Source organism: Mesorhizobium sp. M0500 (assembly GCF_040321165.1).
Taxonomy (GTDB): domain Bacteria; phylum Pseudomonadota; class Alphaproteobacteria; order Rhizobiales; family Rhizobiaceae; genus Mesorhizobium.
Genome location: NZ_JAMYRB010000001.1, coordinates 1 through 56,230 on the forward strand (window position 1 = coordinate 1; position 56,230 = coordinate 56,230).

The window sequence follows — 56,230 nt, forward strand, 5'->3', positions numbered from 1 at the left end:
GTAGGGGAGTAGGGGAGTAGGGGAGTAGGGAGTAGGGGAGTAGGGGGGCTAGTCGGGTGACAGTTTGCGGATCAGGAGGCGAAGAAGCTTCCCAACGCTTTCGGTACTCGCCAACAATGAAGCCGCCGTCGCCTTCGGCGCGATGCCGGTACGCTCGGCGATCAGAAGCTGAGTTTCCAGTTCCTTCAATGATCCTTGAGCGATACGGAGAAATTGTTGATAGGAACCTCGGATCTCTCTGCCATATCCCTCCGCAATGTTCGATGGCACCGAGCTTGCAGCGCGCCGTACTTGGCTGGTCAGTCCATAAAGTTCTTCCTTGGGCCATGATTTCGTCGCGCCGTAAACGGCCACAGCAAGGTCCATCGCCTGCTGCCAGACTATCAAATCCTTGTAGGAACCCGTTTTCTCAGCCATTCGTCCCTACTCCCCTACTCCCCTACTCCCCTACTCCCCTACTACACATTCAGCAGCAAATACTCCCTCTCCCACGGGCTGATCACTTCCATGAAGGTCTCGAATTCCGCTCGCTTGATCGCCGCATAGGTGGCGGCAAATGACTTGCCGAGCAGCGCGCCGAGTTCTTCGTCTGCCTCGAACAGGTCGACGGCTTCGAGCAGGCTGCGCGGCAGGTCGATCTGGTCCTCGTTGGCGGTCGTCAGAACCGGCGGCTCGGCCTTGATCTTGTTGGTCATGCCGATCAGTCCGCAGGCAAGCGATGCCGCCAGCGCCAGATAGGGGTTGGCGTCGGAGGAGGGGATGCGGTTTTCGACGCGCCGCGCCGCCGGGTCGGAGCGGGGCACACGGAAGGCCGTGGTACGGTTGTCGTAGCCCCATTTGTTGTTGACCGGCGCCGAGGCCGACTGCGTCAGCCGCCGGTAGGAATTGACATAGGGTGCAAACATTACCAGCGCGTTGGGCACATGTTTCTGCATGCCGCCGATGAAGTGGAAGAAGGCGTCGGTCTCCGAGCCGTCCTCCGCCGAAAAGACGTTCTTGCCGGTCTTCTTGTCGATGATCGACTGATGGATATGCATGGCCGAACCGGGCTGCCCTTGGATCGGCTTGGCCATAAACGTGGCGTAGATCTCGTGCTTGAGCGCCGCCTCGCGGATGGTTCGCTTGAACATGAACACCTGGTCGGCGAGCTCGATCGGATCGCCGTGACGCAGATTGATTTCGAGCTGGCCGGCGCCCTCCTCGTGGATCAGCGTGTCGATCTCCAGGCCCTGGCTTTCGGAGAAATGGTAGATGTCGTCGATCAATTCGTCGAATTCGTTAACCCCGGCAATCGAATAGCCGGCGCCGCCGCCGATCGGCCGCCCCGATCGACCTACTGGCGGGGTCAGCGGATAGTCCGGATCGGGGTTCTTGCGCACCAGGTAGAACTCGATCTCGGGTGCCACGACCGGCCTCAGCCCACGCTTGTCATAGGCGGCAAGCACGCGCTTCAGCACGTTGCGCGGCGTGAACTCGACCGAGCGGCCGTCCTGGTGGACGAGGTCGCAGATAACCGCCGCGGTAGGGTCCTCCTCCCACGGCACCACCGTCAGCGTCGAGAGGTCAGGCATCAGCTTGAGGTCGCCGTCGTCCTCCGGATAGTGGAAGCCGTTGCCGTCCTCCGGATAGCCGCCGGAAATCGTTGTCATGAACACCGCCGAAGGCAGCGCCAGCGAGGTGTTGGAGGTGAACTTCTTCGATGGCATCATCTTGCCGCGCGCAACCCCGGCCTGGTCGGGTGTGATGCATTCGATATCTTCGATGCCGCGCCATTCCAGCCAGGCGCTGACTTCCTTCCAGTTCTTGACGCCACGTTGGTTTTTCACGAAGGCAGGCGTGCGGGCGCGTCCTCCGCGGCTCGACGGACGGACTTCCTTTTTTGCAGGCGGCATCAATCACCAGATTTGTTGCAGATTGTGGAGTATAGCCGTTGCCGGCGACGAAAGGGAAGGGGAGCCGGCTGGCGTCCGCCTCGATTAACCGGGGGAACACAACGACTTCCGGATAAAAGCCTCCTGGTCTAGGGTCGGCCTCCCGCAACGCTGCAATTAATGGTCCCCATGCAACACAGCCGCAAACTGACGACGATCGGCTTCGACGCCGATGACACGCTGTGGCAGAACGAACAGTTCTTCCGCGTGACCGAGAAGCGCTTTGCCGCACTGCTCGCCGATCACGCCGAGGAGGACCGGATTTCAGCAAGATTGCTGGAGGCCGAGAAGCGCAACCTCGCGGTCTACGGCTTCGGCATCAAGGGGTTCACGCTGTCGATGATCGAGACGGCGATTGAGGTCACCAACGGCCAGGTGCGGGCCTCGACTATCGCCGAAATTCTCGCCGCGGGCCGCGAGATGCTCAGCCATCCGATCGAGCCGCTTCCGCATGCGCGCGAAACCGTGGAAAAGCTGGCCGGCGCCTACCGCCTGGTGCTGATCACCAAGGGCGACCTGTTCGACCAGGAACGCAAGCTCGCGCAATCCGGGCTGGGCGAGCTGTTTGATGCCGTCGAGATCGTCAGCGACAAGAGCGCGGCCACCTATAGCCGCATCTTCAGCCGCCACGGCGACGGCCCGGAAAAGGGTATGATGGTCGGCAACTCGCTCAAATCGGACGTCGTGCCGGCCATCGAAGCCGGCAGTTGGGGCATCCACGTTCCGCATGATCTGACCTGGGTGCTGGAACATGTCGAGCCGCCGGTCTCGGCACCACGCTTTCGCCAGATAGCCAATCTCGGTGAACTGCCGGGCTTGATCGAGCGTATCGGCGAGATTGATTGATCAGGTCTGCAGCCGAGGCATCACGGTAGGCGTCAATTGCGGCTAATTGCGATCAGCCGGTCGATCACCGGCTGCAGCCGTTCGGTGGTGATCGGCTTGACGACCACTGCATCGATGACGCTGGACAGGCCCAGGCTCTCCGGCGTGCCGGTCTTGACTGAAAGCAGGATCACCGACGGAAGCGATCTGCCTGACGCCCTTCGCAGTGCATCGATACCCGACAGCAAGGCGTCGCAGTCCCCATTCTCCGCACCGCCGTCGAGAACGACAGTCCCGGGAATCAGCGCGTGCAAGGCCTTTGCCGCGGTTTCGGGAGTTTCCGAGATCGGTTTGAGGCCGGACCGCTCCACGATTTTTGAAACCACGACGCGGTTGATCGGTGATTTTCCGACCACCAGCACCCGCGAGAAATCCGGGAGCATCCGCGTCTCCATGTCCCGGCTAACGAAAGGCAGCTGTTTTGCAGTCTCGATATCGCGATTCGCTGGGCACATGGCGGGGCAGGCCGTTGTTCAATGTTTCAATGCAGGGTTGAAACTCGAGAGGTAATTGGCGTGAGATCACTGCTCATGTCAAGCTCAAATGGCGTATCAGGAGAATATCGCAAGAAACATTAAAATTAAAATTAAGTGCTTTTCTTTGCCGCCGCCCGAAGAAGAAGTTGCCACCACAACCGGGCAGGCTCAGCTAAGTTTGGCTTTGCAGCGCGAACGCACCAACTCGCAGCCGTAGCCGGGTTGACGTAAGGTTGGACGAAGGCGAGTCAGGCCTGTCGCGAGCTTGTCGTATCGCCTCGCCGAACTACCCTTCCTCGTTGGCTAAGCACGTCTCTTTGACCGACGGGAGATGACGATGGAACTCGTGACTCACAAGAAATTCAAAAATGGCCGGTTGATGCCATGGGGAAAGGGTACGATCGTTACCGGCGCAAAGGGGTTTATCTACCTTTCCGGAAACACCGCGACGGCCGAGGACTACGATCCGATCGGCAAAAGCGGCGGCGCCGCCATTGGCGATGCAGCGGCACAGTGGCGCGCAATTCTCACCAATATCAAATCAGATCTGGAGGAGCTTGGCAGTGCGCTCGAGCATCTCATCCGGCTGACCTTCTTTGTTAAGGGGCCATTTCCAGATGGCGGCGTGCTGAGCTCGCCCAATTTTCGCTTGGACGTCTTGGACGAATTCTTTGCCGTGCACTGCCCGAAGCACTGCAGCTACAACAACCCGCCGCCCTCGGAAGTTATTGGCGTTGCAGCGCTTGCGCAGCCTGATCTTGTCATTGAAATCGTTGCATTAGCGGCTCTGCCGGATTAGGCAAAGCCGCGGCCTGCAAGGTGCGATAGCATGCGCTCAAAAGAGGCGCGGTGCTATCGAGTTTGTCTGTCGTGGCTCCGCTGTGTGACGATGACCGGGATCAGCAGATCGCCCCAGTTGCCGTCGCCGCCATGGTGTCGTGCCGAGCGCACCAGTTCGACCGAGACGCCTGCCTCGACCGCCTTCATCACCGACTGATTGAGCCTGTGCAGATCGTTCGCCAGCATGCGGATGGTCGCCTGCTGGTCGACATTCATGCTGGTGGCCTGCTCTTCGGCCCGTTCCTTGACGCGGCTTATCGAAGCCATTGGTCTTCTCCCTGTGTTGCCATGACTGTTGTGTTGCCATGCCCGTTTGGGCGTTCCCTCTGTTTGTCTGCTATTCCGCCGCCGGCCTGAATTGGGCGCGCTCGGTCGATCCCTGCATGGCCGTGGTCGAAGACTGGCCACCGGTGATCGCCATCGAGACGGCATCGAAATAGCCGGTGCCGACCTCGCGCTGGTGCTTGCTGGCGGTATAGCCATTGGCTTCCGCGGCGAATTCCGCCTGCTGCAGTTCCGAATAGGCGGCCATCTGCCGCTCCTTGTAGCCGCGGGCGAGCTCGAACATGCCGAAGTTGAGCTGGTGGAAACCTGCCAGCGTAATGAACTGGAACTTGTAACCCATGGCGCCGAGTTCCTTCTGGAAGTTCGCAATCGTCGCGTCGTCGAGATTCTTCTTCCAGTTGAAAGACGGCGAGCAATTATAGGCAAGCAGCTTGCCCGGATGGTGCTTGCGCACACCCTCGGCAAACGTCCTGGCCTGCGCCAGATCGGGCTTGGAAGTCTCGCACCAGATCAGGTCCGCATAGGGCGCATAGGCGACGGCGCGGGCGATGCAGGGCTCGATGCCGTTGCTGACATGGTAGAAGCCCTCCGCCGTGCGGCCGGCGCCATAATCGACGAAGGGCCGGTCGCATTCGTCGATGTCGGAGGTCAAGAGCTTTGCCGCTTCAGCGTCGGTGCGCGCCACGACCAGCGTCGGCGTGCCCATGACGTCGGCGGCAAGCCGCGCGGCGTTGAGGTTGCGGATGTGTGCGGCGGTCGGGATCAGTACCTTGCCGCCGAGATGACCGCATTTCTTTTCCGAAGCCAGCTGGTCCTCGTAATGGACGCCGGCCGCACCCGCCTCGATGAACGCCTTCATGATCTCGAAGGCGTTGAGCGGCCCGCCGAAGCCGGCTTCCGCGTCGGCGACGATCGGCGCGAACCAGGTGTCGACCGACAGCCCGTTGCCTTCCGAAGTCTCGATCTGGTCGGCGCGCTGTAAGGTGCGGTTTATGCGCTTGACCAGTTCGGGCGCGGCATTTGCGGGATAAAGCGACTGGTCCGGGTACATGGCGGAAGCGGTGTTGGCATCGGCGGCGACCTGCCATCCTGACAGATAGATCGCTTTCAGCCCGGCCCGCACCTGCTGCATCGCCTGGTTGCCCGACATGGCACCCAGCGCGTTGACGAAATCCTCTTCATGGATGAGCTGCCACAGCCGGTTTGCCCCCATTTCGGCGAGGCTCTGCCGGATCTGCACCGAGCCGCGCAGCCGCTTCACGTCGTCCGGCGAATAGGGCCTTTCGATGCCATCAAAGCGGCCTTGCGGCGCCGACGGGACGAGGTTGTAAAAGTCGGTCATTGATCACTCCAGGCGGTTTTGATGCCGGTTTAGGAAGGCGTCGCAGAGGGAAAATATGTGCGCCATATGTGTGACACCATTTACACGTCGGCACGACGCAAGCGAGGTAAACCTCCTGATCAGTCATAAAATAAGGGAAAACCTGTGTTGTGTTTGACTGATGAGAGCTGTAAATCTGTCATGATTGTAAAGGCAGCCATGCCATCGGCGGATGTAAATTTCTGTCAAGGAAACTCGATTGGCCGACCACAAAATCTTTGCCGGGCCGCGCATTCGTCGCATCCGCAACGCCAAGGGGCTGACCCAGACGGCGATGGCCGAAGGGCTCGGCATCTCGCCGTCCTATCTCAATCTCATCGAGCGCAACCAGCGGCCGCTGACGGTGCAACTGATCCTGAGGCTGGCATCCGTCTACAAGGTTGACCCGCACGAACTGCAGGGCGAGGCGCGGGGATCGGTCGCCGATTTGAAGGAAGTGTTTTCAGATCCGTTGCTGGCCGGCGAACTGCCGGGCGACCAGGAACTCATCGAGCTTGCCGAGGCGGCGCCCAACGCTTCCGCCGCTGTGATAAAACTGTTTCGCGCCTATCGCGAGCAGGCCGAGCGATTGTCGGATCTCAACGAGCTGCTCGCGCGTGAGGGCAAGGCCACCGCACTCTCCGGTGCCCGGCTGCCGATCGACGAGGTGCATGAGATTTTCGAACGCCGGCCGAACCATTTTGCCGCGCTCGAAGAGGAAGCCGAGGCATTCACGTCGGTGCTCGATCCTGGCGACGATCTGTTCAGTGCGTTGAAGGTTTGGCTGCGGCGTGAATTCGGCATCGTCGTTAAGGTACTGCCGGTCGCTACCATGCCCAACTGGCGGCGTCGCTATGACCGTCACTCGCAACGCCTGTTCCTGTCCGAGCGCCTGTCGCCATTCGATCAGCTGCGCGAGGTGGCTATGGAGGCCTGCCTGATCCGCATGAGCGTCGCTGTCGCCGCCGAGATCCAGGCGCTGAAGCTGACCACGGACGAAGCCCGCCGGCTGGCGCGTTTCGAGCTCGGCCGCTATGCCGCGCACGCTCTGATGATGCCCTATCAGCCTTTTCACGCCGCTGCGGTCCGCACCCGCTACGATATAGACATGTTGCGGTCGCGCTTCGGCGTTTCCTTCGAGCAGGCGGCGAACCGGCTGACCACGCTGCAGCGGCCGGGTGCGTCGGGTGTGCCGTTCTTCATGCTCGAGGTCGACAGTGCCGGCAATCGGTTCCGCAAGGCGGGCAGCCACGGCTTTCCGCAAAGCCGCTTCGGCGGCGGCTGTCCGAAGCTGCCGGTCCATGCCGCCTTCGCCCAGCCCGGCCAGATCCTGGTCGAGGCAGTGGAAATGCCCGACGGCGCGGCGTTCCTCTGCATGGCCCGCACGCTCGAAGGGCCGCAGGGCTCGTTTGCCGAGCGCCCGCGGCGCACCGCGCTGCTGCTCGGCTGCGACATCGGTTTTCGCGACGAGGTCGTCTATGGAGCGGCATTGCCGGGGCCGGCCGCCATCGGCAAGACCGGACAGAGCGCCGCTGCGCTGGCGACGCCGGTCGGCCCTGCCTGCCGGCTGTGCGAACGCATCGGCTGCCTCGCCCGCGCCGAGCCACCCGTTACACGCCCGCTCGGCCTCGACGAGATGGTCACGGGACTGTCGGCGTTCGATTTCCAGTGATTCGGCTCCAGCAATATTGCGGCTGAATCTTCGACCAAAGGACCTCATCTGTTCCTGCGGCGGCAACCAGTAAGCTGGTTCGCGGTTGCCGGCCAAAATATTGGTTCAGCCAAAATATTGATTCAGCCGAATATTGATTCAGCATTGACGGTACGGTATCAAAAAAAGAACTGCGCAACGGTCGGGGGATCAATGATGGGCAGGACAGTTTTTTGGCTTGGCTTGGCGCTCGCGTTTTCGGCCGATCCCGCATTGGCTGAAAAGTCCTCGGATTTCTTCAATTCCTATCAACACTACAATGATGCCGGCAAGGCGTTCCTGGACAAGATCGATCCGAAGACCGGCGCGATAAATCTTGCCGAAGGCATCCATCTCGACCTCAAGGACAAGTTCTATTTTCTGGACAAGAAGGACACGCTCTCCGTCCTCACCGAAGCCTGGGGCAATCCGCCCGACTCTGGTTCCGATGCCCTCGGCATGATCTTTCCAGTCTCCCATGATCCCATTGCCGACAACAATTGGGGGATAGAGCTGCGCTGGGAAAAGATCGGTTACGTCGACGACAGCGACGCCGCGTCCATCGATTACAATGAACTGCTGCGCAACATGCAGTCAGACACTCTGTCCGGCAACGATCAGAGGGTAAAGGATGGCTATGCGCCCATTACGCTGATCGGCTGGGCGTCGCCGCCCGTTTATGATGCGGCCCACAAGCGCCTGCACTGGGCCAAGGAGCTGCAATTTGGCAACGATGCCGCCCATACGCTCAACTACGACGTCCGTTTCCTTGGCAGGGAGGGCGTCTTCGTGATGAGCTATATCGCGACGGTGGAACAATTGCCGGAGATAAGGCAAAGCCTGGATGAAGTGCTTGGCCTCGCGGACTTCAATACCGGCAAGACATACGCCGATTTCGTGCCGGGCGTCGATACGGTTGCGGCGATTGGCGTCGGTGGCCTGATTGCCGGCAAGCTGGCGGCGAAAGCAGGTTTTTTGCTCGTGGCGCTGATCGCGCTGAAAAAGTTTGGCCTGCTCCTGCTGATTCCGCTGGCCGGTCTCTGGCGTTTTATCCGCGGCAACAAGAGCACCTCGTAACGCATCATCGACAGGTCGCCTCGGATCATCGCCGGGCGAGGGGCGAGGCGCCCTCATCAGTGCGCCAAACGGAACATCGAACTGGATCACGCCCGGCCTTCTGCTTTGCGTTACGCGAATTAGGCACGTCTCTGTCGTCCATTGCACATCGTGCTGCTCCGAATTCGCCGACAGTCGTACCCATGACCGATACCGCATCATCTCCGGTTGCCGCTTCGCCGATCGTGTCGCCGCAAGGGGAACGCGTCGGCTTCCTGCTGGTATTCCTGTCGGCGTTGATGTGGAGCTTCGGCGGCAGCATTGCGCGCTTCATCGACAACGCCGACAGCTGGACGGTGGTGTTCTGGCGCTCGGTCTGGGCCGCCGCCTTCCTGCTCTGCTTCATGGTCTGGCGCGACGGCTGGCGTGGCACGCTGAAGCTGTTTCGCGGCATGGGCCTGGCCGGCCTTGCGGTGGCGTTCTGCTTCGCCACGGCGTCGACCTCTTTCGTCGTGGCGCTTGCCTATACCACGGTCGCCAACATCCTGTTGATGCAGGCCGGCGTGCCGCTTCTGGCGGCGCTGTTTGCCTGGGCGCTGTTTCGCGAACGGGTGGCGGTGGCGACCTGGGTGGCGATCGCCGCCGTCATTGTCGGCGTCGCCATCATGGTGTCGGAATCGCTCGATGGCGCGGTGTCGCCGATCGGCGACGGGCTGGCGCTGCTCATCGCTGTCATGTTCTCGATCGCCACCGTCATCACGCGCCGCTTTGCCCATGTGCGCATGACGCCAGCGACCTGCCTCGGCACGATGCTGGCGGCCGCCTTTGCGGCATCGCAGGCGTCGGCGCTGGGCGTCTCCAGTCACGATATGGGCTTCCTCTTTGCCTTTGGCGTGATCAATCTGGGACTCGGTCTCGCCTTCTTCGCCACCGGAGCCCGGCTTGTTCCGGCCGCCGTCGCGGCGCTGCTCGGCACGTTCGAACCGATCCTTGGCCCGATCTGGGTCTGGCTCATCCATTCCGAGGTGCCGTCGGCGCGCACCATCGTCGGCGGTGCGGTCGTGGTCACCGCGCTGCTCGTCCATATCGGGCTCGAGTTCAAGCGTCAGACGCGGCCCGCGCGAGCGGGCGTCACCGGTGTGCCGTCACCTAATTGATGCAGTGCGCGCGTCAAAGCGAGATGAACCATTGACAACGTTGCAGCCGCGCGGGCAGGCTGCGATCACGGCAACAACAAGACAGGCGTATCTTGCCAAGTCTCCATGCCGGCCGCATCGAGGCCGGACAATATCGTCGTCTCCCTGCCCGCGCCGTAGCGAAAGCTTCCGACGGCGTCGGAACACCACCAACGCCACGCCAGGTCTTCGCTGTCGGCTCGCCGCCGAACGATAATGGCGCCGGCAATTCGCGCTTGTCGCCTGCCTGCAAGCCCAATACCTTGAAGCAAATGCCCAGCCGCGCGGACGCCGCGACGAGCTGGCGACGGAACACTCATCAAAGGAGAATAGCATGACCCGCAAAGCGCTCTGGCTTTCGGCGACTTCGGCGTTTCTGGCAGTTTTCACCTTGGGCGCGCATGCCGAGGATCGCGTCGTCAACGTCTTCAACTGGTCGGACTATATCGACAGTTCGATCATCGACGACTTCACCAAGGAAACCGGCATCAAGGTCGTCTACGACACTTTCGATTCCAACGAGATCCTGGAAACGAAACTGCTCGCCGGCGGCAGCGGCTACGATGTCGTCGTGCCCAGCGGCAATTTCCTTGCACGCCAGATCCAGGCGGGTGTGTTCCAGAAGCTCGACAAGTCGAAACTGCCGAACATTTCAAATATGTGGGACACGGTCATGGAACGGACCGCCAAATATGATCGCGGCAACGAATATTCGATCAACTACATGTGGGGTACGGTTGGCATCGGCTACAACATCAAGAAGGTGCAGGCAGCGCTCGGCACCGACAAGATCGACAGCTGGGACGTGTTCTTCAATCCCGAAAGCCTGGCCAAATTGAAGGACTGCGGCGTCTATGTGCTGGATTCGCCGGCCGACATCATACCGGCGGCACTGAAATATCTGGGCCTCGATCCAAACAGCACGTCGCCCGATGAGATTGCCAAGGCCGAAGAAACCTTGCTGAAGGTCCGGCCCTATATCCGCAAGTTCCACTCTTCCGAATACATCAACGCCCTTGCCAATGGCGACATCTGCCTGGCGGTCGGCTGGTCGGGTGACGTCTTCCAGGCCCGCAACCGCGCCGACGAAGCCAAGCAGGGCGTCGAGATCGGCTACTCCGTGCCGAAGGAAGGTGCCCAGATGTGGTTCGACCAGATGGCGATCCCGGCCGATGCGCCGCATGTCGCCGAAGCCCATGAGTTCCTGAACTACATGATGAAGCCCGAAGTGATCGCCAAATCGTCGAACTATGTGCTCTATGCCAACGGCAACAAGGCTTCGCAGCAGTTCATCGACAAGGCGATCCTGGAAGATCCGGCGATCTATCCGGATGCAGCCACCTTGCAGAAGCTCTACACCGTATCGCCTTACGATCCCAAGACCCAGCGCATCATCACTCGCACCTGGACCAAGATCGTCACCGGCCAATAGCAATCTGACCAGGCCCCGGCAGCCGTTGCCGGGCCGCTTTCTCATGGGGCAAGCAGCAGGACGGAGTGGGACATGAAATCGCTTGGCAGCATCCGCAGGGATTTTGCGCCATGGAACGATCCGAACGCCAAGCCATACATCCAGTTCGACAACGTCACCAAGAAATTCGGTGAGTTCACAGCGGTCAACAACCTGTCGCTGACCATTTTCGAGCGCGAATTCTTTGCCTTGCTCGGGGCCTCAGGCTGCGGGAAATCGACGCTGCTCAGGATGCTCGCCGGCTTCGAGGAGCCGACCGCCGGCCGCATCCTGCTCGATGGCCAGGACCTGCGCGGCATTCCGCCCTACCGGCGGCCGGTCAACATGATGTTCCAGTCCTACGCCTTGTTTCCGCACATGACGGTCGAGAACAACATCGCCTTCGGCCTCAAGCAGGAAGGCATGGCCAAGGCCGACATCGACAAGCGCGTCGCCGAGATGCTGAAGCTGGTCAAGCTCGAGCAGTTCGCCAAGCGCAAACCGCACCAATTGTCGGGTGGCCAGCGCCAGCGCGTCGCGCTCGCGCGCTCGGTGGCCAAGCGGCCGAAAGTCCTGCTGCTCGACGAGCCGCTTGGTGCGCTGGACAAGAAGCTGCGCGAGGAAACCCAGTTCGAGCTGATGGACCTGCAGCAGAACCTCGGCCTCACCTTCGTCGTCGTCACCCATGATCAGGAAGAGGCGATGACGATGGCCGACCGCATCGCCATCATCGACAAGGGCGAGGTGATGCAGGTGGCGACGCCGGCGGAGGTCTACGAGGCGCCGGGTTCCCGCTTCGTCGCCGGCTTCGTCGGCAATGTGAATATGTTCGACGGCAAGATCGCGGCTGGCGAGGCCGGCAGCGCGAGCATCGATGCCGGCAACGGCATCACCATCCGGACCGAAAATGCCGGCAGTGCCGCCGCCGGAACATCCGTCACCTTCGCCATCAGGCCGGAGAAGATCAAGGTGTCCTCCACGAAACCGGCCGGTGCCGTCAACGCCATCGAGGGCGAGGTCTACGACATAGCCTATCTCGGCGACATGACCGTCTATCACGTCAGGCTGGACGACGGTCAGGTGGTGCGGGCGAGCACCATGAACGCGGCACGCCTCACCGAGGACCCATTGACCTGGAACGACCGCGCCTGGGTTTCTTTCCGCCCCGACGCCGGCGTCGTCCTGACACGGTAGGGACTGATCATGTCCGCTGTCACCGCCGCAACAAGCTCTCCGGCAAGCGCTGCCGGCAAATCCGGCTTGGTCAGGCTGGGAGCGGCCTTCGTTAGCCGGCTCGTCATCATCGTCCCCTACCTCTGGCTGCTGTTCTTCTTTCTCGTGCCTTTCATCATCGTCTTCAAGATTTCGCTGTCGCAGACTGCGATCGCCATGCCGCCCTACACGCCGGTGCTCGATTTCCGCAGCGGCATTTCCGGGTTTATCTCGGAATTCGGCGCGCTGAATTTCGACAACTATACCTGGCTGACGCAGGATGCGCTTTACTTCAATGCCTATGTGACGAGCGTCATCGTCGCCGCCATCTCGACGGTCCTGACATTGCTGGTCGGCTATCCCATAGCCTATGGCATGGCGCGCGCCCCGGCGACGATTCGCCCGACCTTGCTGATGCTGGTGATCCTGCCGTTCTGGACCTCGTTCCTGATCCGTGTCTACGCCTGGATCGGCATCCTCAAGCCCGAGGGCCTGCTCAACCAGCTGCTGCTCGCCACCGGCATCATCAGCCAGCCGCTGATCATCCTCAACACCTATACGGCGATCTTCATCGGCATCGTTTACTCCTATCTGCCGTTCATGGTGCTGCCGCTCTATTCGTCCTTGGAGAAAATGGACCATACGCTGATCGAGGCCGCCAAGGATCTCGGCTGTCCGCCGACCAGCGCCTTCTGGAAGATCACCTTTCCGCTGTCGCTGCCCGGCGTCATCGCCGGCTGCCTGCTGGTGTTCATTCCAGCCGTAGGCGAGTTCGTCATTCCCGACCTGCTCGGCGGCTCGCAGACGCTGATGATCGGCAGGACGCTGTGGAACGAGTTCTTCGCCAACCGCGACTGGCCGGTGTCGTCCGCCGTTGCCGTCATCTTGCTGCTGCTGCTGATCGTGCCGATCATGCTCTTCCAGCGAGCCCAGGCGCGCGCCCAGGAGCAGGACCAATGAACGCGACCTGGAGCCGCTTCAACATCATTTCGATCGTGCTCGGCTTTGCCTTTCTTTACCTGCCGATCGTCCTGCTCGTTGTGTTCTCTTTCAACGAATCGAAGCTGGTCACCGTCTGGGGTGGCTTCTCGACGAAATGGTACGTGTCGCTGTTCCACAACCGGGGTCTGATGGACGCCACCTGGGTGACGGCCCGCGTCGGCGTCATCTCGGCAAGCGTGGCGACCGTGCTTGGCACGCTGGCGGCGCTCACCTTGACACGCTACACGCGCTTTCGCGGCCGGCTTCTGTTTTCCGGCATGGTGTTTGCGCCGCTGGTCATGCCGGAAGTCATCACCGGCCTGTCGCTGCTGCTGCTCTTCGTCGCCGTCGGCCTCGACCGCGGCTTTCTGACGGTGACGCTTGCCCACACCACGCTAACCATGTGCTTCGTTGCGGTGGTGGTTCAGTCGCGCCTGATCACGTTCGATCGTTCGCTGGAAGAGGCCGCGATGGACCTCGGTGCGCCACCGGTGAAGACCTTCTTCCAGATCACGCTGCCGGTTATCATGCCGGCTATCGTCTCCGGCTGGATGCTGGCCTTCACGCTGTCGCTCGATGATTTGGTTATTGCCAGCTTCACCTCGGGACCCGGCGCCACGACGCTGCCGATGAAGATCTACAGCCAGGTCCGCCTTGGCGTGACGCCGGAAATCAACGCAGCGTGCACCATCCTGATCGCGGTCGTCGCAGTTGGCGTGATCATCGCTTCGCTCGCAAACAAACGCCGCGAGGTGCAGCGCCAGCGCGACGAGCAGGCGGCGCAGCGAGGTTGAAGGCTCGCTACTCTCCCGAAACGCCGCGGCTTATCGGCGAGATGAACGGCGTGCTCCACGTGCCGCCGACGAAGAACGACGACTGCTTGGGCGGCTGGCCGTTCGTCTGCGTGGCAGCCTGGCTCGGCTGGACGATGCCGCCGGACAGCGCCAACCCGCGTCCGGCATAGGATGCGATGCCGGAAAGCCAGATCTTGTATTGCGCGGAATTCACCTCGGCCTTGTCGATGCGCGCCACGCCGTTCGAAACGCTCGCCTTGAGTTCGGCCCCGTCGATCGGCAGCGTTCCGTCCGAGACGTCGTCCAGCGCGAAGAATCCGCCCTGTTCGGTGTGCTTGAGGAACGCCGGCAGGTTAAGCCGGCTCAGCGCACCCGCGCCGAACGTCGCGGACAGCGAGCCATTGGCGTTTTCGAAAATCGAGTCCCAGGTTCTGCCAGGCCCTTTGAGGATGACCGAAACGGTTCCAGTGCCGATCGGCACCAGCCGCGTCATCCCGGCCGCGGTGCCGAAAGCGCCGCCGTCGATATCGGAAGCAAGCAGCCGGATCTCGACTTCCGTGCCGGCGGGCTTGCGGTCGAAACGGACGCTGCTCTGGACGTTGCCGCCAAAGGCGGATGCATCCGAGATGTCGAAGACGGCAAGGCCGTTCTTGACCTGGGCGGTGGCGGCGACGTCGGCAAGCTGGATGGCGCCGGCGGTGGCATGCGCCGCCGATAGCCTGAGATCGAGATTGATCCGGTCGGCGAAGCTTGTGTCGATTTCGCCCGGGCCGGCGCCGCCGGCGGATGGCACCGGGGTAAAGGCGGAGAGAAACGATCTGAGGTCGAGCGTATCGAAGGCAAGTGTGCCGGAGATCACCGGCAGTGCCTCGCCGTAGGTGAAGTCAAGCGCGCCCATTCCGGGGTTGTTGTCGAGGGTCAGGGCCGTATTTTCGAATTTGATGCGCCCGGCCGTCGCCGTGATCTTGCTCGAAACCGCGATCGAGCCGATTGCGGCACCGGGCGCGATGCCGGCCTGCGACCATTCGAGCACGCGTCGCAGCGAAGGTGCGGCGAATTTTGCCTGGCCGTCGAAATAGCCGTTCTCCGACATGCTGGCGCGGCCGTCGAACGAAAAACTGGCCGGTGCCGCCTTGAAGGAAAATGTGGCCGGTGCTGTGCCGCCACCAAACAGCACGAGCGGGTTCGGCGATGCGGCGTCGATGGCAACACTTTCGCCGCGCCATATCCCGGTCGCCGACAGCGTCGCATTGCTGTTCATCGCGGCCCAGTTCGCCTGGCCGCTCAGGCTGCTCAATATCTCCTGGTCCTTGCCGCCGATGGCAGCCACTACGCGGCCGTCCCTGAACTCGACTGTGCCGAACGGATCTGCCGGCAGCTTGCCGAGATCCGGCTTGGCGGGATTTGTGTTGATCACCGCGCGGGCAGCATCGATCGAACGCGTAATGCGCCCGCCGCTGGGAATCGCAGGCAGGAAAAACCCGCTCGCGGTACGCTGAACCCGGATCGTCGGTCGTACCAGCCGCGCCGTCGAAAACATCACATCGCCACGCAGCGCCGCCATCGCCGAGAGGTCGACCTCGACCCGTTCGGCCTCGACCACGGGCGGCGCATCCGTCTCTGTCCATTGCGACAGCGTCACGTCGCTCAGGATCGCCCGGAAATTCGGCCAGACCTCGATGCGCGGCGCGCCGTCGATGGTGACCCGGAAACCGCTCCACGCGCTCATTTCCCACGCGATACGGTCGCGTACGATGCGGGTCGAGGCGATCAACGGCAAGGCTGCGACAACCAGCGCGATGACGATGACGGCTGCGCCGATCGCCCATATTCCGCGTCGGATCAAAGGTGATGGCATATCGCCCCGTATGCTTCCATTCCGACAAAATCGCCCGACGGGTGTAACCGACGGCTGACGCATTTCAAGTCTTTATGGCCCGGCGATGGCATTTGCGCACACCCTGACCGGCGCGGTCCAACAAAATCTTGCTCTGCTGCATCGCGATATGCATAAGCGATGCCAATGCATGTCGCCCAAAGTGCGCAGCGGTTTTGGGATAAACGACATGCATAAAGACAAAAGTTTAAAGCGCGTCGCGTGAATCTCTTCAAACGTGACGTGCTTTAAGGAGGAACAATGATGGCTGACGACGCACCGCTCTGGATCCCGACGCAAGAGCAGATCGACGCAGCGCCGATGACCGCCTTCATGAACGCCGCGGCGAACATGGCCGGCAAGGTTTTCTCCTCCTATGCCGACCTGCATCGCTGGTCGATCGATGATCGCGAGACCTTCTGGAGCCTGGTCTGGGACTTTTGTGGCATCGTCGGCGACAAGGGCGAACGCGTGCTGGTCGATGGCAACAAGATGCCCGGCGCGACCTTCTTTCCTGAGGCAAAGCTGAATTTCGCCGAGAATCTCCTCAAGAAAACCGGGCTTGGCGACGCAATCGTCTTTCGCGGCGAGGACAAGGTCGAGCGGCGGCTGTCCTGGAACGAGCTGCATGCGCTGACCTCGCGGCTGCAGCGGCTTTTCCTGTCGCTCAAGGTGAAGAAGGGCGACCGCATCGCCGCGATGATGCCCAACATGCCGGAGACCATTGCTGCGATGCTGGCGGCCGCCTCGATCGGCGCGGTCTGGTCGTCCTGCTCCCCAGATTTCGGCGAGCAGGGGGTTCTCGACCGGTTCGGCCAGATCGAGCCTGTCGTGTTCATCGCGCCGGACGGCTACTGGTACAATGGCAAGGCGATCGAAGTCGCCGACAAGATCGCGGCCGTGGCGGGCAAGCTCGCCACCGTCCGCAAAGTCCTCATTGTCGACTATCTCGGCACCTCGCTCGACGTCGCCGCGACCATCGGCAAGGCGGCTGCGCTGGAAGAGGCGCTGTCACCCTTTGCCGCAAGGCCTGTCGCCTACGAAAGGCTGCCGTTTTCGCATCCGCTGTACATCCTGTTTTCATCGGGCACGACCGGCATTCCCAAATGCATTGTCCATTCGGCCGGCGGAACGCTGATCCAGCACGTCAAGGAAGAACGGCTGCATGCCGGCCTGCTCGACGGCGACCGCTTCTTCTACTTCACCACCTGCGGCTGGATGATGTGGAACTGGCTGGTGTCGGGCCTGGCATCGGGCGCCACCTTGCTGCTCTACGACGGCTCGCCGTTCTACCCGGACGGCAATGCGCTGTTCGACTTCGCCGATGCCGAAAAGATGACCTATTTCGGCACCTCGGCCAAATTCATCGATTCCGTGCGCAAGGCCGGCCTGAAGCCGATCCGCACGCATGATCTTTCCAGCGTGCGCACCATCTCATCGACCGGCTCGCCGCTATCGCCGGAAGATTTCCGCTTCGTCTATGAAGGCATCAAGAAGGACGTGCATCTGGCTTCGATTTCCGGCGGCACCGATATCGTCTCCTGCTTCGTGCTCGGCGTGCCGATCGAACCGGTATGGACCGGCGAGATCCAAGGGCCCGGGCTCGGCCTTGCCGTCGATGTCTGGGACGATGACGGCCGCCCGCTCCGCCAGGAGAAGGGCGAGCTCGTCTGCACCAAGGCGTTTCCGGCAATGCCGATCGGCTTCTGGAACGACCCTGACGGCAGGAAATACAAAGCCGCCTATTTCGAACGTTTCGACGATGTCTGGTGCCACGGCGATTTCGCCGAATGGACCGTCCATGGCGGCCTGATCATCCATGGCCGTTCCGACGCCACGCTCAATCCGGGCGGTGTCAGGATCGGCACGGCGGAGATCTACAATCAGGTCGAGCAGATGCCGGAAATCCTCGAAGCGCTGTGCATCGGCCAGGATTTCGACAATGACGTGCGCGTCGTACTGTTCGTGCGGCTGGCGGCCGGCGTTGAGCTCGATGCCGAGCTGGAAAAACGCATCCGCGCGAAAATCCGCACCGGGGCGAGCCCGCGCCACGTGCCGGCCAAGATCGTCGCCGTCAGCGATATTCCGCGAACCAAATCGGGCAAGATCACCGAGCTCGCGGTACGCGACATGGTGCACGGCCGCGCCATCAAGAACAAGGAAGCGCTCGCCAATCCCGAAGCGCTCGAGCTGTTCCGCAACCTGCCGCAGCTTGCCGACTGACCCCGGGATCCAAGGTGGGAGCCGTTTTGAGGTCTCAGGTATCGTTAACAAATTATCTCTTCGGAATTTACCTAGATTTCATGAGTGGTACACATTGGTAAATTTTCCGGCGTGCCGGTAAGGATTTGTTAAGGCCCGGCATCAATAGTCGTGCGTAACTTGAGGGAGAAATCCCGTTCCTCTTAGCCCCGAGAGGATCTGATTCGCTCAAGCCCCGTTGTGACAGCAATCCTATCATTCAAGGCGTCCTGTTGGACGCCTTTTTTCTTTGCGCAACCATAGCTAACCGGCGAGCACGCGGGTCGAGGGAAAGGCGACTTCGACCAGGGTTCCCTCGCCGGGCGTCGAGTTGATGGTGAACCGGGCCCGGTTCGCTTCGACCATCGCCTTGGTCAGCGGCAGCCCAAGACCCGTGCCGTCGCCACGGCCGCGCTTCAGCGCATTGATCTGCTTGAACGGCTTCAGCGCCTGCTCGATCTCGGACTGGCTCATGCCGATGCCGGTATCGCGCACGCGCATGACGACATCGCCGGAGATCTCGTAAGCCGTCGACACGATCACCTGGCCGCCAGCCTGCGTGTAGCGGACGGCGTTCGACAGGATGTTGAGCGCGATCTGCCGCACGCTGCGCAGATCGGCCACCACTTCCGGCAGCCGCGAGGCGAAGCTGGAGCGGATGATGACGCGTTCCCGGTTGGCTTGCGGCTGCATCATCGCCACGGTTTCGGCCAGCGTGTCGTTAAGCGACACCGCCTCATAGGCCATCTCCTGCTGGCCGGCCTCGATTTTCGAAATGTCGAGCAGGTCGTTGACCAGATCGAGCACGTGGTTGCCCGAACGGTTGATGTCGCGCAGATAGTCGCGATAGCGGTCATTGGCCACCGGCCCGAATTTCTCGTCGACCATCAGCTCGGAAAAGCCGATTATGGCGTTGAGCGGCGTGCGGATCTCGTGGCTGATGCGGGCCAGAAAATCGGTCTTCTGCGACGAGGCGCGTTCGGCGACCGCGCGCGCCTGGGTCAAGTCCTCTTCGGCCCGCTTCCACTGGGTGATATCGCGCACCACCGCACAGAAGCCGCTGTCGTTGGGCAGCCTGCCGATGGTCATGAACAGCGGAATGAAACGCCCCTGCGCCTCGCGCCCGATCACCTCGCGGCCATCGTTCATCACGCTTGCGACGCCGGGCTCCGACAACCCCTCGAGATAGTCACGCGCCGCGCGCTGGCTTTCGATCGCAAACAGCGAGACGAACGGTTTGCCGGTCACCTCGTCGCTGTCGAAGCCGAACAGCGCTTCCGCCGGACGGCTAATTGAACGGATCGTTCCGTTACGGCCGATCAGCACGACGCCGTCGGTGGCGGTGTCGATGATAGTGCGCATTTCGGCAATGCGTGCCTTGAGCTCGGAAACATCCGGCTGCGTTTGGTCTTCGGCGGCGCCATGTGGAATGGCTGCTGCCTCGTCATCGCCGGAACGACGTACGACCAGCATCAGCGCCTTGCCGTTTCCCCAGGGCACGGAGCGTAAAATCGCATCGATCGGAAACTCCTGACCTTCGCGCGTTTTCAGCCGCAGAGCGCGGTCGCCGCCATCCGAACTGCCGTCGTCGGCATAAGGGTCGGCAAACAGCGCGCCGAGCCCGCCGGCCTCGTCCAGGGCATTGAGCGTCGCATAGCCGGTCAAGCCGAGGAATTCGTCGTTCGCGTAATGCAGCTGGTCGCCGGAATGGATAAGCACCGGCACTGGCAGCTTGCCGAGGATCGAGGTATCCGGCCCCTTGTTGTCCTCTCCGGCAAACGCCGACGGCACGAAGCCGTCGAGTTTGAGCGGTGGTGCCTGCAGCCGCGCGATGGGCGGCACCTGGCCGGCAACGTCGGCTGCGGCTGCGCTGTCCTCGGACCAATCCTCGCTGTCTTCGGCGTCACGGAAGTCTTCGGCCGTCATGCTGTCATCGTCGCCATCCCGCGGCGCTTCGGCGACGATCGTTCGATGGTCCGTGCTGGGCTCAATGCCTTCCTGCGCTTCGTCGCTGGGTTCGCGGTCGGCATAGTCGAGCAGCGATCCGGAAACAGGGCGTGTGACGGGTTCGCCGGCTTGCGCCTCTGCTTCCGCCTCATCGGGCTGCTCGCCGTCGAGCCGGGCAAGATCCTTCTGGTCTTCGGCATCGGCCTCGGGCGGTTCGGCGGCAGCCGCCCCGCTTTCCGGACCTTGCGCCGGCATCTCACCCTTGTCCGTCGGGCCGGCTTCTTTCAGCTTTGGCTCGTCGGCCTTGCCGGCTGCCTCGACTTTCTCAACCGGCTTCTGCTTTCCGGCGCTGGGCTGTTTTTCGGCCGGGGTGCTGTCCTTCTTGAGACGCTCGCCAATCTCGCGAAACGCGCTGCGTTCCAGCGTCGACAGGCCCTTGTCGTTGGCCGGCTGCCGGTGCTCGGCCAGCCGGATCACCTTGTCGGCAAAGCGCCGCTCGGGTTTTGGCACGATGGTCAATGCCGGCACTTCGCCCCTGAACGGATCGGCGGGTTTAGGTGTCTCGGGGAGAGGTTCGACGGCTTTCGGCCCGATGGTCGCGGCAGGTTTCTCCTCGGCGACAAGGGCCATGCCGACGGCATCCGGATCGACCACCGCATCGCCGCTCCTGGCCACGCCGAAACCGCGAAAACCTTCGAAAACGCGGCTGCGGCTGTAAACCGGGAGCGCCGCCAGATCGACGGGTATCTTCAGATCGGTGCCGGCGACCGGCCACAGCACGGAGCGGCCGGACCAGGTGTCGCGCCGTTCGAGCAGGCCGGCAATCTCGCCAGAAGCATCGAGGCCATAGGCGGCCGAAACATCCTCGAAGCGGCGGCCGATCACGTCGGCGGCAGGCTTGCCGACGAGCTCGGCAAATTCCGGCGAAAGGGCGCTGAAATGGCCCTCCGCGTCGGTACGCCAGACGAAACGCATGGGCGCGGCGGTGCGATCGATCGCCGAAGCGCGGTGTTCGGCCGGCGATGCGGCTTTGGTGGCTTTTGCGGCGCTTTCCGGCGAAGTATCCGCGCCGGCCTGCGAAGCGTCCGGGCTGGTCTCGACTTTGCCGGACGCAGCTGCCCCGGGCGGGACCTGCGCGTCGTCGCCGGCATTGAAGTACCAATGGTCATGCTGCGTCGGCGTTTCGCCAGCCGTGCGGTGATCGCCGGCCGCGTCGGCAGGTTCGTGCTCCGCCGATGCCGAGGTGCCTTGCATCGCTGCAAGGTCGATCTCCGCCGCGCCGGTGCTGGCGATCGGCTGCTCGTTGTCCTGATCCGTTGGCTGGGGAAGATCGCCACCTCTCAGTGCCGCTGCCGCCTCGGTTTCCCCGCCGGCGCGCTCGCCATCGGGGGCCTCGCCGTCAAGCCGGTCCTCGTCGATCACCACCAGCAGGTGCCGCTCTTCCGTCAGCCGGGCAAGGCCCGCGGGATAGGAGCTGGACCCACCCGGAACCAGGCGCTTGACGATGCGGTCGCTCTCGTTCGCCACGTCGGCGACAAGCGCGGCCAGCGTCTCAGGCCGGATGCCGAGCGCCGAAAAGCCGTCCGATGCGGCGTCGATATTGCCCTTGGCATCGACAAAGGCGATGTAGTGGCCGTCTTCCGCAAAGCCACCGATGGCGCGGTCGGCGATCTCGGCGGCGCTTCGCGAGCCGGTCTGCGCCGCCGGCAGCGCCAGCATGATTGCTTCCTCGCCATCGGGCATGGTCACCGCGCTGGCCAGGAAGCCGACGGCGCGGCTGGTCAGGCCAGTCGCCAGCCGGACCGTGATGGCACGGTCGCGGCCGATCTGCGGAAAACCGCTGGTTGCCATGATCTGGCGCCTGGCGATCAGCGGCAAACCTGCCGAGGCGCCGATGATCGCGCCGATGTCGGGATAGCCGAATACCGCTGCGCCGGGGCCGTTGGCCCAGATCACCTGCTCGAGATCTGCCGACAGAATAGCGATCGCGTCGCCTGCGGCGAAGCGCAGGCGGACCGCGTCGAGCACGGCGACATCGAGGAAGGAGTAGTTTTCAGCCGGCATGCGCTTGGCGACCCTCACAGAGCGGGCAATTTGCGGTTAACGCTTTGTTAATAAAAGCCGACGGCGCGAAGGTCCACAAGTCATAGCGTGCAACCAGCGGAATCTCTAGGCGCGTGGTTAACGCCGCGAACCAAATATTTTATGGTGCGATGCAACAAACATGTTGCAATGCACAAAATTTGCCTTTATATTGCCATGATAGATGAACGAGACGGCATTTTGTCAAAGCCGCTGCCGCTGAAAAGGATGGAAAATGTCCAGGACCAAGACCGCTGAAACGATCGAAAACGTTGAATTCCCGAGCTTCGACGCTTCGAAGGCCACCGACCAGATCCGTGCCTTCGCCGAAAAGGGCGTTGAGCAGTCGAAAGAGGCCTATGCCAAGCTGAAGACCGGCGCCGAGGAGACCCAGAAGGCTCTGGAGTCGACCTACGAGACCGCCAAGTCCGTTTCCAGCGACCTGTCGCTCAAGACCATCGCCGCCCTGCGCGCTAATGCCGAAGCCGGCTTCTCGCATTTCGAAGCGCTGATCGGCGCCAAGTCGCTGTCGGAAGTCGTCGAGTTGCAGACCGCTTTCCTGCGCAAGCGCGTCGAAATGACCGTCGAGCAGGCTAAGGACTTCCAGGCGGTTGCTGCCAAGGCGGCCGAGGACGTATCCAAGCCGATCAAGACCGCCTTCGAGAAGGCCGTGAAAGAAATCAAGATCGCCTAATATTTGCGCACAGTTTGACGATGCATCAAAAGGTCGCATTTCGTCAGACAAATAGATGTGCGATATAGTGGTTTAAGTGAATACCCGGCGGGTGGAACCTCCTCCCTCTGCTCACCGGGGTGACCAGCCAGCACCTCCTCCCGCTGGCTCGTAACAGGAAAAGGCCGGCACCTCCTCCCGCCGGCCTTTTCTTTTGTCCGGCGGAAAATGACGCGATGCCGGAGCGAGCTTTTGCCTTGCCAAAAGCCTTGAATTAAACTCCGATAGCCCGTATGGACGCATCGCCGAACGACAGAGCGGGTCCCGAACGTTTCATCTCGATCCCGCTCAGGCAAACGTGCCGTTGTAGCTCAGATGGTTAGAGCGCCGGATTGTGGATCCGGAGGTCGCTGGTTCGATCCCAGCCAACGGTACCATTCAGCTTTCAGCCAGGTTTCTGACCAATAGCGCCGAGCGTTCACTACGATCCCGTAGCGCTCACCCACGGTCCCGCGCCTGACGCGCGCCGCGCAGGTGATCCACGAGGGCTCTCAGCTTCGGCGCGATATTCCGTCGGCTTGGGAAATAGAGATAGAAACCCGCAAACGGCGGAAAATAGCCGTCGAGGATTGGCACGAGCTCGCCGCGGTCGAGCCAGGGGCGGAATGTATCGGCCATGCCGAACGTGATTCCGGCGCCTGCAACGGCCAGCCGGATCATCAGCCACATGTCGTTGGTTGTGATCTCGGGCGCAACCGCCACGTCGAACTCGCGCCCGTCCTCGCCGAACTCCCACCGATAGGGCGAAACTCCCGGCGCCGGCCGCCAGCCGATACATCGATGAGCCACAAGCTCGCGCGGATGGGCGGGTGCTCCGAACTTTTCGAGATAGCGCGGGGCGCAGACGGCCATCTGTCGCTGATCGCCCGATACCGGCACGGCAATCATGTCCTGCTCGATCACTTCGCCGAGCCTCACTCCCGCATCATAGCCTTCGGCAACGATGTCGAATTCCTCGTCGGTGACCACAATATCCAGATGCACCTCGGGAAACCTTTCTGCAAAGGACGCCAGCAACGGTCCTGACAGAAAGGCCTCTGCGATCGACGAAACCACGATCCGCAGGCGGCCGCGCGGGCGGTCCAGAAACTCCGTGGTGGCTTCGATTGCCGCGTTCACGTCGGCGATCGCCGGTGCGACGCTCGCCAGCAGGCGCTCGCCCGCTTCGGTCAGGTTGACGCTGCGTGTCGTGCGCTGCAGCAATGCGATGCCAAGGCGCTGTTCAAGCCTGAGGATGCTCTGGCTGACCGCTGAGCGCGTCACGCCCAACCGGTCTGCCGCAGCGCGAAAATTGCGTTCCTCGGCCACGGCGACGAAGACGGCAATTGCATTGAGATCGATGTCCCATTGGTTAGTCAAACTTACCATCGAGGTTAACGGCAGGCGGGTTATCGCGACAATGCCATGGCTCTATCTCTGTCGCAACGGCAAGAAGGCTTGATCCTCCTGATCCAAGCCGAAGCCGACCAACAAGGAGATATCCCATGACATCACTCCCTTCCTCCTGGGACCTGGATGGAAAAGTCGCCCTCGTGACCGGCGCGGCACGCGGCATCGGCCGCTGCGCGGCGGAACTGCTGCGGGCGCGGGGCGCCCGGATCGTGGCAAGCGATCTCAGCGACAGCGTACGCGAATTGGAAGCCGAGGATGTGGCGACCCTGGTCGGCGATGTCGCCGACGAGGATCTGGCCAGACGCTCGGTCGAACTCGCCGCGAAGCGCTTCGGTCGACTCGACATCGTCGTGAACAATGCCGGTCGCACGCTCAACAAACGACTGACTGAGACCTCGGTCGACGACTATGACCGCATCCTGCAGATCAACGCGCGCGGCAGCTTCGTCACTGCCCGTGCCGCAGTGGAATTGATGGCCGCCGGCGGTAGCGGCGCGATCGTCAATGTCTCGTCGATCTCGGCCGTCGCGGCCTTCGAGACGCAGGCGGCCTATGCCTCCTCCAAGGCGGCTGTCGCACAGCTGACCAAGGTGATCGCGATCGAATACGGGCGCATGGGCATTCGCTGCAACGCCGTTGCCCCTGGCGTGATCGAAACCGACATCATGGAAGGCGTGGTGGAGAATGGCCGGGAGATGCTGCGCAGCTTCGGCGGCGCGCATCCAATCGGCCGGATCGGCCAGCCGCAAGAAGTTGCCGAGGCCATCGCCTTTCTTGCCTCGCCGGCATCCAGCTTCATCACCGGGGCCTTGCTTCTGGTCGATGGCGGCTACACCGCCCAGTGAGCCCCCCAAATAGGGCCGGCGCGCCGCGGGAGCTCACCCGCACCCAATCCCTTCACATCGTGAAAATAATCATAGAACCAAAAGGATCATCTCGATGACGATGAACAGAGTTGTTCTGATCACCGGTGCCTCCAGCGGCATCGGCGCTGGCATTGCCCGCGAGCTTGGCGCGGCAGGTGCGAAGCTGATGCTCGGCGCACGCCGCACCGACCGCCTTGAAGCGCTTGCGGCCGAAATCGAGGCAGCTGGTGGAACGGTTCGCGTGCGAGCGCTCGACGTCACCAGGAGGGCGGATGTCGCAGCATTCGCCGACGCAGCCCGGGCCGAATGGGGCCAGGTCGATGTCATCGTCAACAATGCCGGCGTCATGCCGCTGTCAGCCATGGCAGCCATGAAGGTCGACGAGTGGGAGCTGATGGTGGACGTCAACATCAAGGGTGTTCTGTACGGCGTCGCGGCGGTTCTGCCCGAGATGACGGCACGCGGCTCCGGTCACATCATCAATATCGGTTCCATCGGCGCACTGGCCGTCTCGCCCACGGCCGCCGTCTATTGCGCAACGAAATACGCTGTCCGCGCGATTGCCGATGGGCTCCGCCAGGAGAGTGACGATATCCGCGTAACCTGCATTCATCCTGGCGTGGTGGAAAGCGAGCTGGCGAACACGATCTCCGACGAAGCCGCTGCCGCCGCCATGAAAACCTGGCGTGCTATTGCCCTGCAACCCGATGCCATCGCCAGGGCAGTGCGCTACGCAATCGAACAGCCCGACGATGTCGACGTCAACGAGATCGTCGTGCGTCCGACGAAGGCGGCGCATTGATGCGATCCACTTTGGCCGCAGTGCTTACGCGTATTGCCGTTGCTGTAGCTCCAACCGGCCTGACCCTTCCTTCAACTCCAATCCTCGCGGAAGAACCAATGACGCACCAAGATCATCCCTATGTCGGAATGTGGGTCACCGAGGATCGCCATATCAGGCACGAACTCCTGCCGAACGGCCGTTATGACGAAGCGCGCGGTGACCGCGAAAGCGCCTACCGGGGACGCTATGAAGTGCACGGCAACCACATAGAATACTGGGACGATACGGGCTTCACCGCGGATGGTGAGTTCGTCGAAGGCGTCCTCTATCATGCCGGCATGATCCTTTACCGCCGGCGGTAGAGAGCCACCCTGAGACAAGCACTTCAGGATTCCACAAGACGCTATTGCATGCCTTGCATGAGACGCTCGGCAGCTTGCACTGCAAGGCCCGTCACACCACATATCTTCACGCAAGCGCGGCGGAAAGAAGCAGGATCGCGAGCAGAGTCGACATTGCAAATGGTTGTCACTATATAGCGGCGGCTTTGACGGCTCGCCTCTTACATGGTGCCGGCGAGAGCGCGGTAAATGTGCTAGTCGTTGTGACATCTATTGTGATCTAAAACGGCTTGAAAATCGAAAAAAAGCAAATAGAAACAATAGCGCGGGTCGAACGAGTTTCGTCGAGAGAATCAGTCCTCAAGAACTAGAACGTGCTCCTTGAACCCTCCATTCCCTTCAGCTCTGTGGACCTCGGACAAGTTCGGCTTGCCGGGCGAAGCCGACTCGGCTCGAATGGCAGCACGCATCTTTTCGAAGATGCCGACGTTTATGATTACCAACCGGCATAGCCGCTAGGGAAACAGCAGTATGAGTGAACACGCGATCGAGTTCTTGCGCGGGTGGATTGGCGAAAAAGTCCACTGCCAGCCCTCGCCAGCCAGAATCGAGAAGCAGGCCGAGACCCTCGCCAGGGAATGTGCGGCCAAGGCTGCCGAGGCCGGCATACCCCTGGAGGATATCCAGGAAGAGGTCGGCGACATTCAGGAGCTCATTGCTTCGAGGCTCGAAGAGGCGGCCGAGGCCGACCAGGACGAGCGGAATTCCAACAAGCCTGCCGGCTGACGGACCGCCTCCGGCAAAACCTGCCGGGCGAACATTGCCTGTCTGATGCAGTTGCGCGGTCTTATCGCCGCGCAGCTCTGCCAAATCTCTCCTTAAGCCATGTTTTCGGCAACGCCGGCACGAAATTGCCGTCGCGCCCGGTCATGTCTTCATTGGCGACCAGCGCGTTGAGGATTGCTTCCTCCACGCTCTGAACGACGGCGTCGAAGAACGGGTTGATATCGGCATCCGGTATGTAGCCGGCGCTGACCAGCTTGCCGGCCGCGCCGCGCGCCGCGTCGGGATTGGCCGTGCTGAAGGCCAGAAAGATATCGCCGGACGAATTGTATCCATAGCCGCCGGTTAGCGCCACGCCGAGCGGCACGCGTTTCGCCAGCCGTTTCAACTGATGCGGCATGAATGGCGCATCGGTGGCGACGATCGCGATGATCGAGCTCTTCTCCGCTCGCGGCGTGTTGTCCCGGGCCGCCGGATCGGCGAGTTCCGCTCCGGCTCTGATGCCACGGATCACGAGGTTTCGCCGTGCACCGAAATTCGACTGGACGAAGCAGCCGATCGTTAAACGCTTTCCATTCCAGTCGACGCTGCGCGAGGATGTGCCGGACCCTGCCTTGAAGCCGAAGGTGATCATGCCTGTGCCGCCGCCGACGCTGCCCTCTTCGATCGGCCCGCTATCAGCCGTTTCGAGCGCGGAAAACACGTGCTCGAAGCTCACATGGTGGCCGTTGATATCGTTCAGGAAGCCGTCGTAAGTCTCGCCCGCCACCGGCAGCGCCCAGGCGCTGTCGAGCGATTGCGGCAGCACCGTCTGCATCCAGCGCAGCGTTGCGTCGCGGCTGACGCCGCAGGAATGCGTGTTGGTGATGGTGATGGGAAGATTGAACGCTCCGAGCTCCTCTATCAGATGCGAGCCGGTCAGTTCGCCATTGCCATTGGCGCTGAACATCCCGGCAAACGCCGGGACGGCCAACTCGTCTCTGGGCCGTGGCAGGATCGCGGTCACGCCGGTGCGTACCGGACCCTTGCCGACGACGAGCGGCCCATCCCCTGAGATCAGCGTGGTATAGCCGACCGTCACGCCGGGCACATCGGTGATGGCATTGAAGCGGCCTGGCGTGCCATCGAATGGGATCGCGAAGGCGCGGGCGCGCAGTTTGCCCGAGGGCGTCGCAAGATGCGGGTCGGTCATTTTTTCCTCAGAAAAGCGAACCTTGGCCGCCCGGCGCCTTGAGCTTGGCCGCGGGCTTGGCAACCGTCTTCGGCCGCGCCGTGCCACTGATGGCGACTGCATCGGCGGTGCCGTCGGCGAACTCCAGCGAAAGCGCCATCCCCGACACAACTTCTGCCGCGTGCTTGACCACCGCGCCGTCCGCATCCTTGACCAGCGCGAAGCCTCGCGCCAGCACGGCCTTGTGCGAGAGCGTCGCCAGCAGCCGGTCGGCCTGCGTCAGTTTTCCACGCAGACGGTCCAGCCGCCGCGAAATCGCCTGGTCCTGCCGCCGCGTCAGTGCCAGCAGGGCATCGCCTTGCAGTTTCTGCCGTCTTGCGATCGGCGCCGGTGACAGTCTGGTCGCCGTGCGCGAAAACCGCGCCCGACGCTCGCGCACGATGGCGAAGAAAGCCGCTTGCGCACGGGCGAGGTCGCGGCGGGTCAGAGTGCGGGCTTCGTTCATGCGCCGCGACAAAGTCGCCGGCGTCAGCCGCTGCCCCAGAAGCCTGGCTCGCTTGCGCTCGACGCTGACCGACAGCGCCCGGCCGAGCCGGCTCGTCGCCTCGTCGAAGCGCCGCCGCGGCAGCGCCAGCAACTGGTCGGGCGAGGGCAGCGCACGGGCGGCCGCGCGTGCCGCCTGCCGCTTGCGTTCGAAATTGCGCGACAGTGCGGTCTTCAACCGCGCGCCAAGGCCGGCAAGCGTCGCTTCGAGGTCGACCTTGACCGGCACGGCGATCTCGGCGGCGCCTGTCGGCGTCGGCGCCCGCACATCCGCCGCCAGATCGATCAATGTCCAGTCGGTCTCGTGGCCGACCGCGGAAATCACCGGAATGCCCGAAGCGGCGACGGCCCGGGCAAGCGCTTCGTCGTTGAACCCCCACAGATCCTCCAGGCTGCCGCCGCCGCGCGCCACGATCAACAGATCGGGCCGCGCGATGGCGCCGTCCCATGGCAGTGCGTTGAAGCCGTTGACGGCAGCGGTCACTTCCGCACCCGCCGTCTCGCCCTGCACCCGCACCGGCCAGACCAGCACGTGCAGCGGAAACCGGTCCTTGATGCGGTGGATGATGTCGCGGATGACGGCGCCTGTCGGCGAGGTGACGACGCCGATGACGCACGGCATGAACGGCAGCCTGCGCTTGCGCGCCGCGTCGAACAGGCCTTCGGCCTGCAGCCGGCGCTTGCGCTCGTCCAGCAGCGCCATCAGCGCACCGGCACCGGCCGGCTCGAGATTGTCGATAACGATCTGGTAGTTCGACTTTCCGGGATAGGTGGTGAGCCGGCCGGTGGCGATCACCTCCATGCCTTCCTCTGGACGGAATTTCAGCCGGCTCATCGTGGTCTTCCACACCACGGCGTCGAGCCGCGCGCGATCGTCCTTCAGGCAGAAATAGGCATGGCCGGAGGAATGCGGTCCGCGATAGCCGGAAATCTCGCCGCGCACCCGTACATTGCCGAAGACGTCCTCGACCGTACGCTTCAGCGCGCCGGAAATCTCGCTCACCGTATATTCGGTGGCGTTGGTGCGTGATTCGGATGCTGCGTCGCTCATCGGCCGATTGGGGGACGATTGCTGGCCGGCGTCAAGGCGGCCGTGTTCGATGTCCGCCCCAAACGCGCGATCACCAGCCCGGCAGGATCTGGTTCGGCTTGGTCCGCTTCATCTTGGCGAAGGCGAGGGCGGCGAAATCGAACGTGCCGGTCTCCTCGCCGAGTGGCACGGAAATATTGTCGAGGCTCTCCGAAATGTGGCGCGCAAGCGCGTCGACGATCTCCGGCCGCGAGGTCTGACCGCGCATGATACCGATGCGGCAATCGGGCAGGGCGCCGAAACCGTCGGCCTCGCCCAGCACCCGCATGCCGGGCCGCAGCGCGCATTCCGGCAGCACCGAGATCGCCAGACCGGAAAGCACCGCGGCGGCGATGACGGTGGCAGAGAAGCTGGTGAACAGGATGCGATAGTCGCGGCTCTGCTGATCGAGCACGTCGGCGGCGGCCCGCCGCCAGATGCAGTTCGGCCGGCCGAAGGCCATCGGCAGGATCGGCTGCTCATGCGTCGCATGGTTGGCCGAGGTAACCCACAGCAGCGGTTCGCGCCGCACCACTTCCGACTGGCCGCGCGCGTCGTTGTGCGTCACCAGCGCCAGGTCGAGATTGCCGCGCTTGATGTGTTCGACCAGTCCCGGCGTCGGTTCGCAGATAACGGTCAGTTCGACATGCGGGTTGGAACGGGCAAACCGCGCCATGATCTCTGGCAGGAAGCGATCGGCATAATCGTCCGGCGTGCCGATGCGGATGGTGCCTTCGAGCCGGCGGTCGTCGAAGGCGGCCAGTGTTTCCTTGTTGAGATAGAGCAGCCGCCTTGCGTAGGAGAGCAGTCTGTCGCCTTCCTCGGTCAGCCTGTTGGTGCGGCCGTCTTTTTCGAACAGCGGCTTGCCGATCCGTTCCTCCAGCCGCCGCATCTGCATCGACACCGCAGACTGGGTGCGATGCACCGCTTCCGCCGCGCGGGTAAAGCTGCCGGTGTCGACAATCGAGATGAAGGTCTGCAACTGATCGAGATCGAGCGGCGCTTTCATTGGCCTAATCCATCATTGATGCTGATGCTAAAGATTAGAAACATTCGTTGGATTAATCAATCGGGCCATGGCAAATTCCGATTGTCCACATGAAGGCATGTGAATCGAAGCCGGAACGGCCGCTGTCGCCAGCGCCCGATCGACCGGTTTCGCCCGTTCGAATGTGAAGGAGACCGACATGGCTACGTTTGATTTCGCTACCGAGACCTCGCGCATCACCTCGCGTCCGGCCGTTGCGACGCGCGTGGCCAATGCCGCTGCCAATGTTTACCGCGCCTGGAGAAACCGCCGCGCCTTTTATCGCCTCGGCGAGATGTCGGATGCCGAGCTCGCCGACATCGGCCTGACCCGCGCCGACCTGCACGTCGCTGTCGGTGTACCCTTTGGCCGCGATCCGACAGAAAGGCTTCGCGTCATCGCGGTCGAGCGCGCCGAAACGATCGAGGATATTGCCCGCAAGGTGGTGTGATCGCGTGGTTTCGCCGTTCGGGCGCGTTGAACCTTTTTGAGGCACGACGCCACTAAGTTACGCAGGCTCCCCACTCCCTGCCGGATCCCCCCGGCCAGCCTGCGCGCTGCCCGGTCCTCCCAGGACCGGGCTTTCTTTTTTGGGCGGCACTGATGATTGATTGCCGGTGTCTGGTCTACCGCCGGCCCATGCCCTGCTTGAACTGGTCGAAGATCGACTCCATGCCTTTCTGGTAGTCGTCGCGCTGCTGGGCGCCTGTCTCGAACATCTTGCCGAACAGGTCGTCAAACGGATTTCTCGGCCTGCCGCTCGGATTGGCCTGCGGCTGCGGCGCCTGGGGTTGCTGCGGCGCCTGACGCGGCTGAGACTGTTGTGCGCCACCGCCGAACATGTCCTGCAGCACCTTGCCGAGCGGATTGTCACCATAAGGGTTCTGTGTCTGCTGGGGTTGGTTCTGCGGCTGCTGTGGCTGTGGTGCACCGCCGCCGAACATATCCTGCAGCACCTTGCCGAGCGGATTGTCACCATAAGGGTTCTGTGTCTGCTGCGGCTGGCTTTGTGGCTGCTGCCCGCCGCCGAACATGTCCTGCAACACCTTGCCCAGCGGGTTGTCGCCGTAAGGGCTCTGCGTCTGTTGCGGCTGCTGCCCGCCGAACATATCCTGCAGCACCTTGCCGAGCGGGTTATCCGTGGGGCCTGCAGGCTGAGGGGTCGGTGCCTGGCTGCCGCCGCCAGCCTGCCGCATCATCTGCTCGATGAGCTCGCCAAGCGGATTGCCGCCACCGCCTGCCGCATGCATCTGCCCGCCTAGCTGGTCGGTGGTCTGCTTGAATAGCCCGCCCATCATCATCGAGGCGATTGCCGGCAGCATCTGCTGCAGGACCTGCTGGCTGACGCCGCTCGCCTGCGCGGCCTGGCTGGCGACGGCCCGCGACAGGTCCTTCGAGCCGAACAAATGGCCGAGAATGCCCTTGCCTTCATCGAGGCCCTGCGGCGAGAAGGCCCGGCTTGCATCCTCGAAATATTTGGCGTGCTGGCCGCTGGCCATCGCCGTCATGAAGGAGCCGAGCCCATAAGGGTCCGCCGTGTTGCGCTTCAGCCCCTGCGAAAAGGCCGGCAGCAGCGCCGCGACCGCCGCCTGCGTCTGCTGCTGCGAAAGCCCGAACTGCTGGGCCAGCGCCTGCATGCCGTTGCCGTTCTGGGCCTGTGCCAGAATATCGAACAAGGAAGGCATTGTTTTCTCCTCCGGGAAAATCCTCGTTGGAGAAGCCTAATTCGTTTCCATCACTGATTGAAGCGAATTTGCCGGACCATCGGCCAAGCGGATAGCGAAGCGTTAATACGCGTATTCCATGAACACCGGCTCGATCGAGCCGCCCCAGCGTGTGTGGTAGGCCGAGAGCATCTCTTCGGCGCTGGTGGTGCCACGCGCGACGACCTCGTCCAGCGTGTTGAGGAACGAGGTCTCGTCATAGCCGTCGCGGTTCTTGCGGCCGCGGTTCTTCAGTCCCATGCGCGAGATGACGAGCACGTCGCGGGCTATCTCGCGCAGTGTCGTGTTGCGGAAGGGCGCCGAAATGCCCTGTTCGGGCACCGCGTTGCGCATCGCCAGCACCTCGTCATAACTCCAGCTCGAGGTCAGCGCCTCGGCCGCGTCGAGCGCAGCCGCATCATAGAGCAGCCCGACCCAGAAGGCCGGCAGCGCGCAGATGCGCCGCCACGGCCCGCCATCGGCGCCGCGCATTTCGAGAAAGCGCTTCAACCGCACGTCCGGGAACAGCGTCGACAGATGGTTCGCCCAGTCGCCCATCGTCGGGAGCCCGTCCGGCAGTTCGTTGCGGGCGGCGCCCGCCATGAACTGGCGGAAGGTGATGTGCGTCATGTCATGGTACTGGCCGTCGCGGATGACGAAATACATCGGCACGTCGAGCGCCCATTCGACATAATCGGCAAAGCCGAAATCGGGCGAGAAGCAGAATTCGAGCAGGCCGGAGCGCTGATTGTCGGTGTCGCGCCAGATCTCGCCGCGCCAGCTCTGCAAGCCGTTCGGCCGGCTTTCGGTGAAGGGCGAGTTGGCAAACAGCGCCGTCGACAGCGGCTGCAATTTCAGCGACACTTGCATCTTGCGGCGCATGTCGGCTTCGCTTTCGAAGTCGAGGTTCACCTGGATCGTGCAGGTCCGGTACATCATGTCGAGACCTTTGGTGCCGACCTTGGGCATGTAGCGGGTCATGATCTCGTAGCGCGATTTCGGCATCTTCGGCGTCTCGGCCAGCGACCATTTCGGGCTGCCGCCAAGGCCGAGAAAACGAATGCCCATCGGTTCGGCGATCTCGCGCACCTGCGCCAGATGCGCATTGCCTTCGCGGCAGGTCTGGTGGATCGTCTCCAGCGGCGCGCCGGACAGTTCGAACTGGCCGCCGGGCTCCAGCGAGATCGCGCCTTGGCCGGTCGGCTCGACCAGTCCGATGATGCGGCCGGCATCCATGATCGGGTCCCAGCCGAGTTTGTCCTGCATGCCTTCGAGGATGGCGCGGATGCCGCGCTCGCCGCCGTAGGGCACCGGGGCATTGCCGTCAACATAGAACGGGAATTTCTCGTGCTCGGTGCCGATGCGCCATTTGTCGCGCGGCTTGTTGCCTTCGGCCAGGTGCTCGACGAGTTCGTCGACGCCTTCGATCGGCCGGAAATCGGTAGTATCGCGCGCCATAATAGCCCTCCGCACATGGCCCCGAAAACCGGCTTCGATTTTCGGAAAGGATCATGTGCCCAATCAATATGTTACAGCGTCCTTTGCGCGCCCGAAAGGACGCGCGGCCACTGCCGGCGCTAGATGGACGAAATGTCAGTAGCCGATCAAGCGAAAAATCCTGAGCCAGAGGGTAACTGGAATTGATCACCAATCCCCGATTGTCGCCTGGATCAGCGCCAGTGCCGCTACGGCCGCCGTGTCCGCCCGCAGGATGCGCGGCCCAAGCGGAATGGCGGTAACGAAGGGCAGGGCTCTCAGCATCCTGCGCTCCTCGTCGGAAAAGCCGCCCTCCGGCCCGACCAGCAGGCCGAGCTTGTTCTCCCGCACCGCCTGCAATGCCGGCAGGGGACTGTTGGTCGATGCATCCTCGTCGCAGAAGATCAGCCGCCGCTCACGGTCCCAGTTGCTGAGCAGGCGCTCGAATTTTTCCGCTTCGCGCAGCTCCGGCACCGCCAATATGCCGCATTGTTCGGCCGCCTCGACGACATTGGCGCGCAGGCGCTCGATGCCGGGCTTTGCCACCTGCGTATGCTGGGTGATGACCGGCTGCAGGATGCCAGCGCCCATCTCGACCGCCTTTTGCACGAGGTAGTCGAGCCGCCCCTGCTTCAGCGGCGCGAAACAGTAGACGAGATCGGGCAACGGCGGCTGCGGCCGCTGCAATGCCAGCAACTTCAGGCGCAACGCCTTCTTCGATTTTGCCGCGATCGCCGCCGACCATTCGCCGTCGCGGCCGTTGAAGACCAGAATTTCGGCGCCTTCGCCGAGCCGCAGCACGTGCGAGAGATAATGGCTCTGCTGCGGGCCGATGTCGAACTCGATGTCCGGTCCAAGCCCGTCCGGCACGAACAGCCGCTGCATCTTGTAATTGGCGCGCATCGCCGAGGAATGCGGCAACGTCACCCTCGGCGTCAAGCCTCGGCGGAAGGATGCCAGACAGGCTCGTAGCCTTTCTGCAGCACCGAAACAGTTGTCGCTGGCGTGAGCAGGCGGATTGGACTGTCGGTAAAACCGCCGAACCCCACCGGTTCGCCATAACCGCCGAAACTCCAGGGCAGCGCGGCGCCGTCAAACAGGACGTACGCCCTGTTTCCTGACGAGATCATCGTGCCGTCCGGCAAGTCCGCAAGCGCTTCCGGTTCCAGTCTCGGCGCCCGCCCGCCCGATGCCACGCGCTCCTTGTGCAGGCGCTTGTCGAGTTGCGGCGCGCGTGGCTCGGCAATGCCGAAGGCGTCGCCGAAACGCCGGACAAAATCCCTGGCCCGCTCGCGCCGGCAGAAGAAGCAGGGCCGGTGCCCGGCGGCAAGTGCCGTCACCTCGTCGAGGAAAAACAGTTCGGTCCAGCCGGCCTTGCCGCCAGCCCGGTTGCGCCCCATCGGCTCGCGCCGCACGTTATGGAATTCGCAGACGCAGATGATCCAGGCTTGCAGCGCCCAGCGCTTCTTCAACAGCGTTCTCGTCTCGGGGTCGTGAATGATGCCGCGATTGCCCATGAACAGGCCGCGCTCCGGCACGGCATGGATGGCGCCGAACGGGTCGACCCGGTTTTGCAGTGGCATAGGCGTTCCCTGTTGGCTGCAATGCTGGCGCCATGATATCGCTCGTTGCATCAATTTCATGTCAGCAGGTTTCGATGCGGGTCTTGGTTGTCCAGAACTTCGACAATGAGGGCCTTGGCCAGATCGGCGCGGCCCTTGTCGAGGCGGGCGTCGATATCGACCTGCGCCGTCCCTACTGCGGCGACGCGCTGCCGCAAGATAGCGGCGGGCATGACGCCATGGTAGTGCTCGGCGGCGCCCAGAATGCGCTGGACGACGAGCTCTGTCCTTATTTTCCGGGCCTGCTCGACCTGACGCGCGACTTTGCCGAGAGGGATCGCGCGGTGCTTGGTATCTGCCTCGGCAGCCAGTTGGTCACGCGCGCCTTTGGCGGCGAGAACCAGATCGGCGGCGCGTCGGAGTTCGGCTGGCACGAGGTCGCGCTCACCGCGGCGGCGCAGGCCGATCCGGTGCTCGCCGCTTTGCCCGCAAAATTCCCGATCTTCGAATGGCACGACGACACCTTTGTCTTGCCTAAGACTGCCGTGCGGCTGGCCGGCAATGCCGTCGCCGAGAACCAGGCGTTCCGTATCGGCCGCGCCGTCTACGGCTTCCAGTTCCATTTCGAGGCCGACAGTCCGATGGTGCGCGACTGGAGCACCTCCTTCGCACCGCTGATCGCCGAGCGGCATCCTGAATGGGCGGGCCGGCTCGACGATGAAATGGCCCGCAACGGACCGCAAGCCGATGCCGCCGGCCTGGCCATCGCCCGCGCCTGGGTGGCGACGATCTGACGGCTCATATAGTCAGCGTATTTGGCGACGTTGCATATTTGGCACGCGGCGGCAAATCCGCCGGGGATAACGCGTTTCATCCTTGGCCTGTGTCTGTCCGCCAGCCTAAAAGGCGCCCGCTCTGCATCTTGCGTGCAACCGCGATGAACCTTTCCTGTGACCCGCGCGACACACCGCCGATACAGAACATGCCTAGAAGCGCGAAACCGTCAGACATTTGCGACGTATTTCGCGTTTCAACGCATTGGTAACCCGCTCGTGCATAGATGCAGAAAGCTCAACAAGAGATGACGTCCGTGAAAGCAGCCTTTTTGTCCTTTGCCATGTTGTCGGCCATCGTCTTGTGCGGCCTCGGCATTTATTCCGCCGACGCAGCCAACAACCACAATGCCGTTGACGGCTACGGCGTCACCGCCGCGCTTCGCTAGACCCTCTGCACATAACTCCACGCCTTACCTACGCCCGCTCACCCGTCACTGTCAGGATATGCTTGTCAGCGCCGTCTACCACGAGCGCGGTGAGGTTTCCCGATTGCCAGGCGAGGGTGTCGACGTTGACGCGGTTGCCGGTGATCTCGGGTTTGGGCACCGGCGTATGGCCGTGCACCACGATCTTGGGATGAAGACCGGCGTGGTCGTGGAAGACCTCGCGGATCCAGATCAGGTCCTGCCGGCTCTGGCTTTCCAGCGCAACGCCGGGCCGGATGCCGGCATGGCAGAAGAAGAAGTCGCCGAAGGTCACCGAAAAGGGCAGCGAGCGCAGGAACTCGACATGGTTCTGCGGCACCGCCTCGACCAGTGCGGCGTGGCCTTGCCGCAATGCCGCATCGGCCCGGCCAAACCAGGCGCTGCCCCCACCGAGCGACACGCCATAGGATAGCGCCGTCTGGATGCCGCCATAGCGCATGAACAGCCCGTCCGGATCGGGGACATCGAGAAAATCGAGGAAGCCGAGATCATGATTTCCGGCCAGCATCAGGTGACGCCGATCGCGTCTTTGCGCGTCGATCAAGAAATCGATGACGCCCCTGGAGTCCGGGCCCCGGTCGACATAGTCGCCGAGATGGATCACGCGCCAATCGGCCGACGGTCTTTGACTGAGCTCCGCCTCGATCCGCCGGTGCATGGCGGTCAGCAAATCGAGCCGGCCGTGCACATCGCCGATCGCGTAAAGGCGCATGCCTTGCGGTCCGCGCGCCTCGTAGAAACTGATGCCGGGCTCCGTCAATGCCTGCGTCGCCTCCATGATCATGCCGTCACGGGACTTTAGCGCCGAAGCTGATCCTTGCCCATGTCGGTGACCAGGCGCTTTCCGCACAGCGCCAGCGTTATGTCCATCTCCTTGCGGATGATTTCCAGCGCCTTGGTAACCCCTTCCTTGCCGAGCGCGCCGAGGCCGTACAGGAAAGGCCGTCCGATATAGGTGCCCTTGGCGCCGAGGCACAGCGCCTTGAGCACGTCCTGGCCGGAGCGGATGCCGCCGTCCATATGCACCTCCATCGTGTCGCCGACGGCGTCGGCGATCTCTTCGAGCGCCATGATCGACGACGAGGCGCCGTCGAGCTGGCGGCCGCCATGGTTGGAAACGATAATCGCATCGGCACCCGTCCTGGCCGCCATCAGCGCGTCGTCCTTGTCGAGTATGCCTTTCAGGATCAGCTTGCCGCCCCAGCGCTCCTTGATCCAGGCGACGTCCTTCCACGACAGGTGCGGATCGAACTGCTCCTTCGTCCACGACGACAGCGAGGCGAGGTCGCCGACGCCCTTGGCATGGCCGACGATGTTGCGGAAGCTCCGGCGCTTTGTCCCGGCCATGCCGACGCACCAGCGCGGCCTGGTCGCCATCTGCCAGATGTGCTTCGGCGTCATCCGCGGCGGCGCCGAAAGCCCGTTGCGGATATCCTTGTGGCGCTGGCCTAGGATCTGCAGGTCGAGCGTCAGCACCAGCGCCGAGCATTTCGCCGCTTTTGCACGGTCGATCAGATCGAAGACGAAATCCTTGTCGCGCAGCACATAGAGCTGGAACCAGAATGGCTTCCTGGTCACCGACGCGACATCCTCGATCGAGCAGATGCTCATCGTCGACAGCGTGAACGGCACGCCGAATTCCTCCGCAGCCTGCGCCGCCAGCATCTCGCCGTCCGGATGCTGCATGCCGGTCATGCCGGTCGGCGCCAGCGCCACCGGCATCGCCACCTTCTCGCCGATCATGGTCGATTCCAGCGAGCGATTGTCCATGTCGACCAGCACGCGCTGGCGGAACTTGATCTTCTGGAAGTCCTCTTCGTTGGCCCGGTAGGTGCTTTCGGTCCAGGCGCCGGAATCGGCGTAGTCGAAGAACATCTTCGGCACGCGGCGGCGCGCCAGGTCCTTGAGGTCGGCGATGGTGAGAATGCTGCTCATGGATCTTTTTTCCGCTGGTTCTTCGCTGGTTCGTCGTTGAATTTTCTGGGCGGTGCCTACGGCTGTTTTCTTGCCGGCTCACCGCCACCGGGCTCGGAGCGCTGCCTGAGCCTCAGCCGCGACACGCGCTGCCAGTCGCCGCTGCGCTCGGCCTCGGCCATCGATCGTTCGACGTAGGAGATGTGGTCCATCGCCGCCTGCCGCGCCGCAGCCGGATCGCCGGCCTTGACCGCCGTGTAGATTGCCCGGTGCTGCGAAAGCAGCGTCTCGCGCGCGCCCGGCACGTTGAACACCAGCCGCCGGTTCTGGAACACGCCTTCCGACAGCAGCCGATAACAGGAGCGCAGCGTGTGCAGCAGGATGATGTTGTGCGCGCATTCGCAGATCGCGTGGTGGAACTCGACGTCGATTTCCGCCTCGTCGTCGAAATTGCCGGTCCGGTGCGCCTCGTCCATACGTGCCATGATGCGGTCGAGCAGCGCCAGATCGTCCGATGTGGCACGGCGCGCCGCATATTCCGCCGCCACCGCCTCGATCTCGCGGCGGTACTCCAGATAGTCGGTCACCGCCTTGCGATGCATCGAGATCAGGTCGGTCACCGGCTTGGTGAACAGCTGGCCGATGACATCGGCGACATGGGTGCCGCCGCCTGGCCGTGTCGTCAACAGCCCGCGCCCTTCCAAGGCTTTCAAGGCATCGCGCAGGATCGGCCGCGACACCTCGAACTGGCGCGCCAGTTCGCGCTCGCCCGGCAGCCGGTCGCCGGTGCGCAGGACGCCTTCGAGGATCAGGCTCTCGATCTGCTGCACCACCTCGTCGGCGGTGCGCGAATGCTCGATCCGGGAGAAAATGTCGCTCAAACGGGATGCCTGGGGGTTGAACCGATGTCGCGCGCAAGATAAAGCCAGCGTCGCCAACTGGTCAAATTATTTATCCAATTCGCCGGGGCCGGGTCCGTTTCACAGCCGCGGCTTCATATCAGCTTGAGCTAAACTGGCTGTTTGCGCCCTCTGGAGATTGCCTCTAGAGCAACCAGGAAAAGTGTGAAACGGTTTTCCGTCCGGAATTGCGCAGAATCAAAGAGATAGAGCGGTTCGCCGTTTCCGTGAAACGATGGACCGCTCTAGAGGGACATCATTGCCAAAGGGCTCACAGAAGCCCGGGGGACCAGCCGTGCCAGACGCCGACCCTTCCAACCTCGAATTCCAGCTGCGCGCCAAAGCCGTGGGCGGCACCGTCATGGGCTTTCCGGCGCATGAAGGTCGGCCGGGCGCGCTCGGCGAGGTCCACGCCCGGCCGCAGCCGCTGGTCGAAAAACCGCGCGTGCTGGTGCAGCTTTCCTTCATGACCGAAGCTGGATCCGGGATCGATCAGGCCGTGCTTTCCGAATTGTCGCGACGCCTCGGCATCGCCGCGCCCGACCCTCACGCCCGCCACCACGCGATGAAATGGGGCAAGGGCTCGCTGCGTTGGGAACGCCACACGGAATTCTCGACCTATCTCTGGGAAGGCCCGCTCGCCGAAAACGGCAGGGGGCAAGAAGACACACCCTTCGGCAACGGGTTTTCGCCGCCGGGCACGGTGATTTCCGGCATCAGGCTGGAGATCCGCAAATGGACGCCGGCGAACGAAAAACTGATCGCCGGCTTCGACCCGACCAGCCTGTGCTATTCGCTGGTCGAGCGCGGCAACGCGGCCATCGTCACCGATTTCCGTCAGGATGGCGACGGCTTGACCCGCATGCTGGTGCTCGACCGCGGCCTGACCCCGGCGCGCACCGGGGCACTGTCGCAGCGGCTGATCGACATCGAGACCTACCGCACGCTGGCCATGCTTGGGCTGCCGCTGGCCCTGACGCTGTCCGGTCGCGCCCGCCGCATCGAAGACAGGCTGGCCCAGACCACGTTGGAAATGAAGGTCGCCGAGACCCGCGACAGCCAGACGCTACTTGCCGACTTGACCGAACTGGCCGCCGAGTTGGAGGCCGATGCCGCCTCCAGCCTCTACCGCTTCGGCGCCAGCCGCGCCTATGACGGCATCGTGCGCGAACGGCTGGAGGCGCTCGACGAAGAGGCGGTGCCCGGCTACGACACCTGGGGCGGTTTTCTGCAGCGCCGCGTGGCGCCGGCGATGCGTACCTGCCGTTCGGTCGAGGAGCGTCAGGCCAACCTGTCGACGAAGCTCACCCGTGCCACCACACTGCTGCGCACCTGGGTCGACGTCGAGGTCGAGAAGCAGAACCGCGATCTTTTGGCATCGATGAACAATCGCGCCCGCCTGCAATTGCGGCTGCAGCAGACGGTGGAGGGGCTCTCGGTCGCCGCCGTCTCCTACTATGTCGTCGGCCTCATCGGCTACGTCGCCAAGGGCGCCTCGATCTTCGGCCATGCCTTCGCGCCGGAAATGGTCACCGCCGCCTCGGTGCCGCTCGCCATCGTGCTCGTCTGGTGGGGCGTGCGCCGCGTCCGCCGCATGCACTCCGAACCAGGCAAGCAGCCGGGCGAGTAGTGTGGGGCGCAGCGGCAGATTGCCGCTGCGGAAGGCAGTCTCGGCCATAGGCCTCTCATCCCGGCCAACGCGGCATTTGCAAGCGACCACCGTCGCTGGTAAAAGATTTTTACCAGTCGATCGAAGGAGGCTGTCGATGTCCGGCCTTGCCATGCCGAAACCAGACGACGCCACGATGCGCCGGCGCGACGAGATCGTCGCCGATATGCGCATCATGGTGCCGGGCGAGGGCGTCGTCGACGCCGCCAATGCCATGCGCGCCTTCGAGAGCGACGGGCTCACCGCCTACCGGCAATTGCCGCTGGTCGTGGTGCTGCCGCAGACCGTGGCGCAGGTCTCGCGGGTGCTGAAATATTGCAGCGACCGCAACATCCGCGTCGTGCCACGCGGCTCCGGCACCTCGCTCTCCGGCGGTGCGCTGCCGCTCGAAGACGCGGTGCTGCTGGTAATGAGCCGCTTCAACCGCATCCTCGAGATCGATTTTCAGAACCGCGTCGTCGTCGCCCAGCCCGGCGTCACCAATCTCGGCATCACCACCGCCGTCGAGCAGGAGGGTTTTTATTACGCCCCCGATCCATCCTCCCAGATCGCCTGCTCGATCGGCGGCAATGTCGCGGAAAATTCCGGCGGCGTGCACTGCCTGAAATACGGTCTCACCGCCAACAATGTGCTCGGCATCGAGATGGTGCTGATGAATGGCGAGGTGGTGCGCCTCGGCGGCAGCCATCTCGACGCGGAAGGCTACGACCTGCTCGGCGTCATGACCGGCTCCGAAGGACTGCTCGGCGTCGTAACCGAGGTCACCGTACGCATCCTGAAAAAGCCGGAGACGGCGCGTGCCCTGCTGATCGGTTTCCCGACCAGCGAGCAGGCCGGCCAATGCGTTGCCGACATCATCGGCGCCGGCATCATTCCGGGCGGCATGGAGATGATGGACCGTCCGGCCATCCACGCCGCCGAGGATTTCGTCCAGGCCGGCTATCCCTTGGATGTCGAGGCGCTGCTGATCGTCGAGCTGGACGGGCCGGGTGTCGAGGTCGATCACCTGATCGGCCTGGTCGAAGCCATCGCCTATAGGAACGGCTCGACCATATGCCGCATTTCGCAATCGGAGCAGGAGCGGCTGAGCTTCTGGGCCGGCCGCAAGGCGGCTTTCCCGGCGGTCGGCCGCATCTCGCCCGACTACTACTGCATGGACGGCACCATCCCGCGCAAGGAACTGCCGCGCGTGCTCGCCGGCATGCGCGAGCTGTCGGAGAAATACGGGCTCGGCGTCGCCAATGTCTTCCACGCCGGCGACGGCAATCTGCACCCGCTCATCCTCTATGACGCCAACGTGCCGGGCGAACTCGACAAGGCGGAGAGTTTCGGCGCCGACATATTGCGGCTCTGCGTCAAGGTCGGTGGCGTGCTGACCGGCGAGCACGGGGTCGGCGTCGAGAAGCGCGACCTGATGCCGGAAATGTTCAACCAGATCGACCTCGACCAGCAGATGCGCGTCAAATGCGCCTTCGACCCCAACCATCTTTTGAATCCCGGCAAGGTCTTCCCGCAATTGAGGCGATGCGCCGAGCTCGGGCGGATGCACGTGCATCGCGGGCAAGTGGCGTTTCCGGACATTCCGAGGTTTTGAGTGGGTATGTTGGCGCTTGAACACCCCCCTCTGTCCTGCCGGACATCTCCCCCTCAAGGGGGGAGATTGGCAGCTTGCACGCCTCAGCCTTCTTTCAATATTGACGATTGGCGAAGCCAGACGCGACGTCCGATCTCCCCCCTTGAGGGGGAGATGTCCGGCAGGACAGAGGGGGGCGCGAAGGAACGCGACGTCTTTGCATTTGCCATTGGCGCATCCGCCTCATGACCACCTTCGTCCCCACCACCGCAGCCGAAGTCCTCTCCACCGTCGCCTGGGCCGCGGCGGAAGACGCACCGCTGGAAATCCTCGGCCACGGCTCCAAGCGCGGTATCGGCCGGCCGCAGCAGGGCGAGCATACGTTCGACCTTTCCAAACTCTCCGGCGTCATGCTTTACGAGCCGGCCGAACTGGTGCTGTCGGCAAAAGCCGGCACGCCGCTGGCCGAAATCGAAAGCCTGCTTGCCGAAAACGGCCAGCAACTTGCCTTCGAACCGATGGATTACGGCCCGCTGCTCGGCGGTGAGCCAGCGCGAGGCACGATCGGCGGCGCACTCGCCGCGAACCTTTCCGGCCCGCGCCGGCTGAAGGTGGGTGCTGCGCGCGACCATATCCTCGGCATAGCGGCCGTTTCCGGGCGCGGCGAGGCCTTCAAGTCCGGCGGCCGCGTCGTCAAGAACGTCACCGGCTACGATCTGTCCAAGCTGATGGCCAACAGCTGGGGCACGCTGGCGGTGCTCACCGACGTCACCTTCAAGGTGCTGCCTGCTGCCGAGACCGAAGTCACGCTTGCCATCCGCGGCCTGCTCGACGATCACGCCGCCGCCGCCATGGCGCTGGCGCTGGGTTCCAGCGCCGAAGTGTCGAGTGCTGCCCATCTTCCCGAACGGGTCGCAGCTAGGGTCGCTGGCGGCAGTCTCGGCAGCGATGCCGCGACGCTGCTGCGCATCGAGGGCTTCGGCCCGTCGGTCGCTTACCGCATTGCCGCGCTGAAAGACCTGCTGAAAAACGCTGGGCCGCTGCAGGAGATTTCCGGTTCGGTCTCGTACTCGGTCTGGCGCGATGTCCGCGACTGCGCGCCGTTCGCCGATGGCAGCGAAAGGCCGGTGTGGCGCGTCTCGATGGCGCCGTCGCGGGGCCACCAGATGGTGCTGGCGCTGCGCATGCAGGCCCCGGTCGATGCCTTCTACGATTGGCAGGGCGGGCTGATCTGGCTGCGCATGCAGCAGGACGATCCCGAGGCTGGCCTGTTGCGCGGCCTGATCAGAAGACATGGCGGCGGCCATGCGACGCTGGTGCGCGCAATCCCTGCACATCGCGCCGCCGTGCCGGTGTTCGAGCCGCAGGCGCCACCGCTGGCAGCACTGTCGGCGCGGCTGAAGGCCGAATTCGACCCGAAGAATATCCTCAATCCCGGCCGTATGGCGCCGGGCGCAAGCTCTGCTACTCTCGCGCCGGCAACCGAGGGAGGAGCACAATGAGCGATCCAGGCCAAAACGGTACGTCACGCCAGACCGACCGCTGGCTGGAGCCCGGCCCGACCAACGCGCTGGTCATCTACATCCTCTATCTCGCCGGCCTGGCCATCGGCGTCAGCGGTATTGTCGGCGTCGTCCTGGCCTATATCAATCGCGGCAAGGCCGGCGGCTTCGTCGAGAGCCATTACACATTCCTGATCCGCACCTTCTGGATCGGCCTGCTCTATGCACTGATCTCGGCGCTGCTGATGATCGTGGTCATCGGTGTCGTGCTGATGGTTGCCGTCGCGGTCTGGTTCATCGCCCGCTGCATTCTCGGCCTGCAGGCGCTGCAGCGCGGCGAGCCGGTCAAGAACCCGGAAAGCTGGTTTCTGGGATTATGAGCATGATCCCCAAAAGTGGGTACCGGTTTTGGGAAAAGATCATGCTCAAACGGTAGGGATTCGTTTACGTGCAGACCAATTTCTCAGCTGCCCAGCTCGCCGATCCGCATGTCGCGGAATCGGAGAAGATCCTGCGCAAATGTGTGCATTGCGGCTTCTGCACCGCCACCTGCCCGACCTATGTGACGCTCGGCAACGAACTGGATTCGCCGCGCGGCCGGATTTATCTGATCAAGGACATGCTGGAAAACGGCCGGCCGGCCGACAAGCAGATCGTCACCCATATCGACCGCTGCCTGTCCTGCCTCGCCTGCATGACCACCTGCCCGTCGGGCGTCAACTACATGCATCTGGTCGACCACGCCCGCGTCCATATCGAGGAGACCTACAAGCGTCCGCTGGCCGATCGCCTGACACGCGCCATGCTGGCCTTCGTGCTGCCCTATCCCTCGCGTTTCCGCGCGGCGCTCAAGCTGGCGAAGCTCGGCCAGCCATTCGCCGGCCTGTTTGAGAAAATCCAGGCATTGAAGCCTTTGGGTGCGATGTTGAAGCTGGCCCCGGCGTCGGTCCCGGCAGTCTCGCCGATGGCCTCGCCGGGCGTCCATGCCGGGCAGGGCGCGAAGAAAAATGGCCGCGTCGCCATCCTCACCGGCTGCGCGCAATCCGTGCTCGATCCCGGCATCAACGACACGACGATTTCGCTGCTGACCCGGCTTGGCGTTGAGGTCGTGGTGCCCGAGGGCGAGGGCTGCTGCGGCGCGCTGGTGCATCATATGGGGCGCGAGGACGCTGCCTTGGCGTCGGCCCGACGGAACGTCGACGCCTGGACGCGCGCCGTCGAGCAGGGCGGACTCGACGCCATCGTCATCACCGCATCCGGGTGCGGCACCACCATCAAGGATTACGGCTTCATGCTGCGTCTCGATCCGGCCTATGCCGACAAGGCCGCGCGCGTCTCGGCGCTGGCCAGGGACATCACCGAATATCTGGCAAGCCTCGACCTGCCCGAGCCGGTCCGCAAGCCGGGCACCATCGTCGCCTATCACTCAGCCTGCTCGATGCAGCACGGCCAGAAGATCACCCGCCAGCCGAAGGAGCTTCTGGCCAGAGCCGGCTTCGTCGTGCGCGAGCCGCGCGAAGGGCATTTGTGCTGCGGTTCCGCCGGCACCTACAACATCCTGCAGCCCGAGATTTCGGCGACGTTGCGCGACCGCAAGGTCAGGAATATCGAGGCGACCGGTGCTGAAATCGTCGCCACCGGCAATATCGGCTGCATCACCCAGATCGCTTCTGCCGCCAAGCTGCCGGTGGTGCATACGATAAAGCTGCTCGCCTGGGCCTATGGCGGGCCGAAGCCGGAAGGCGTTCCGGAAGAAAAGCTGGTTGCGGCTGAGTAACAGGATGGTCGTGGGCGTCAGGCCCCTCATCCGGCCGCTTCGCGTCCACCTTCTCCCCGCTGGGGAGAAGAGGGTGGCACCAACGCTGGCGATCTCCTCTCCCCTCGGGGAGAGGTCAGCCGAGCGAAGCGGAGGCTGGGTGAGGGGGCTTGGCGCCTGCGGGTCTTTATTCCGCCGCGAGCCTGTCAACTACGCCATAAGTCGCCTGGTAGCGGGCGCGCTGGCGGCTGAGCGCTACCATCGTGTTTCGCAGCAGGATCGCCACGGTGATCGGGCCGACGCCGCCCGGCACCGGCGTGATCCACGACGCGACATGCCTGACGCTTTCGGTGTCGACGTCGCCGACGATGCGGCTTTCGCCGTCCGGCCCGATCTCCGAATTGATACCGATGTCGATGACGGCAGCGCCCGGCTTGACCATGTCGGCCTTGATCAGCCGCGGTTTGCCGACCGCGACGAACAGTGCGTCGGCGCGGCGTGCGTGTGCCGCCACCGAACGCGTCATGTGGTGACAGACGGTCACCGTCGCGCCTTCGCTCATCAAAAGGAACGCGATCGGCTTGCCGACGATCTCGGAATGGCCGACGACCACCACCTCGAGCCCCTTGAGGTCGAGGCCGGTTTCCCTGAGCAGTTCGACCGAAGCGGCGGCGGTGCAGGGCGCCAGGTCGAGCTGGTTGTAGACGATGTTGCCGATCGAGGCCGGATGCATGCCCTCGACATCCTTGAGCGGATGCACCGCCGCCTGCAGCGTCTTGATCGGAATGTGCACCGGCACCGGCCGCTGGATGATGATGCCGGTGACGCGCGGGTCGGCGTTAAGCCCGTGGATTGCCGCTTCCAGCTCGCCGGCGGTGATGTCGGCGCGAAAGCGCCTTTCCTCGAAGCCGATGCCGGCCAACCCGGCCTTGGCGCGCTGGTTGCGGACATAGACGTCGACCGCGGCGGTATCGCCGACGGTGACCGACACCAGCTTGGGCGGAAAGCCTTCGGCGGTGGCGATCGCCGCGTCCTCGCGCACGCCGGCGATGATGCGTTGGGCAACCGGGCCGCCTCTGAGATAGCGGCTGTCATCGGAAAGGGACATCGGGATGGGGCCTTTATCTGGATTTTAGCCGCCACATAGCAAAGCAACCGCGAAAAGGCAGCGCGAAAAGCGAACCGCCATGCCGGTCGCGCGACGTGCCGGCAAAATCTTCCCGTCAATTCTTGCTGGCGTTGGCGGAAACAGAAAGGGCAGCACGGCTTGCCGCGCTGCCCTTTCGTGACTGGCCGCATCCCCACACGGCCCGTCCCCCGTTATTCAATGCTCCCGACGCTTCTGAGCAGAATCATCGGTGAGGTCAACCGCAGATTACATCACTACAACCGTCGTGCCAACATTGACCCGCTCGTAAAGGTCGACCACGTCCTCGTTGCGCATGCGGATGCAGCCCGACGACACCGCGCCGCCGATCGTCCAGGGCTGATTGGTGCCGTGGATACGGTACTCGGTCGAGCCGAGATAGAGCGCGCGTGCGCCGAGCGGGTTTTCCATGCCGCCGGCGAGATAGGTCGGCAGATAACGGCCCTTGGCGGCTTCGCGGGCGATCATCACGGCCGGGGGCCGCCAATCCGGCCAGACGCGCTTGTTGGTGATCTTGTGGGTGCCGGACCATTCGAAGCCCGGCTTGCCGGTGCCGACGCCATAACGCCGCGCCTTACCGTTCTTCCCGACCAGATAGAGGAAATTCTCTCGCGTATCGATGACGATCGTGCCCGGCTTCTGCGGGCCGTCATAAGCGACTTCCTGCGGCAAATAGAGGGGATCGATCTGCGGCCGCATCACCATGCGCTTGGCCGGCGCCTGCACCGCTGCGGTGCGCAGCTGATCGGGTTCGGCCAGCCGCCGGTAGCGCCGTTGCGGCTGCGCCTCTTGCCGGCTCTGCCGCACGATGCCCGGCGCATGGCCGAGCTGCAGCACCCAAGGCGCCGAAAGATCTGGGCTGACCACCACCGGCGGCCTCTCGGCATAGCGGTCGTTGGCATTCGCGGCACCGGCCGCAAGCACGGCCGCGGCGCCGAACAGTGGGAACAAGAATGTCTTCATCGCAACGCACCTTGATCGTCGAGCATGCCGGGGTGCAAAGCCTCCCCGATTTCGCCGACATTGGGCGCGAAGCGGCAACCGAAACATGAATCGGAATGCGTAAAATGCCGATCTGTCAGTAAAGCTTTTGGTGTGGTTACCGCCCGGTTCAGGAATCTGGTAAAGCCGCGGTAAAGGCTGCGTCAAAACGCGTTAACGCCAAGACACGAACGGAATTCCGCCATGGATGAAAAGACAGGTCTGCTTGCCGGTCCCGACGGCATCGCCCGCTGCTTCTGGCACGGCAACCTGCCGGATTATCTGCACTACCACGACCACGAATGGGGCCGGCCGGTCGCCGACGACCGCCGCCTGTTCGAGAAGATCTGCCTCGAAGGTTTTCAGTCGGGCCTGTCCTGGCTGACCATATTGCGCAAGCGCGACAATTTCCGCGAGGCGTTTGCCGGCTTCGATGTCGACAAGATCGCCGCCTTCACCGACGCCGATGTCGAGCGCCTGCTCGGCAATGCCGGCATCATCCGTCACCGCGGCAAGATCGTTTCGACCATCAACAACGCCAAGCGCGCCCGCGAACTCATCGACGAGGCCGGCTCGCTGGCCGCCTGGTTCTGGAAGTTCGAACCCGGCCCCGACGAGCGGCCCGAGATCGTCGACCTCGCGCATTTGCGCGCCAATCCGACGACGGCCGTCTCGGTCCGCATTTCGAAAGAGCTGAAGAAGCGCGGCTGGAGCTTTGTCGGCCCGACCACCGTCTACGCCTTCATGCAGGCGATGGGGCTGGTCAACGACCATCTCGAGGGCTGCGTCTGCCGCGAGCCGGTCGAGGCGGAACGGAAAGCGTTCAAGCGGCCGCAGTGAGCGCCCCTTTCCTTCTCCCCTTGTGGGAGAAGGTGGATTGGCGCGCAGCGCCAAGACGGTTGAGGGGTGCTGGACGAAGTGCGGTTTTGCCAAGCTGGAACACCCCTCATCCGACCGAGCTTCGCTCGGCCACCTTCTCCCACAGGGGGAGAAGGAAGACACTGTCAGGCGCCGCCGGCGCCGGCGAGGAAAAACCCGGCAAGGATGGCCGCCAGCGCGGCGAACACCGGATAGATCACCAGCAGGCCGGTCATCAGCACGTCGCGCATCGTCGGTCCGCTGCGCTGTTGCGCCGCGATCTCGAACGGTCCGGCGATTTGCTTCGTCTTCGGCGCATAACCATCGGCCGGCCGCAGCCGGACCGAGGCGTCGCGTGCGCCGCTATCGATGATGTCGAACTTCTGTAGCGTGGCCATGGCCCCGAGCCCCTTGTTTCGGCGCGCTTATCGGCCCGGATTGTGTCGGCACGATGCCGCGCGCATGGCGAAACTGTTTCAGCTTCTTTTTCGCCTTTCCTTCTCCCCTTGTGGGAGAAGGTGGATCGGCGCGCAGCGCCGAGCCGGATGAGGGGTGTTGGAAGAAACGAGACGTCGGCGTTCCTTGGAACACCCCTCATCCGACCGAGCTTCGCTCGGCCACCTTCTCCCACAAGGGGAGCAGGGAGAAGCACAAACCCTTGCCTTCTCCGGGCTGCATCGGTAGGACACGCCGACCCGAAATAAGTCACCGTTTACATAGCAAAGTACCCATCCCATGGCCGACAAATCCGAAAAGATGAAAGCGCGGCTGCCGCGCGGCTTTGTCGACCGCGGCGCCGACGATCTGCGCGCCGTCGAGAAGATGATGGCGACGATCCGCTCGGTCTTTGAGCTCTACGGTTTCGAGCCGGTCGACCAGCCGCTGATCGAATACACCGATGCGCTCGGAAAATTCCTGCCCGACCAGGACCGGCCGAACGAGGGCGTGTTCTCGTTCCAGGATGATGACGACCAGTGGCTGTCGCTGCGCTACGACCTGACCGCGCCGATGGCGCGCTTTGTCGCCGAGAATTTTGAGCGCCTGCCGAAACCCTATCGCAGCTATCGCTCCGGCTGGGTGTTCCGCAACGAGAAGCCCGGCCCCGGCCGCTTCCGCCAGTTCATGCAGTTCGACGCCGACACGGTCGGCACGCCGGGTGTCGCGGCCGATGCCGAGATGGCGATGATGATGGCCGATGTGATGGAGGCGCTCGGCATCAAGCGCGGCGACTACGTCGTCCGCGTCAACAATCGCAAGGTGCTCGACGGTGTGCTCGAGGCGATCGGCCTCGGCGGCGACGAGAACGCTGGCCGCCGGCTGCAGGTGCTGCGGGCGATCGACAAGCTGGACAAGCTGGGCGTCGGGGGCGTGCGCCTGCTTTTGGGCGCCGGGCGCAAGGACGAGAGCGGTGATTTTACCAAGGGCGCCGGGCTGGGTAACGCGCAAATCGATGTTGTGATCAGCTATTTCACGGTCATGGCGCAGCATGATCCCGAACAAATTGTCCAGACACTGGGATCTATCACCCCAGGGCTCAGCAATCTTGTCGAGGAAAGGAAACTCGAACATCTCGGCATAACGAATGCCTCGTTTGTTGAGGGTCTTGCAGAGCTGGAGCAGATAAGAACCATGGTCGCGCAAAGCGGCTACGGTGAGGATCGCATCCGCATCGACCCCTCCGTCGTGCGTGGCCTCGAATATTACACCGGCCCGGTCTACGAGGCCGAGCTGCTGGCCGAAATCCCCAATGAGGACGGCCAGATCGTGCGCTTCGGTTCGGTCGGCGGCGGCGGACGTTATGACGGTCTCGTCTCGCGCTTTCGTGGCGAGCCGGTGCCGGCGACCGGTTTTTCGATCGGCGTCTCGCGACTGATGACGGCGCTGAAGAACCTCGGCAAGCTCGATACTTCCGATGTCATCGCGCCGGTCGTCGTGCTGACCATGGACAAGGATACGGAAAGCCTCGGCCGCTACCAGAAGATGGTGGCCGAGCTGCGCGCCGCCGGCATCCGCTCGGAAATGTATCTCGGCGGCGCAGGCATGAAGGCGCAGCTGAAATATGCCGACCGTCGCGGCAGCCCGGTCGCTGTCATCCAGGGCGGCGACGAGCGCGCCAAGGGCGAGGTGCAGATCAAGGACCTGATCGAAGGCGCGAAAATGTCGGCCGAGATCGCCGACAACGCCGAATGGCGCGCCGCACGACCGGCGCAGGTGACCGTGGCGGAGAGTGAGCTGGTTGCCGAAGTGAAGAAGATACTGACGGCGCAGGCCGAGGAGCGGGCGCGTGGCAAGTAGGGCGCCGCTTCCTTCTCCCCTTGTGGGAGAAGGTGGCCGAGCGAAGCTCGGTCGGATGAGGGGTGTTCCAGGGAACGACGCCTCATTTCTTCCGGCACCCCTCATCCGTCTTGGCGCGTCGCGCCAATCCACCTTCTCCCGCAAGGGGAGAAGGGGAGGTGGCGTTTTATGACCTCCCGCCCCGCCATCGCATCCGACATCACCAAGCTCTTCGCCGCGCGCAACACCCATGCGGTCGAGGTCGCTGTGCTGCAGCCGGCCGATCCGTTCCTCGACATGGCCGGCGAGGATTTGCGGCGCCGTATCTTTCTCACCGAGAGCGAGACCGGGCAGACGCTTTGCCTGCGGCCGGAATTCACCATTCCGGTCTGCCTCGACCACATTGCCAGCCAGGCCGGCACGCCGCGCCGCTATTCCTATCTCGGCGAGGTGTTTCGCCAGCGCCGGGAGGGCGGCAACGAATTTTTCCAGGCCGGCATCGAGGATCTCGGCGACCGCGACACGGCCGCGGCCGACGCCCGCTCGCTGGCCGATGCGCATGCGCTGCTGTCGCTGGTGCTGCCCGGCCGGGAGCTGGCGGTGACGCTCGGCGACCAGACCATCTTCGAAGCGGTGCTGGCAGCGCTTGGCCTGCCGCGCGGCTGGCGCATGCGGCTGGCCCGCGCCTTCGGCTCGGCGCCGATGCTGGAAGCAGCCCTTGCCGACCTCGCCAATCCACCGCGCAACAGCCAGCTTGCCGGCGCGGCCGCCGCCCTTGTCCTCGACGGCGATCTCGACGGTCTTTCGGCGCATGTCGCCGGCGGCATGGAAGAGGCTGGGCTGTCGGCAACGGCCGGGCGTTCGCCGTCCGAGATTGCGCGGCGCCTGATCGAGAAAGCCGAACTGCGCAGCGTACGGCTGTCGAACGAGGCATTCGCGGCACTAAAGAGTTTCCTGGCGATCGACGTGCCGCTCGACAACGCCGCCGGAGCGCTCGAACGTTTTGCAGCCGATGCCGGGCTTTCACTGGGGGCTGCGCTGGAGAATTTCGCAGCCCGCGCCGCGGCCATCGCAAGCCTCGGCCTGCCGATGTCTGAAATCAGCTACGACGCCGCCTTCGGCCGGCCGCTCGATTACTACACCGGCCTCGTCTTCGAGATCGCGGCGCCGGATGGCGACCGGCCGCTCGCCGGTGGTGGCCGCTACGACCGGCTGCTGACGCTGCTCGGCGCCAAAACGCCGATCCCCGGCGTCGGTTTTTCCGTCTGGCTCGACCGCATCGAGGCGCTGCGGGAGACGGCGCCATGATCACGCTGGCGATCCCGTCGAAAGGCCGGCTCAAGGAGCAGGCGCTGGAGGTGCTGGCCAAGGCCGGGCTTGCCGTCAGCCTGCCCGGCGACGAGCGCAAATATCGCGCCCGCATCGACGGCCTTGACGGCGTCGAGATAGCGTTCCTGTCGGCCTCGGAGATATCAGGCGAAATCGGCCAGGGGTCCGTCGATCTCGGCATCACCGGCGAGGACCTTTTGCGCGAAAACCTCGCCGATTGCGAGGCGCGCGCCGAAATCATCGCCCGCCTCGGTTTCGGCAATGCCGATGTCGTCGTCGCCGTGCCCGACATCTGGCTCGATGTCGACACCATGGCCGACCTGGACGACGTCGCCGCCGATTTCCGCCAGCGCCACGGCCGCCGGCTCAGGATCGCCACCAAATACTGGCGCCTGACCCAGCAGTTCTTTTCGCAAAAGCACGGCATCCAGGTCTACCGCATCGTCGAAAGCCTGGGCGCCACCGAAGGCGCGCCGGCAGCCGGATTGGCCGATATCGTCGTCGACATCACCACGTCAGGCGCGACGCTGCGCGCCAACCATCTCAAGGTGCTGGCCGATGGGCTCATCCTGCGCTCGCAGGCCTGTCTCGTCGCGTCGAGGAAGCAGCGCGCTGTGGCCGACGAGGCGACTTTGCGCGATATTGCGGCCAGGATGGCATCGGTGAATTCAGGCTGACGTCGCCAATCTCCCCCCTTGAGGGGGAGATGTCGCCGAAGGCGACAGAGGGGGTCGGTACGTCTTGACGCGACTCTCCTAACGGACAGAACAGGCAGGTGCTCCACGCGAGACGACCCCCTCTGGCCTGCCGGCCATCTCCCCCTCAAGGAGGGAGATTGGCAGCTTGGCCGCTGGCACCAACCTGAAGCGATTTTCTTGGCGTACAGCAATTTTGTTCTTGCTTTGTGCCGGCAGCTATGCTACTAATTTCGCTATGGTGCCAATTGGCCCCGAAGACCCGCCCGCCGAGGCGGGTTTTTTATTTTCGGCCCTTACAGGCGAGTTCCCACCCAGCCCTGCCATCGGCGGGATTTCCACCACCCCGCTGGGCTGATAGGCTCGTTCTGTCTGCGGAGGACACGGCGATGCCGATCAATCTCGACGAGTTGAAGAATGCCAGCAATTTGCGCTCCAGGCGCGATGGCGGTTCGTTCATTGCGCCGGTCGACGGCACGGCGCATGTCTCGGGCGAGCGCAGCGTGCCGCTGCTCAACCTGACCATCCCGGCGCTGTTTGCCGATACGGTCGGCAAATACGGCACGCTCGATGCCGCCGTCTTCGTCGAGCAGGACAAGCGCTTTACCTGGGAGGAACTGTCGGAGACGGTCGATGCGCTGGCCGCCGGCTTCCTGGCGCTCGGCCTCGAGAAAGGCAATCGCGTCGGCATCTGGTCGCCGAACCGCTGGGAATGGCTGGTGACGCAATTCGCCACCGCCCGCATCGGCCTGATCCTGGTCAACATCAACCCGGCCTATCGGTTGGTCGAGCTGGAATATGCCTTGAACAAGGTCGGTTGCAAGGCGCTGGTCACCGCCGCCACATTCAAGAGCTCCGACTATCTCGGCATGATCGAGACGCTGGCGCCGGAGATCGCAAAGGCCACCCCCGGTAAGCTCGACGCCAACAAGCTGCCGGCACTGAAGATCGTTATCCGCATGGACGAGGAGAATTCTGCGGGCATGTTCAATTTCGCCGACGTGCTGGCGATGGCCGGGCGCGACGAGCATGACAAGCTCGACCGGATTTCCGCGGGGCTGAAACCGGACGACGCCATCAACATCCAGTTCACCAGCGGCACGACTGGCGCGCCCAAGGGCGCGACGCTGACCCACAACAACATCGTCAACAACGGCAATTTCGTCACCGCGGCAATCCGGCTCACCGTCGACGACCTGCTGTGCATCCCGGTGCCGCTCTATCATTGCTTCGGCATGTCGATGGGCACGATGGGCTGCGTCACCAAGGGCGCGACCATGGTTTTCCCCAGCGAGGGTTTTGACGCCGGCGCCACGTTGAAGGCGGTGGCAACGGAAAGCTGCACCGCGCTTTACGGCGTGCCGACCATGTTCGTCGGCCTGCTCGACCATCCCGAGTTCGCCTCCTTCGATCTCACCAGCCTGCGCACCGGCATCATGGCCGGCTCGCCATGCCCGATCGAGGTGATGAAGAAGGTTGTGTCGCTGATGCATATGGCAGAGGTGACCATCGCCTACGGCATGACCGAGACCAGCCCGGTGTCGTTCCAGAGCAGCGTCGACGACCCGCTGGAAAAGCGCGTCTCGACCGTCGGCCGCGTCCATCCGCATGTCGAGGTCAAGGCCATCGACGCCGAAGGTGCCACCGTCGCGGTCGGCGCGCCAGGCGAGCTCTGCACGCGCGGCTATTCCGTGATGAAGGGCTATTGGGACGACGAGCAGAAGACCCGCGAGGCGATCGACGCCGACGGCTGGATGCACACCGGCGACCTCGCCACCATCGATGCCGAGGGCTATTGCAACATCGTCGGCCGGGTCAAGGACATGGTCATCCGCGGCGGCGAGAACGTCTATCCGCGCGAGGTCGAGGAGTTTCTCTATCGCCACCCCAAGGTCAAGGAGGTGCAGGTGTTCGGCATTCCCGACCCGAAATATGGCGAGGAGCTGTGCGCCTGGATCGTGCTCAAGCCCGGCCAGATCACCACCGAGCAGGAGATCAAGGCGTTCTGCGCCGGCCAGATCGCCCATTTCAAGATCCCGCGCTACATCCGCTTCCGCACCGAATTGCCGATGACGGTGACCGGCAAGCCGCAGAAATTCCTGATGCGCCAGGCGATGGTCGATGAACTGGGATTGGTGACGCAGAAGACGGCGTGAAAAGGCTTCCGTTTGTATCTACGCGTGACGGAGGCGTTGTTTGGGCAACATATTTGAGGGGTGTTCCATGCGGATTGGGTTAGGCGTGCTTTTCCTGGCAACTCAGCTGGCAGCCACTGCGGTGCTGGCGCAGACGGCGGCCGAGCGTGAGGCCTGCCAAGCAGATTACCAGAGATTGTGCAGGGGCGTGTTGCCGGGCGGTGGCCGCGTCGTCAAATGCCTGGCCGGTCACATGAGCGAGCTGACGCCCGAATGCAAGAAGGTCGTCAAGGCCAACACGCCCGGCTAGCGCGCGAGCTTCCTGCGGGTGCGATTGTCCTTCCCTTGTGGGGAGGGGCTAGGGGGTGGGGTACGCTGCGATGGCGTCATGACCTGTCATATGCGATTTCTCTGGATGGCCGCGGTGCGCAACAGTGGTTGCAAATCGCCCTTCCACGGGATTTGCGGGAAGGCAAGAAGGTGACAATGAGTGGTCTCGCAAGATC

52 protein-coding genes and 1 tRNA gene (1 of these 53 cut by a window edge) are annotated in these 56,230 nt (G+C 63.3%); 32 read left to right on the forward strand and 21 right to left on the reverse strand.

Annotated elements, in window-relative coordinates; translation table 11 throughout:
* Positions 1–48: 48 nt before the first annotated feature.
* Together NKI70_RS00005 and NKI70_RS00010 are read right to left on the reverse strand one after the other, a co-directional pair.
* Positions 49–417 (reverse strand): four helix bundle protein, encoded by a 369-nt coding sequence (locus NKI70_RS00005; protein WP_352457075.1) that lies wholly within the window; start codon positions 415–417, stop codon positions 49–51.
* A gap of 41 nt (positions 418–458) precedes the next feature.
* Positions 459–1,892: a glutamine synthetase family protein gene (locus tag NKI70_RS00010; protein ID WP_023677442.1), complete on the reverse strand. Its 1,434-nt coding sequence runs from the start codon at positions 1,890–1,892 to the stop codon at positions 459–461.
* Between the two features lie 168 nt (positions 1,893–2,060).
* Between NKI70_RS00010 and NKI70_RS00015 the strand changes: the two genes are divergently transcribed.
* Positions 2,061–2,777 (forward strand): HAD family hydrolase, encoded by a 717-nt coding sequence (locus NKI70_RS00015; RefSeq protein WP_023677443.1) that lies wholly within the window; start codon positions 2,061–2,063, stop codon positions 2,775–2,777.
* A 32-nt stretch (positions 2,778–2,809) separates the two neighbouring features.
* On the opposite strand, the gene NKI70_RS00020 is transcribed toward NKI70_RS00015, so the two are convergent.
* Entirely contained in the window at positions 2,810–3,199 is a 390-nt protein-coding gene (locus tag NKI70_RS00020) for an ANTAR domain-containing protein (RefSeq protein ID WP_245274728.1), read from the reverse strand.
* Between the two features lie 430 nt (positions 3,200–3,629).
* Between NKI70_RS00020 and NKI70_RS00025 the strand changes: the two genes are divergently transcribed.
* Positions 3,630–4,091, forward strand: coding sequence for a RidA family protein (locus NKI70_RS00025; protein ID WP_023677445.1), 462 nt, complete (start codon positions 3,630–3,632; stop codon positions 4,089–4,091).
* A 53-nt stretch (positions 4,092–4,144) separates the two neighbouring features.
* On the opposite strand, the gene NKI70_RS00030 is transcribed toward NKI70_RS00025, so the two are convergent.
* Both NKI70_RS00030 and aceA read right to left on the reverse strand, forming a co-directional pair.
* A complete protein-coding gene (locus NKI70_RS00030) occupies positions 4,145–4,399 on the reverse strand; it encodes an SMc00767 family acetate metabolism repressor (RefSeq protein ID WP_023677446.1) in 255 nt (84 codons plus the stop codon).
* Between the two features lie 70 nt (positions 4,400–4,469).
* Positions 4,470–5,759 carry an isocitrate lyase gene (aceA, locus tag NKI70_RS00035; RefSeq protein ID WP_023677447.1) on the reverse strand — a complete coding sequence of 430 codons (1,290 nt, stop codon included), beginning with the start codon at positions 5,757–5,759 and terminating at the stop codon, positions 4,470–4,472.
* A gap of 238 nt (positions 5,760–5,997) precedes the next feature.
* On the opposite strand from aceA, the gene NKI70_RS00040 reads away from it, so the two are divergent.
* The 7 genes from NKI70_RS00040 to NKI70_RS00070 all read left to right on the forward strand — a co-directional run bounded on the left by NKI70_RS00040 (position 5,998) and on the right by NKI70_RS00070 (position 14,135).
* Entirely contained in the window at positions 5,998–7,449 is a 1,452-nt protein-coding gene (locus NKI70_RS00040) for a helix-turn-helix domain-containing protein (RefSeq protein ID WP_023677448.1), read from the forward strand.
* Between the two features lie 117 nt (positions 7,450–7,566).
* The gene (locus NKI70_RS00045; RefSeq protein ID WP_156937360.1) at positions 7,567–8,544 is read left to right on the forward strand and encodes a DUF2167 domain-containing protein; all 978 of its coding nucleotides are present in this window, start codon (positions 7,567–7,569) and stop codon (positions 8,542–8,544) included.
* 182 nt (positions 8,545–8,726) lie between these two features.
* Entirely contained in the window at positions 8,727–9,680 is a 954-nt protein-coding gene (locus NKI70_RS00050; protein ID WP_023677450.1) for a DMT family transporter, read from the forward strand.
* A gap of 352 nt (positions 9,681–10,032) precedes the next feature.
* Positions 10,033–11,130, forward strand: a complete 1,098-nt coding sequence (locus tag NKI70_RS00055) for a polyamine ABC transporter substrate-binding protein (protein ID WP_023677451.1) — start codon at positions 10,033–10,035, stop codon at positions 11,128–11,130.
* 72 nt (positions 11,131–11,202) lie between these two features.
* Positions 11,203–12,342, forward strand: coding sequence for an ABC transporter ATP-binding protein (locus NKI70_RS00060; RefSeq protein ID WP_023677452.1), 1,140 nt, complete (start codon positions 11,203–11,205; stop codon positions 12,340–12,342).
* A gap of 9 nt (positions 12,343–12,351) precedes the next feature.
* A complete protein-coding gene (locus tag NKI70_RS00065; RefSeq protein WP_031211982.1) occupies positions 12,352–13,320 on the forward strand; it encodes an ABC transporter permease subunit in 969 nt (322 codons plus the stop codon).
* A complete protein-coding gene (locus tag NKI70_RS00070) occupies positions 13,317–14,135 on the forward strand; it encodes an ABC transporter permease (RefSeq protein ID WP_023677454.1) in 819 nt (272 codons plus the stop codon). The genes NKI70_RS00065 and NKI70_RS00070 overlap by 4 nt, the downstream gene beginning before the upstream one ends.
* A 7-nt stretch (positions 14,136–14,142) precedes the next feature.
* Here the strand turns inward: NKI70_RS00070 and NKI70_RS00075 are convergent, their stop codons facing one another.
* Positions 14,143–15,993 carry an AsmA family protein gene (locus NKI70_RS00075; protein ID WP_352723958.1) on the reverse strand — a complete coding sequence of 617 codons (1,851 nt, stop codon included), beginning with the start codon at positions 15,991–15,993 and terminating at the stop codon, positions 14,143–14,145.
* A gap of 282 nt (positions 15,994–16,275) precedes the next feature.
* Here NKI70_RS00075 and NKI70_RS00080 point away from each other — a divergent pair, with 282 nt between their 5' ends.
* On the forward strand, positions 16,276–18,234 hold the full coding sequence (locus tag NKI70_RS00080) for an acetoacetate--CoA ligase (protein WP_352723960.1): 1,959 nt from the start codon (positions 16,276–16,278) through the stop codon (positions 18,232–18,234).
* Positions 18,235–18,516: 282 nt separating this feature from the next.
* On the opposite strand, the gene NKI70_RS00085 is transcribed toward NKI70_RS00080, so the two are convergent.
* Complete coding sequence (locus NKI70_RS00085; protein WP_352723962.1) at positions 18,517–22,263, reverse strand: PAS domain S-box protein; 3,747 nt, start codon at positions 22,261–22,263, stop codon at positions 18,517–18,519.
* Between the two features lie 253 nt (positions 22,264–22,516).
* Between NKI70_RS00085 and NKI70_RS00090 the strand changes: the two genes are divergently transcribed.
* Together NKI70_RS00090 and NKI70_RS00095 are read left to right on the forward strand one after the other, a co-directional pair.
* Complete coding sequence (locus tag NKI70_RS00090) at positions 22,517–22,975, forward strand: phasin (RefSeq protein ID WP_254819298.1); 459 nt, start codon at positions 22,517–22,519, stop codon at positions 22,973–22,975.
* A 339-nt stretch (positions 22,976–23,314) separates the two neighbouring features.
* Positions 23,315–23,391, forward strand: a tRNA-His gene (locus NKI70_RS00095).
* Positions 23,392–23,452: 61 nt separating this feature from the next.
* On the opposite strand, the gene NKI70_RS00100 is transcribed toward NKI70_RS00095, so the two are convergent.
* On the reverse strand, positions 23,453–24,373 hold the full coding sequence (locus tag NKI70_RS00100) for a LysR family transcriptional regulator (RefSeq protein ID WP_352698067.1): 921 nt from the start codon (positions 24,371–24,373) through the stop codon (positions 23,453–23,455).
* A gap of 125 nt (positions 24,374–24,498) precedes the next feature.
* Between NKI70_RS00100 and NKI70_RS00105 the strand changes: the two genes are divergently transcribed.
* The 4 genes from NKI70_RS00105 (at position 24,499) to NKI70_RS00120 (ending at position 27,183) form a co-directional block, all read left to right on the forward strand.
* Positions 24,499–25,251 carry an SDR family NAD(P)-dependent oxidoreductase gene (locus tag NKI70_RS00105; RefSeq protein WP_352634648.1) on the forward strand — a complete coding sequence of 251 codons (753 nt, stop codon included), beginning with the start codon at positions 24,499–24,501 and terminating at the stop codon, positions 25,249–25,251.
* Positions 25,252–25,345: 94 nt separating this feature from the next.
* Positions 25,346–26,074: an SDR family oxidoreductase gene (locus tag NKI70_RS00110; RefSeq protein ID WP_352698065.1), complete on the forward strand. Its 729-nt coding sequence runs from the start codon at positions 25,346–25,348 to the stop codon at positions 26,072–26,074.
* Positions 26,074–26,418, forward strand: coding sequence for an Atu4866 domain-containing protein (locus NKI70_RS00115; protein ID WP_352577548.1), 345 nt, complete (start codon positions 26,074–26,076; stop codon positions 26,416–26,418). Before NKI70_RS00110 ends, NKI70_RS00115 begins: the two co-directional genes overlap by 1 nt.
* Before the next feature lie 510 nt (positions 26,419–26,928).
* Entirely contained in the window at positions 26,929–27,183 is a 255-nt protein-coding gene (locus NKI70_RS00120) for a DUF768 domain-containing protein (RefSeq protein WP_023677464.1), read from the forward strand.
* A gap of 61 nt (positions 27,184–27,244) precedes the next feature.
* Here the strand turns inward: NKI70_RS00120 and NKI70_RS00125 are convergent, their stop codons facing one another.
* The 3 genes from NKI70_RS00125 to NKI70_RS00135 all read right to left on the reverse strand — a co-directional run bounded on the left by NKI70_RS00125 (position 27,245) and on the right by NKI70_RS00135 (position 30,972).
* Positions 27,245–28,372 (reverse strand): DmpA family aminopeptidase, encoded by a 1,128-nt coding sequence (locus tag NKI70_RS00125; protein ID WP_352698063.1) that lies wholly within the window; start codon positions 28,370–28,372, stop codon positions 27,245–27,247.
* Between the two features lie 7 nt (positions 28,373–28,379).
* Positions 28,380–29,945 (reverse strand): exodeoxyribonuclease VII large subunit, encoded by a 1,566-nt coding sequence (xseA, locus tag NKI70_RS00130; protein ID WP_352457093.1) that lies wholly within the window; start codon positions 29,943–29,945, stop codon positions 28,380–28,382.
* Positions 29,946–30,015: 70 nt separating this feature from the next.
* Positions 30,016–30,972 carry a LysR substrate-binding domain-containing protein gene (locus NKI70_RS00135; RefSeq protein ID WP_023680469.1) on the reverse strand — a complete coding sequence of 319 codons (957 nt, stop codon included), beginning with the start codon at positions 30,970–30,972 and terminating at the stop codon, positions 30,016–30,018.
* 178 nt (positions 30,973–31,150) lie between these two features.
* Between NKI70_RS00135 and NKI70_RS00140 the strand changes: the two genes are divergently transcribed.
* Positions 31,151–31,441: a DUF1127 domain-containing protein gene (locus NKI70_RS00140; protein WP_352571613.1), complete on the forward strand. Its 291-nt coding sequence runs from the start codon at positions 31,151–31,153 to the stop codon at positions 31,439–31,441.
* Positions 31,442–31,616: 175 nt separating this feature from the next.
* On the opposite strand, the gene NKI70_RS00145 is transcribed toward NKI70_RS00140, so the two are convergent.
* The 4 genes from NKI70_RS00145 to NKI70_RS00160 all read right to left on the reverse strand — a co-directional run bounded on the left by NKI70_RS00145 (position 31,617) and on the right by NKI70_RS00160 (position 35,752).
* Positions 31,617–32,675, reverse strand: a complete 1,059-nt coding sequence (locus NKI70_RS00145; RefSeq protein ID WP_352571612.1) for a DUF937 domain-containing protein — start codon at positions 32,673–32,675, stop codon at positions 31,617–31,619.
* Positions 32,676–32,777: 102 nt separating this feature from the next.
* Positions 32,778–34,151 carry a glutamate--cysteine ligase gene (locus NKI70_RS00150; protein ID WP_023680466.1) on the reverse strand — a complete coding sequence of 458 codons (1,374 nt, stop codon included), beginning with the start codon at positions 34,149–34,151 and terminating at the stop codon, positions 32,778–32,780.
* A 186-nt stretch (positions 34,152–34,337) separates the two neighbouring features.
* The gene (locus NKI70_RS00155; RefSeq protein WP_023680465.1) at positions 34,338–35,072 is read right to left on the reverse strand and encodes a 16S rRNA (uracil(1498)-N(3))-methyltransferase; all 735 of its coding nucleotides are present in this window, start codon (positions 35,070–35,072) and stop codon (positions 34,338–34,340) included.
* 32 nt (positions 35,073–35,104) lie between these two features.
* Positions 35,105–35,752 carry a hypothetical protein gene (locus NKI70_RS00160; RefSeq protein WP_023680464.1) on the reverse strand — a complete coding sequence of 216 codons (648 nt, stop codon included), beginning with the start codon at positions 35,750–35,752 and terminating at the stop codon, positions 35,105–35,107.
* A 74-nt stretch (positions 35,753–35,826) separates the two neighbouring features.
* Between NKI70_RS00160 and NKI70_RS00165 the strand changes: the two genes are divergently transcribed.
* Complete coding sequence (locus tag NKI70_RS00165; protein ID WP_023680463.1) at positions 35,827–36,525, forward strand: type 1 glutamine amidotransferase; 699 nt, start codon at positions 35,827–35,829, stop codon at positions 36,523–36,525.
* Positions 36,526–36,821: 296 nt separating this feature from the next.
* Positions 36,822–36,953: a hypothetical protein gene (locus tag NKI70_RS00170; RefSeq protein WP_280952144.1), complete on the forward strand. Its 132-nt coding sequence runs from the start codon at positions 36,822–36,824 to the stop codon at positions 36,951–36,953.
* 28 nt (positions 36,954–36,981) lie between these two features.
* On the opposite strand, the gene NKI70_RS00175 is transcribed toward NKI70_RS00170, so the two are convergent.
* From NKI70_RS00175 to NKI70_RS00185, 3 genes are read right to left on the reverse strand one after another with little or no spacing between them, the layout of a single operon-like run.
* Positions 36,982–37,752, reverse strand: coding sequence for a metallophosphoesterase (locus tag NKI70_RS00175; RefSeq protein ID WP_352624704.1), 771 nt, complete (start codon positions 37,750–37,752; stop codon positions 36,982–36,984).
* Between the two features lie 38 nt (positions 37,753–37,790).
* On the reverse strand, positions 37,791–38,927 hold the full coding sequence (locus NKI70_RS00180; RefSeq protein ID WP_352571609.1) for an alpha-hydroxy acid oxidase: 1,137 nt from the start codon (positions 38,925–38,927) through the stop codon (positions 37,791–37,793).
* A 56-nt stretch (positions 38,928–38,983) separates the two neighbouring features.
* On the reverse strand, positions 38,984–39,787 hold the full coding sequence (locus NKI70_RS00185; protein ID WP_352571608.1) for a FadR/GntR family transcriptional regulator: 804 nt from the start codon (positions 39,785–39,787) through the stop codon (positions 38,984–38,986).
* A gap of 313 nt (positions 39,788–40,100) precedes the next feature.
* Between NKI70_RS00185 and NKI70_RS00190 the strand changes: the two genes are divergently transcribed.
* The 5 genes from NKI70_RS00190 to glcF all read left to right on the forward strand — a co-directional run bounded on the left by NKI70_RS00190 (position 40,101) and on the right by glcF (position 46,326).
* Positions 40,101–41,435, forward strand: coding sequence for a DUF3422 family protein (locus NKI70_RS00190; RefSeq protein WP_352571607.1), 1,335 nt, complete (start codon positions 40,101–40,103; stop codon positions 41,433–41,435).
* A gap of 136 nt (positions 41,436–41,571) precedes the next feature.
* On the forward strand, positions 41,572–43,068 hold the full coding sequence (locus NKI70_RS00195) for an FAD-linked oxidase C-terminal domain-containing protein (RefSeq protein WP_352589307.1): 1,497 nt from the start codon (positions 41,572–41,574) through the stop codon (positions 43,066–43,068).
* Positions 43,069–43,292: 224 nt separating this feature from the next.
* Positions 43,293–44,549 carry an FAD-binding protein gene (locus NKI70_RS00200; protein WP_352589310.1) on the forward strand — a complete coding sequence of 419 codons (1,257 nt, stop codon included), beginning with the start codon at positions 43,293–43,295 and terminating at the stop codon, positions 44,547–44,549.
* Entirely contained in the window at positions 44,546–44,929 is a 384-nt protein-coding gene (locus NKI70_RS00205) for a DUF4870 family protein (protein WP_352577553.1), read from the forward strand. Before NKI70_RS00200 ends, NKI70_RS00205 begins: the two co-directional genes overlap by 4 nt.
* A 68-nt stretch (positions 44,930–44,997) precedes the next feature.
* Positions 44,998–46,326: a glycolate oxidase subunit GlcF gene (gene glcF / locus NKI70_RS00210; RefSeq protein WP_352698061.1), complete on the forward strand. Its 1,329-nt coding sequence runs from the start codon at positions 44,998–45,000 to the stop codon at positions 46,324–46,326.
* A gap of 166 nt (positions 46,327–46,492) precedes the next feature.
* Here glcF and NKI70_RS00215 read toward each other — a convergent pair whose 3' ends face one another.
* Entirely contained in the window at positions 46,493–47,413 is a 921-nt protein-coding gene (locus NKI70_RS00215; RefSeq protein WP_352698060.1) for a bifunctional 5,10-methylenetetrahydrofolate dehydrogenase/5,10-methenyltetrahydrofolate cyclohydrolase, read from the reverse strand.
* Positions 47,414–47,680: 267 nt separating this feature from the next.
* A complete protein-coding gene (locus NKI70_RS00220) occupies positions 47,681–48,415 on the reverse strand; it encodes a L,D-transpeptidase (protein WP_352625629.1) in 735 nt (244 codons plus the stop codon).
* 222 nt (positions 48,416–48,637) lie between these two features.
* On the opposite strand from NKI70_RS00220, the gene NKI70_RS00225 reads away from it, so the two are divergent.
* Positions 48,638–49,273 (forward strand): DNA-3-methyladenine glycosylase I, encoded by a 636-nt coding sequence (locus tag NKI70_RS00225; protein ID WP_352698058.1) that lies wholly within the window; start codon positions 48,638–48,640, stop codon positions 49,271–49,273.
* Between the two features lie 164 nt (positions 49,274–49,437).
* Here NKI70_RS00225 and NKI70_RS00230 read toward each other — a convergent pair whose 3' ends face one another.
* Complete coding sequence (locus NKI70_RS00230) at positions 49,438–49,689, reverse strand: hypothetical protein (RefSeq protein ID WP_031213141.1); 252 nt, start codon at positions 49,687–49,689, stop codon at positions 49,438–49,440.
* 337 nt (positions 49,690–50,026) lie between these two features.
* Here NKI70_RS00230 and hisS point away from each other — a divergent pair, with 337 nt between their 5' ends.
* The 7 genes from hisS to NKI70_RS00265 form a co-directional block, all read left to right on the forward strand.
* The gene (gene hisS / locus NKI70_RS00235; RefSeq protein WP_352698056.1) at positions 50,027–51,586 is read left to right on the forward strand and encodes a histidine--tRNA ligase; all 1,560 of its coding nucleotides are present in this window, start codon (positions 50,027–50,029) and stop codon (positions 51,584–51,586) included.
* Positions 51,587–51,754: 168 nt separating this feature from the next.
* A complete protein-coding gene (locus NKI70_RS00240; RefSeq protein ID WP_352698054.1) occupies positions 51,755–52,873 on the forward strand; it encodes an ATP phosphoribosyltransferase regulatory subunit in 1,119 nt (372 codons plus the stop codon).
* Entirely contained in the window at positions 52,870–53,571 is a 702-nt protein-coding gene (gene hisG / locus NKI70_RS00245) for an ATP phosphoribosyltransferase (RefSeq protein WP_352698052.1), read from the forward strand. Before NKI70_RS00240 ends, hisG begins: the two co-directional genes overlap by 4 nt.
* A 166-nt stretch (positions 53,572–53,737) precedes the next feature.
* The gene (locus tag NKI70_RS00250) at positions 53,738–53,947 is read left to right on the forward strand and encodes a hypothetical protein (protein WP_352698050.1); all 210 of its coding nucleotides are present in this window, start codon (positions 53,738–53,740) and stop codon (positions 53,945–53,947) included.
* 31 nt (positions 53,948–53,978) lie between these two features.
* The gene (locus NKI70_RS00255) at positions 53,979–55,745 is read left to right on the forward strand and encodes an AMP-binding protein (RefSeq protein WP_352698048.1); all 1,767 of its coding nucleotides are present in this window, start codon (positions 53,979–53,981) and stop codon (positions 55,743–55,745) included.
* A gap of 67 nt (positions 55,746–55,812) precedes the next feature.
* Positions 55,813–56,034 (forward strand): cysteine rich repeat-containing protein, encoded by a 222-nt coding sequence (locus tag NKI70_RS00260; protein ID WP_352698046.1) that lies wholly within the window; start codon positions 55,813–55,815, stop codon positions 56,032–56,034.
* A gap of 176 nt (positions 56,035–56,210) precedes the next feature.
* Positions 56,211–56,230 carry the beginning of a calcium:cation antiporter gene (locus tag NKI70_RS00265; RefSeq protein WP_352698044.1) on the forward strand. It continues 1,084 nt past the right edge of the window, so 20 of the gene's 1,104 nt are visible here — the first part of the coding sequence; its start codon is at positions 56,211–56,213; its stop codon lies beyond the right edge, outside the window.

What these genes read in the sequence shown, in the direction of transcription:
- NKI70_RS00005 (WP_352457075.1), bottom strand. Translation starts at nt 417, where the DNA reads ATGGCTGAGAAAACGGGTTCCTACAAGGATTTGATAGTCTGGCAGCAG.
- NKI70_RS00010 (WP_023677442.1), bottom strand. Translation starts at nt 1,892, where the DNA reads ATGCCGCCTGCAAAAAAGGAAGTCCGTCCGTCGAGCCGCGGAGGACGC.
- NKI70_RS00015 (WP_023677443.1), top strand. Translation starts at nt 2,061, where the DNA reads ATGCAACACAGCCGCAAACTGACGACGATCGGCTTCGACGCCGATGAC.
- NKI70_RS00020 (WP_245274728.1), bottom strand. Translation starts at nt 3,199, where the DNA reads ATGCTCCCGGATTTCTCGCGGGTGCTGGTGGTCGGAAAATCACCGATC.
- NKI70_RS00025 (WP_023677445.1), top strand. Translation starts at nt 3,630, where the DNA reads ATGGAACTCGTGACTCACAAGAAATTCAAAAATGGCCGGTTGATGCCA.
- NKI70_RS00030 (WP_023677446.1), bottom strand. Translation starts at nt 4,399, where the DNA reads ATGGCTTCGATAAGCCGCGTCAAGGAACGGGCCGAAGAGCAGGCCACC.
- aceA (WP_023677447.1), bottom strand. Translation starts at nt 5,759, where the DNA reads ATGACCGACTTTTACAACCTCGTCCCGTCGGCGCCGCAAGGCCGCTTT.
- NKI70_RS00050 (WP_023677450.1), top strand. Translation starts at nt 8,727, where the DNA reads ATGACCGATACCGCATCATCTCCGGTTGCCGCTTCGCCGATCGTGTCG.
- NKI70_RS00055 (WP_023677451.1), top strand. Translation starts at nt 10,033, where the DNA reads ATGACCCGCAAAGCGCTCTGGCTTTCGGCGACTTCGGCGTTTCTGGCA.
- NKI70_RS00060 (WP_023677452.1), top strand. Translation starts at nt 11,203, where the DNA reads ATGAAATCGCTTGGCAGCATCCGCAGGGATTTTGCGCCATGGAACGAT.
- NKI70_RS00065 (WP_031211982.1), top strand. Translation starts at nt 12,352, where the DNA reads ATGTCCGCTGTCACCGCCGCAACAAGCTCTCCGGCAAGCGCTGCCGGC.
- NKI70_RS00070 (WP_023677454.1), top strand. Translation starts at nt 13,317, where the DNA reads ATGAACGCGACCTGGAGCCGCTTCAACATCATTTCGATCGTGCTCGGC.
- NKI70_RS00075 (WP_352723958.1), bottom strand. Translation starts at nt 15,993, where the DNA reads ATGCCATCACCTTTGATCCGACGCGGAATATGGGCGATCGGCGCAGCC.
- NKI70_RS00080 (WP_352723960.1), top strand. Translation starts at nt 16,276, where the DNA reads ATGGCTGACGACGCACCGCTCTGGATCCCGACGCAAGAGCAGATCGAC.
- NKI70_RS00085 (WP_352723962.1), bottom strand. Translation starts at nt 22,263, where the DNA reads ATGCCGGCTGAAAACTACTCCTTCCTCGATGTCGCCGTGCTCGACGCG.
- NKI70_RS00090 (WP_254819298.1), top strand. Translation starts at nt 22,517, where the DNA reads ATGTCCAGGACCAAGACCGCTGAAACGATCGAAAACGTTGAATTCCCG.
- NKI70_RS00105 (WP_352634648.1), top strand. Translation starts at nt 24,499, where the DNA reads ATGACATCACTCCCTTCCTCCTGGGACCTGGATGGAAAAGTCGCCCTC.
- NKI70_RS00110 (WP_352698065.1), top strand. Translation starts at nt 25,346, where the DNA reads ATGACGATGAACAGAGTTGTTCTGATCACCGGTGCCTCCAGCGGCATC.
- NKI70_RS00115 (WP_352577548.1), top strand. Translation starts at nt 26,074, where the DNA reads ATGCGATCCACTTTGGCCGCAGTGCTTACGCGTATTGCCGTTGCTGTA.
- NKI70_RS00120 (WP_023677464.1), top strand. Translation starts at nt 26,929, where the DNA reads ATGAGTGAACACGCGATCGAGTTCTTGCGCGGGTGGATTGGCGAAAAA.
- NKI70_RS00125 (WP_352698063.1), bottom strand. Translation starts at nt 28,372, where the DNA reads ATGACCGACCCGCATCTTGCGACGCCCTCGGGCAAACTGCGCGCCCGC.
- xseA (WP_352457093.1), bottom strand. Translation starts at nt 29,945, where the DNA reads ATGAGCGACGCAGCATCCGAATCACGCACCAACGCCACCGAATATACG.
- NKI70_RS00135 (WP_023680469.1), bottom strand. Translation starts at nt 30,972, where the DNA reads ATGAAAGCGCCGCTCGATCTCGATCAGTTGCAGACCTTCATCTCGATT.
- NKI70_RS00140 (WP_352571613.1), top strand. Translation starts at nt 31,151, where the DNA reads ATGGCTACGTTTGATTTCGCTACCGAGACCTCGCGCATCACCTCGCGT.
- NKI70_RS00145 (WP_352571612.1), bottom strand. Translation starts at nt 32,675, where the DNA reads ATGCCTTCCTTGTTCGATATTCTGGCACAGGCCCAGAACGGCAACGGC.
- NKI70_RS00150 (WP_023680466.1), bottom strand. Translation starts at nt 34,151, where the DNA reads ATGGCGCGCGATACTACCGATTTCCGGCCGATCGAAGGCGTCGACGAA.
- NKI70_RS00155 (WP_023680465.1), bottom strand. Translation starts at nt 35,072, where the DNA reads ATGCGCGCCAATTACAAGATGCAGCGGCTGTTCGTGCCGGACGGGCTT.
- NKI70_RS00160 (WP_023680464.1), bottom strand. Translation starts at nt 35,752, where the DNA reads ATGCCACTGCAAAACCGGGTCGACCCGTTCGGCGCCATCCATGCCGTG.
- NKI70_RS00165 (WP_023680463.1), top strand. Translation starts at nt 35,827, where the DNA reads ATGCGGGTCTTGGTTGTCCAGAACTTCGACAATGAGGGCCTTGGCCAG.
- NKI70_RS00180 (WP_352571609.1), bottom strand. Translation starts at nt 38,927, where the DNA reads ATGAGCAGCATTCTCACCATCGCCGACCTCAAGGACCTGGCGCGCCGC.
- NKI70_RS00195 (WP_352589307.1), top strand. Translation starts at nt 41,572, where the DNA reads ATGTCCGGCCTTGCCATGCCGAAACCAGACGACGCCACGATGCGCCGG.
- NKI70_RS00200 (WP_352589310.1), top strand. Translation starts at nt 43,293, where the DNA reads ATGACCACCTTCGTCCCCACCACCGCAGCCGAAGTCCTCTCCACCGTC.
- NKI70_RS00205 (WP_352577553.1), top strand. Translation starts at nt 44,546, where the DNA reads ATGAGCGATCCAGGCCAAAACGGTACGTCACGCCAGACCGACCGCTGG.
- NKI70_RS00215 (WP_352698060.1), bottom strand. Translation starts at nt 47,413, where the DNA reads ATGTCCCTTTCCGATGACAGCCGCTATCTCAGAGGCGGCCCGGTTGCC.
- NKI70_RS00220 (WP_352625629.1), bottom strand. Translation starts at nt 48,415, where the DNA reads ATGAAGACATTCTTGTTCCCACTGTTCGGCGCCGCGGCCGTGCTTGCG.
- NKI70_RS00225 (WP_352698058.1), top strand. Translation starts at nt 48,638, where the DNA reads ATGGATGAAAAGACAGGTCTGCTTGCCGGTCCCGACGGCATCGCCCGC.
- NKI70_RS00230 (WP_031213141.1), bottom strand. Translation starts at nt 49,689, where the DNA reads ATGGCCACGCTACAGAAGTTCGACATCATCGATAGCGGCGCACGCGAC.
- hisS (WP_352698056.1), top strand. Translation starts at nt 50,027, where the DNA reads ATGGCCGACAAATCCGAAAAGATGAAAGCGCGGCTGCCGCGCGGCTTT.
- NKI70_RS00240 (WP_352698054.1), top strand. Translation starts at nt 51,755, where the DNA reads ATGACCTCCCGCCCCGCCATCGCATCCGACATCACCAAGCTCTTCGCC.
- hisG (WP_352698052.1), top strand. Translation starts at nt 52,870, where the DNA reads ATGATCACGCTGGCGATCCCGTCGAAAGGCCGGCTCAAGGAGCAGGCG.
- NKI70_RS00255 (WP_352698048.1), top strand. Translation starts at nt 53,979, where the DNA reads ATGCCGATCAATCTCGACGAGTTGAAGAATGCCAGCAATTTGCGCTCC.
- NKI70_RS00260 (WP_352698046.1), top strand. Translation starts at nt 55,813, where the DNA reads ATGCGGATTGGGTTAGGCGTGCTTTTCCTGGCAACTCAGCTGGCAGCC.